The following is a 57,671-nucleotide window of genomic DNA, read 5'->3' as shown; positions in this document are numbered from 1 at the left end:
AGCACCGGTTTTCATTACGATGCCAAACGCCCCTCCCACAATAAGAATGAACGCGACGACCCCAACCGCTGAACCCCATTTACTGCCCGATACCATGCCATCAAAGGCATAATTCAGCAGTCCGGTTGTTTCTCCGTCTCCTTCGAACAATCGTACTCCTGATGCGGGATCGTCAGGGTGGAAAGCAAAGCTTTGAGGATCCACCAGCGTTTTACTACTGCCATCACTCAGAACAACCGTTTCTGTACTGAATGCGCCGGGCGTAATGACATGTGTCAGGGCACCTGCCAATACAATGACAAAGAAAAGAATGACAAATGCGTCAGGTACTTTGATTGAATTAGCAGGCTTTTGCATAGTGTTCCTTAGTCAAAGTAATAGCTTACGGCCAGACGATATTGCGTACCGTACGGGTCGTGGTTATAGCCATCAAAGCCACGTGAAGAGCCAAAGGCGAGCGGCGCATCGCGGTCAAACAGGTTGTCGACAGTTAAGCGCATTTCCAAGTTCTCCCAGTAATAGCCCGCGCTCAATGTGACTGTTGTCCAGCTTGACACGTCTCTTGCACCGTTTTCATCCAGTAAACCAAGCGCATCGACTTCGTCAAACTCTCGCCCGCGTAAGCCTTCAATATCGTCTTCATACTGCCCGGTATAGTCCAGATATAAACCAATATCCCAGCTTTCGGCCACCCAGAACACTTCTGCGGTGGCAAACGTTTCAGGATAACTGAAAGTGCCTGCTATTGATTCAATGGTTTCAGAGCCTATGATGTTTCTGTCATAGGTGAGATAGTGCGTACCATTGAAACCAAACTCCAGCTCGCCCGCGCCAAATTCCACAACGTGCCGCAAATCTATATCAATGCCTTCCAGTTCCTGTGAACCTGTATTGTCGAGCGCGATAACATGGTCACGGAATAAGGGTAGTTCAATAAATCTTGGTTGATCAAACGCATCCCAGGCATCAAGGATTTCGAACAGGTTAGCGCCGTCTTCTTCAATCGTTCTGCCGCTATTGTCAGTAACAAGACACAGGTCTGGGTCATAAGAGATTCCCTGCTCGCCCACGGGCACTAAACCGCAGTGTCTAAGCGATGCATCTGTGGTTGCACGTGCCAATACATCAGTCATATTGGTATCGACTAAGTCCTCGTGTTCGAAAGCCCAGTAATCAAGTGTGATGGTTGTGTTCTTCGTGGGGCTATAAGCCAAGCCAATACTGTAGGACTCAGATTCTTCAGGTTTAAGTGCGGGGTTGCCTAGCTCAAGTACATTGTTTCCTACTACTCGTGAATCACCTTCGCAATAAAGATCGGCAACGGTTTGGTTGGCACCGCAGTCGAAAGAAGCTCGTGTAGTTCGCAATTGTACGCCTGCCTGAGTTAGAGAGGGCGCGCGAAATGCGGTAGACCAACTGGCCCGAAGCACAAGCTCGTCAATGGGGCGAAAGGTCAGGCCTACTTTGGGATTAAACGTACTGCCAAAGTCATTGTAATCATCGAAGCGACCCGCCAACTGCATCTCTAGGGTTTCGGTCAGCGGTACATAAAGCTCAGCAAATACACCCCATTGCGTGCGACTTGCTTCTGACAAACTTGAACCATATCCAAATACATCGACTAAATACTCGTTTTCAAAGCGCGCTCTGGAATCCAATGATGGGATGTCTGTGATTTCTTCACGACGCACTTCTGCACCCGTCGCAATGCGAATGAAATCGTCACCAAACTCCATTAACTCACCGGTGAATTTGATGTCCCAGCCATACAGGGTACTTTCGCCATCTCGGGTTGGGCGAGCCTGAGTCAGAGCCAGTGTTGCGTCGTTATTGGGATCATTTTGTAGAAACGGATTGTACATAGGCAATAACTGGCTGCCGCTGCATTCAGGCATGCCGTTGTTATTCAGATTAGCAATTTGTCCATTCGCGCAAAGCTCACCACTTATGGCAGCAGTGTAGCGATAACGGTCATAAATACCGGCAACCGCAACCTGCTCTGATTCTGAACGCGAAAGGGTAATGCCTGATTCCCAATCCCATGCGCCAACCGTACCATTGAGTACAGATACTAACCTGACTGAAGTCGATTCAATCTCAACCGTTCTAGGCGTGCCGAATCGCGCATCATATTGAAATCCAAATAACTCTCTTCCAAGCAGGGTATCGAATGGGTCAATGTACAGATTGTCGAGCAGTGCATCTCTAATCTCAGGCGAAAACACATCTAATGCTGTCTCATCAACGAAGGGGCCCTCACTGTCATCGAGCTGATTAATTGGCGCTGGCGTAGAAAACGAGGTTGATTCAGTTCTTGTTACCATAAGATCAGTACGCCAGAAGAGGTCGTCGATTTCCTTGGTAAAGGTGAGTCCACCAGATAGTGATTCTAACGGCGCTTCGAAATAGTCGTCTTCGTTGCCATAGTAGGCGCAAATCATCTCGCCAAATTCTGTTTCCACTAGCGGCGTGGCACAGTTAGGTGCTCCGATTTCATTACCGTCGCGAGCAGAAAAATAATAGATGTTAGGTGTATTTTTAGGCAGATAAGAGTAACTGCTTGTTAGAACAGGCGAACGCGTTGCAGCAAAGTCTGTCGCTTTAATCGCTTCGCGATCAAAGTAGTCGAAAAATGCTACTAGGTTACCGCCAGCCACTTCACCGCCAAATGTACCTTGCACATTAAACTGACCGTGATTGTCATTGTCAGTGGTGTTTTCGTAGGAAACAGAAAGCGTGGACTCTTCTACACTGTCTTTGAGAATGTAATTGATAACACCCGCAACAGCATCAGCACCGTAAATGGCTGAGGCGCCTGTTGCGAGAATATCAACGCGCTCAACGGCAGATGCGGGAATGCTGTTTATGTCGACAAAGTTTTCCGTGCCAGACGCAAAAGAACTTGCTGCTACACGCCGGCCATTTACCAGGGTTAAGGTGGCTGATGGGCCGAGTCCTCGCAAAGCTGCAGCGGCTTGACCAGGAGGTGTTGATGTAGATGTAGCGCCACTTTGGGTGGAATCAAAACTGCCTACACCGCCTCGCGCTTGATTCACTCTGTCCATTAAGTCGGAGATAGTTGCTACGCCCATGCGTGCTATATCTTCTGATGTGATGACAGTAACGGGTTGAGATCCTTCTAAATCCACACCACGGATATTCGATCCTGTGACTTGAATGACTTCGACTGTTTTCTCTTCACGCTCGTCTGTTGTGTCTTGCGCATAGAGTGGTTGAGATTGCATGCTCGCCGCAACAGCGAGCGTAAGTAATGAATATTTCATAAGATTTTCCTTCCCACAGCAAACAGCACTGTGCCGGCAAAGCTGTGAATCGCAACAAGGCGATCAAACATAAATTTAGTAATGTTACTTAGCGTGGCTGCCTATGACGCAGCAATAACCGCACACCCGAGAGAGGTGTGTTAGGGGAAGGTCTATTCGTCAAACCACTCCGACAAATAGTAATTTTGATAGCGATAATTGCTGATATTCGCTGCTTTTTTAATCATGCTTTTGCCTGACTAACTATTCAAAAAGGTGCATAGTAAACTCAACGTCAAAGTTAATTTTAGCGTTGACTTACTTTTCTTGTTAGCACTACCTTGTTGCAAAGTCAACTCCTCAACAACTGGATAACACTTGTTATGTTAGACCAAATTTTAGATCACTTGGCTCGCCGAATTCACCGCTCGAAAGACGCTATTTTGACAGTGTTCTTTATCCCATTTTTTCTTATTTCATACAGTGTGTTAGCTGAAAATGAACAGTATGAACTAGTGCTTGCGGGCGGGGCGTTAAAAACCTGCTCCAGTATGACCAAAAAACAGTGTGAAAACGATGTAAATATTGTAGGAGGAAAACAACAGTTGTTGTTTCAATTTTCACCAGAAGCAAGAGCGTTGTGGATTAATACGCCGCAATTTAGTCAGCTGCCCGAAGAAATTAAACAAGCATTTTATGCAATTGATACGAATGAATATTCAAAATTGGCTGAAAGCACAATATCCCGTGGCGAGTTTCTGGATGCACTTGATGCGGTAATTGAATCAAAAAGTGGGCTTAAAGACTTTACTCGACTGCTATCTGATCCTGCCTATTATGCGCTCGTTGATTTTCATGAGGTACAACAAATCGACAGTAAAGGTGCCAGACTTCAAGAGAAAGTGTCTGTACCCGACAATACCAACGCAGCGAGTGTCGACGTGTACAACGCATTTGTAGATCAAGCTCGCTTGCGTTTATCAGCATCAAACAAAGATAAAGCCCCTAATATTGTTGTGATCACCGCTTCCTCTCGCGATCATTTTGAGTCGGCGGATTTCTATGAAGGCGTTTTTGAGTCCCTCAACGTCAATGTGCAGTGGTTACCGCTCTCTGCAGCGTGGCAGGAGGCCCAGTACCTCAGAGAGTTTGACTCCGACATTTGCAGCAGAATGGTTGACTTACATTCAAAGCGCAGCCTGTTTAACCGCAAGGCCGTTTATCCTGACAGAGTGGCCTTTGAGAAAACCTTGTGTGAAAACCCCTCAAAAGTCATTGATGCGTTAACTCATGCGCAAGGTGTGTTTTTTAATGGCGGTGATCAAAGTAAAACCCTGGCAGCGCTTTTAACGCCACAAGGTCTCCCCTCAGAGGCGCTAATGGTTATCCGTAAAAACATGCAGAATGGGCAACTAGTGGTTGGCGGAACCAGCGCAGGCACAGCCGTGCAAGCAGGGGGGGCCGTCAACAATAACCCTATCCCCATGTTAACGAATGGTATTCCCAGTGCTGCCATCAAACGAGGTGTATTTGCGTACTCTGCACCTTCTGTTCGTTGCAGTGAAACCAGTGGTTGTAGTGAAACAGTTAGGTCGGATGATGTTACTTATCGCGCTGAAGGCGGCACTGGGTTATTCCGTCAAGGCCTGCTGGATACCCATTTTTCAGAGCGAAACCGAGAAGTACGATTGATTATGACAGCCCTGGCGGCCCAACAAAATTTTGGCTTCGGTGTTGATGAAACGACGGCATTGATGGTTAGGCAAGAGGGAGAGAGCACACACTTTAAAGTGATTGGCGAACGAGGTGTGTTTGTTGCCGACCTGCGAACACATGATTATCGGCAAGTAAATACTCATTCGGGTAATACGCGAAGTGTTGGTGGCTTGGCCCACTTCTGGCCAACAGGGACCAAGGTCATATTAAATCGCAAGGGGTTTGCGGTAAGCTGGCCCGCCAATGATGCAAAAGCTTATGCATACACAGACGAATCGCAATGGCGAGCTGCCGTCCGAGCCAACTGTCAGGCGGATAAACCGTTCTCATGGCAGCATGACAATGTCACTTATTTACTTCAGGCCAATACAGCAACGCAATTTAGTCAATCGCCCATGCAGTGTGGTTATGCGAATTTACCCTTTGCAATAAGCCATAAATAGTCACCCTGCTGGGATGATTTTTTCAAGCACGCGGGTAAGGTGAACTTTGTTGATGGGCTTGGTTAAGAAATCGACGATGCCTTTGCTTTTGTATTTGTCTGGGGCATTACTGAATGCGTCGGCAGATAATGCAACGATCGGGATATCTTTGTTGTATTTATGAATTTGTTCGGCCGCATCCCAGCCGCTAATTCCAGGTAAATGCAAATCCATAAAGATAATATCGTAATGGTTGCCCTTTGCCTTCTCTACGCCCTGTTCACCATCATCTGCGAATTCCATGTTCAGCGAAAGTGATTCAAATACGGCTTTGGCGACCTCCTGATTAATTAAGTTGTCTTCAACAACCAGAATTTTTGCTTGTTTATTTATCTTTGGGCGAGCCGGTTTGTGTTCGTAGTTGCACATTAAAACCGGTTCAACGGGTAGAGTGACACTTGCTTGCGTTCCCTTTCCTACCTGACTTTGAATATCGATATTACCGCCCATTAACTCGATGAGCAGTTTTGTTATGGGCAATCCCAACCCTGTTCCTTCAATTGTGCGGTGTATGCTGACCTGTTTGAATTTGTCGAATAACAGAGGTAAGTCTTTCTGGGCAATACCCACGCCCTGATCACATACTTGAATTGTCAGCACGTCTGATTCTGAGGTAACTGCCAAGCTAACTAAGTTTCCCTTAGGGGTAAATTTTATGGCATTAGACAGCAGGTTCATTATGATTTGGCTTAGCTTTACTTCATCAATATAGATCTGTGCGGGAAGCGTTTGCGCCACATTCACATTAAACCCAACCTGCGCCGCATCAGCCGTAGCTTTCATCATACCGTGGATAGAAGAGAAAAAGTCTTTCGTGTCTATGAGGCTGGGGTGTAATTCCATTTTTCCCGCCTCTATCTTGCTTAAATCTAAGACTGAATTAACCAGTGACAATAGACGTTTTCCGCTAAAGTCTATGTGCATTAAATGCTGTTTGAATTTGTCGGGTAAATGAAAATCGTCGCCCTGTTCAATCATAAGTTGACTAAGACTGATAATGGCGTTTAGCGGAGTTCTGAGCTCGTGGCTAATGTCCGATAAAAACTCTGTTTTTCGCTCATTTGCTTTGGATAGTTCGGCATTTTTGAGCCTGAGTTCAAGTTGTGAAATAACGGCGTTACCCAGTATTTTTAGTGCTCGTTTTTGGTCAGCAGACAAGCGTTTGGGCTTATCACTAATGGTGCATAGGGTACCAATGGCATGGCCTTGCGGTGTGACCAGTTGTGTTCCTGCATAGAAGCGAATGTGCGGAGGGCCCGTAACAAGCGGATTGTCGAAAAAACGGTTGTCTTTTAATGTGTCGGGTATTTCAAAAATGTCGCGCTCGTGGATAGCATGAGAGCAAAAGGCAATGTTTCTTGGTGTTTCTTTTGCATCTAGGCCTACTCTTGATTTAAACCATTGTCGTTTGGGGTCGACCAAGCTGATTAATGCAATAGGCGTTTCACAAAGGGTCGAAGCCAGTTGAGTCAACTCATCAAAGGCTTCTTCGTCTTTTGTGTCGAGAATATTGTACCTGTAGAGCGCCTCTAGTCGCGCCTTTTCATCCTTTGGTATAGCGGCTTCTTGCATTATGGGCCTTACCTTTCTTAAGCTTGATCAACGCTTGTAACAAGGCTGTACGACGAATTACCTTCTTTCATCTTACTATAGTGGGCTGCAAGGCGTTCAGCCAGAAACTTTTTTGTTTGGCGCTGCTGCGTATAATGGCAGCAACAATGAGTAGATAGCTGCACAATTTTTGGATGTTGCCTAGGAGTATACATATAGATGCGTCACTTAGGATTTGCGTTAAATATTAGCGCACTAGGGTTGTTTTTCCCCGGAATCTTATTGCCTATGTTCAGTTTAAATATGGAACTGATCGCTGCTGTGGGTAAGGCGGCAATAGATTCGCCTCTTGTCAGTAAAGAGTTGTCGATCATGGCAGCTGTGCAGGAGCTGTGGCAGGATGACCGCTTGTTGGTGTCGGCGCTCATCTTCTTTTTCTCTGTAGTGATCCCCTTGCTAAAAGCGCTGATTGTGAGTGTGGCGTACTTCCAGCCAAATGTGCAAAGAGAAAGGCGGTTAGTTGGCTTTGTGTCCAATATCGGGAAATGGTCGATGGCCGATGTGTTTGTTGTGGCAGTATTTTTAGCTGTGTTGTCAACCAATCATGCAGAGACTTCTGCAACCCATGAGTTGATTGTATTTGGTTTTCGAATGGCGATAGAGGTAAGCACGCAGACGTTGTCAATGGTAGGCCAGGGCTTCTACTTTTTCTTGGCGTACTGCCTGGTTTCACTAGCCGGTACCCACTTGTATTGTTTGGGAGCACACCGGCGAGCACATGAGCAAGGTACTTCACCAGACTCTATTTGATAAAGGTTGCATAGCATTAAAACACTTTCTTCTGCTCACATCGCACTCATTGCCGTATGCTGTGGTTACCTGATTGCCCCTATGGGCCTTGCTGCGGTCAATGTAGCGATTCCTGCACTGGCAGCCGACCTTGGGGCTACAGCCAGTGAGGTAGGTTGGTTACCTACATTGTATATGCTTGGCAGCGTGGCATTTATGCTCCCCTGCGGAAAGTTGGCTGACAGAGTAGGACGAAAAAAGGTTTATACAGCAGGGTTAATACTTAACCTGCTTACCACAGCCTTGTGCGCCATGGCGAACAGCGTTGAAAGCATTATTTTTTGGCGCTTTGTTCAAGGCATTGCCGCATCGATGATATTCGCTACGGGCATTGCGATTGTGTCATCAGTAACCCCTTTTGACAGAAGAGGTAAGGCGCTTGGGATCGTAGCATCCTGTGTCTATATTGGGCTGACGGCAGCCCCTGCAATGGGAGGGTTCGTGACCGACCTGATGGGATGGCGGGCTGTGTTTTATATTCAAATACCGCTGCTCAGCGTACTTATTGGATTTGTTCTGATCAAGCTCAAAGGGGAGTGGAAGGGCGATACAGAATCGGGATTTGACTGGTTTGGCTCATTGCTTTTTATGGCCTTTTCGGGGGCACTGGTGTTTGGTTTGGCGCGTTTGCCTCAAGTAGAAGGATGGCTATATTGTATAGGCTCACTGATCGCTCTTTGTCTTTTCATTTTTCATCAGGACCGGAGCCGCAAACCCCTTATTCGCCTCTCGCTGTTTAGGGAAAGCCGTGTATTTAGCCTATCTTTATCTGCCGCGTTTTTTATGTATGCGAGTAATTTTGCGGTCGTCTTTCTATTGAGTTTGTATTTGCAGTATATAAAGGGGTTATCGCCGAGTGAGGCTGGCACAATACTTCTGGTACAAGCGTTATGTATGGCCATTGTTGCGCCTGTCGCAGGCGTGTTGGCCGATCGTTTTCAGGCGCGTATCATTGCCAGTGCGGGCTGTATACTGGTTGCGATAGGTTTTGTGCTCCTTACCCTGCTCGACCAGGCATCTCCAGCGTCGTCAGTCGTTATTGCCCTGCTAGTCATAGGCATAGGTTTTGGTTTGTTTTCTACCCCCAATAACAGTGCCATCATGGGGGCAGTCAGGCAGGCTGAAACCGGGGTAGCATCAGCCAGTATGAATTTGGCGCGAACCATTGGCAACTTGCTGGGAATGAGCCTAGTAAACTTCCTTATTAATCGCTTGTTGGGTGATATTCCGCTTGAAGCCGCACCACAAGCGCAGTTAATGGTCACCATTGAAAATGCAATGATGTTGTCATTGGTTCTGGTAGTTTTTGGCATTGTAGTGTCTATTGCCCGCGGGCGGGAATCCCATACGGGTTAGTGCTAATCTGAGTACCTTCTTTCAAACAAAGTACATGATCAGACTCTTCAATAAGTCGCCGGTTATGCGTGACCATTAAGACGCAAATATTGTTGGCCAGCGATCTAAGCAACTGCATTATCGACTGCTCACTCTCTTTGTCCAATGCGGATGTAGGTTCGTCCAAAATTAAAAGTTCTGGATCGCGCAGAAGTGCTCTTGCCAACGCAAAACGCTGTCTCTCCCCGCCTGAAAGCGTGTTTAGCTGCTCGCTTAAAAGCAGGTCAAGGCCGGCATCATGTTTCTTCAGCCACTCACCAAGTCCAACACGGGAAAGGACATCGATAATATCTTGATCACTTGGCTTTTGTATTAAGCCAATACAGAGGTTGTCACGCACTGAGCCAATAAAGATACTAGGTTGCTGTTCCAGCCAGGCTATTTTGGCTCTAACAGAGTTTAAACAATAAGCACTTAGTGGCTTATTATTAATGTGAACTGAGTCTAGCGTTTCAGGATAAAGCCCCACTAATTGCTGAATGAATGATGATTTTCCGCTGCCACTTTCTCCAATAATCATAGACAACCCAGTGGTTGGGAGCTGCCAGTTTATGTTCTTCAAAACCGTTTTTTCGTCAACAGTATAAGTAAGTGCCTTCACCTCCAGATGATTGATATGAGCCAGTGAATCGCCGTTTTCTGTATTTTCCTTTACGATTTGAAGCAATTTCTGCATGCGCTCTGCGGCGCCCGACGCACGCTGGACATTACTGAAAAACATACCCATTGCCATGATTGGAAAGGCAAGCCCAAATAAATAAATCAAAAACGCAGTAACTGTTCCCAAAGTCAGGCTGCCATCAGCGAGCCAAATGGCTGATGTAGCCAGTATGGCAATCATGCTGACCATAAGAATAAGGTTGGAAATTGGTCCGATTAACGCTAATACTCTGGCCTGACGCATGGCATGGTGATAAGCATTGTCCAAAAGAGTCTGACCACTTGTTAATACTTGTGATGATGCATTGTGTACTTTGATGGTTTTGGCACTTCGCAGCCACTCAGACACATTGGCAATAAGCTGCGCTTCAGCCTCTTGCATGGCCATGCCAATGCCACGCATAGACATGGCTAAAGGCGTGATCAATACAATACCTGCCACAATGCAAGCCACTAGAACCAAAGTCAGCCTCCAGTCTAAGAAAAACATAATAATGACAACAGCAAAAATACTGACTAAGCCGCTAATGAACCCGATTAAGTCCTCTGCAAGAATCGACTTTATTGACATAGAGTCGTTCACCACCCTGGCACTAAGTTCTGCACTGTGTTCATTGTTCAACGCCGATTGTTGTGCATGGAGCAAATGTGAAAAGACAGAGAAACGCAGTTTCTTGTTGGTGGTCTCACCAAGGTGACTGCCATACCATGCTAGACCACCTTCGAAAATAGCTGCCAGCAACACAATGGCGACCAGTGCGGCAATCATACTAACCTCAAAAGTTGACTGGCTGATGTTATCTATCATGAATTTGCTCAACAGAGGAATAGCCAACTCAAATACAGCCGTGATTAATACCAATAGCCCCATTATCGAAAACTGTTTATTGCTTGGGCGATGTGGCTTAAGCAGTTGCATTAGTCCTGAAGGGGAAGTGGCTGTTTCTGTACGCATAATTACCTCTTTATGACTTTTCGGTCACTTGATTGACCATCTGGTCAGGACTTTAATGAGATTATTATTTGCTGTCAATGAATTTGTGGTCATGAAAATGACCATTTGGTCAGATTGCGTATTGTGGCATACTGTAAAAAGAGCATGTAGCAGAGAAACACGAGTAGCCAGTGAGCGAGAAAAGAGAAAAAATATTGGCGGTGGCGCGTCAGTTGTTTATTGAGGTTGGCGTTAGCGGTACTACCATTGCAGAAATCGCTAAGCGAGCAGGCATTGCAAAAGGCTCGGTATACTCTCATTTTACGTCTAAACAAGCCATAGTCGTAGCGCTAATGAATCAATCTATTGAGCGTAGTCAGTCTTACCTGACTAATTTGCTGGAGGGTAACCCTCATAGTGGCAAAACGCTGATGACAGAATATTTCACGGAAGAGCTTTCATTCATGAACGAGGATCGATCACTGAATCAAGCCATTGCGATGGACGACTCATTGCTCATGAATGATGAGATTATGGATGTTATTCAAAGCTTTCGCGCAGAATACTATCGAAAGCAAATTGTTTTGCTCAGAAAAGCCTACGGTGAAAAGCACGAAAAGTGGTTGACGGATATTCTTACTTTACTCAATGGTGCTTTTCATGAATACGGTCTTTACATGACACTTGATAACGCCAATCTTGATGTGAAAGCGTGCGCAGAAGTTGTTGCTCTGAGCCTTGAGGCAAGTTTAACGGCGTTGTCAAAATCCACGCTCCAACCCGCGTTAAATGCAGAGTCTGTGTATGCTATCGAATCAAAGAGTCAGCTTAGCAGACAGGAAAAAGCCAGTGCAATTCTCAAAAATATGTTGTCTCAGGCAAAGCAACTCACTGCAGAGAGTCAGAAAGAGGTCACTGAAACCTGTGAGTTAATGGCTCAGGAATTAGCAAAAGAGCAACCCAACAAGGTATTACTGAGAGCGCTCATAGCTAACCTTGGGCCTTATCCTGAAATACACCGCGACCGCATAGAGCTGGCTGAGGCTTTGGATATAGCCGTTATTTAACAGATTCGGTAATAACTTAGAAACATGTCAACGGTGGCTTCTGCTAACGCTATTTGCTGCTGTTTGGAGAGTGGCGCTTCAGCGTGTAATAGTTGAGGCCACAGGGCCTGACCCTTTAACAAACTCAGGATCTGGTCATTGGCTAAAAGGGGGTCGACTTTTTTTAACTTTCCATCGTCCATGGCACTTTTTAGCCAGCGGATCATGGCTGTTTCCTGCTCAAAAAAGTCAGAAATTTCAGACTCAAAGTTATCGGGGTTATACAGACAATGGGCGAGCGCAACACGTGTGAGTTCCAACATTTCACTCTGACCCATCAGATTAAGCTGATTGTCTACCAGTTCAAGTAATTGCGACTTTAAGTCGCGCTCTGCATCGTAGGGTGCGTCAAAGCCTAAAATGGCATTGCCCCATATCTCCTTGATGATGTGGGTGACAAGAATTTCTTTGCTAGGGAAATGGTTATATACAGTGCGCTTGGATACCTGTGCCATTTCGGCAATTTTGTCCATGCTGGTATTTCCCACGCCAAACTGTTGGAATGCGTTCCTTGCACCTTCCAGTATGGCTTCTCGTTTGAGCTCACTGCGCGTTTTTTTAGCTTCTGTCATGGCACATCTCGATACAAATATCCAAATATTTTTACACTGATCAGTTTACTTTTCAAATGAAAGTATTAAACTACACTGTATAGTTTACTTTTGTTAATAAAGTGTAATCAATACACATTTAGAATGGCTGGAAAATGAAAACATATAGATCCATCAACAAACACTTTCCTGTCGTCGTTGCCGCTTTTACCTCTGTTCTCTTACTCAGTGGCTGTGGCCCAGCGCCCAGCGCATCTGAAACTGATTCCAGTATTCAGGCTGTTAAGCTTGCTAGGGTTGTCGACAACGTCAACATCACATCTAGAACATTTCCGGCCGAGGTGTCGGCAGTGAAAACCGTTGATGCCAGCTTTGAAGTTTCCGGTCGTATTGTCTATGAGAATTTGGTGACAGGACAGATTGTAAAAAAGGGAGAGATACTGGCAAACATCGACCCCACACCTTTTGAGCAGGGTGTAAAAGAGGCCAGAGCCAGGTTTGATCAGGCATCCCGCGATCTCACGAGAATCCAGGCGACGTTCAAAAAAGGGTTGGCCTCACAAGCGCAAATGGACAATGCAATCACAGCGCATGAACTGGCCGGTATTGCCTTAGAAAAAGCACAGCAAGACTTAAGTTATACGACATTGCGCGCGCCCTTTGATGCTCAAGTGTCAGAACGCCTGGTTGAGAACAATAGCTTCGTACGTGCAGGCGATATTATTGCGAGACTTCAGGATGTGTCGCGTTATTATTTTAACGTCAATGTACCGGAGCGGGTGTTAAGCGCGCACAAAGCCGGTACACCCGTGCTCGCGACAGCCAGTATTATCTCGGCGCCTGACAAACAGTTTTCACTTCACTATGTTGAGCATGCTACACAGCCTGATCCCATTACCCAAACATACAAGGTGGTGTTTGCTGCAGATGCGACTGCTGCAGATTTAACACCCGGTGCCCGCGCAACGGTAACAGTTCAAGTGAATCAAGCGCGCTTTGCTGACGGTGTTTTAGTTCCATTCTCGGCTATTCAGGGTAACGATGGAGCGGGTTTCCACGTGTGGCGATTTAACGCGAACACATCTCAGGTAAACCGTGTGAAGGTGGATGTATTACACATTGAGAATAATTTTGCCCTGATATCAGGTGATGTCTCTCAGCACGACAAAGTCGTATCGGCGGGAGCGTCCAAAATGCGTGAGGGACTGATAGTGAAACCTTATACACCGGAGCAATAAGATGGATATTGCTCGCTACTCCATTAAGAATCCGGTCAATGTTTGGCTACTGGTTGTCGTTCTGCTTATTGGTGGTTCGATTGCACTCAATAATATCGGGAGACTGGAAGATCCTGCTTTCACCATCAAGCAGGTTCAGGTAGTGACACAGTTTCCCGGTGCTGGCGCACGAAAAGTAGAGCGTGAGATTACCGAGCCACTTGAAATAGCGATTCAGCAAATGTCTCAGCTGCATCGCCTAACCTCCATTTCTAAACCTGGGGTGTCAGAAATCACGGTGGAGGTTAAATCGCATTACGACTCTGATGTGTTACCTCAGATTTGGGATGAACTTCGAAAGCGACTCAGAGATGCCGGCAACGTATTGCCCACCGGTGCCCAACAACCTAGGGTGTTTGATGATTTTGGCGATGTGTTTGGTATGTATTACGCCTTAAGTGCGCCTGATTTTTCACCCAATGAATTGCGAGAGTTTGCGCGCGTCATCAGACGAGAATTACTGGTTACCGAGGGGGTTGCTAAGGTACAGGTTAACGGTGTGCAACAAGAACAGTTGGTTGCCTATATCAATCCATTTCAGTTAGCTGGCTTAGGGATTTCATTTCCTGACCTGACAAACCTATTAGCAGAAAATCTCAAGCCTTTTAATGGTGGTCGAATTCAGGTTGAGGGAAGTAAGGTGCGTTTGCTGGTCGAAAATCCTGTTGACCGTCTTGACGAGATTTACAACCTAACCCTGGTTGTGCCAGGCACGAATCGCTCCATCAAGATAAGAGATGTGGCTGAATTAACCTTTGAACCCATTGATGTTCAGCCTGTTCTTATTCGCTATAAGGGTGAGGAGGCGATCACGCTAGCCATTTCTGCACTTAACGATGTCAATATTGTTGAAGTAGGTAAACGCGTGAACGCCAAGACTAAGCAATTACTTAATCGTCTACCTGCAGGCATAACGTTAACGCCGATTTATGATCAGGCTGCTCTTGTTGATGAGTCGGTAAAAGGGTTTATCAACAATCTCATTCTTTCCGTTACTGTGGTAACGCTAACCCTCATGCTTTTTATGGGGTGGCGCAGCGGCGTTGTTGTCGGCTCTGTATTACTGGTTACTGTGATGGGCACTGTTTTGCTTATGTGGCTGATGGGGTTACAGCTACAAAGGATTTCATTGGGTGCCATGGTTATTGCCATGGGGATGCTGGTTGATAATGCTATAGTTGTCGCCGAAGGAATGATGCTGCGAATGCGTCAGGGCAAGTCGGCTGTTGAGGCGGCAAGCTTTATTGTCAAACGCACTCAATGGCCGCTATTAGGTGCCACCGTTATCGGCATTGCGGCCTTCTCTGGTATTGGCCTGTCAGATGATGCTACCGGGGAGTTTTTATTCTCCTTGTTCGCTGTCGTGTTGATTTCATTGTTATTGAGTTGGGTGCTTGCGACCACGGTCGTTCCTCTGTTCGGTAAGTACTTTTACCAGGTAGGCGATGACAAGGAAGAAGAGGCGAATTCTGGTTTTGTCTATCGTGGATATTTGGCTGTGTTGACTCAGGCACTGCGATTTCGCTGGCTGACAGTTGCGTGCCTGCTGGTGATAACACTCGTCGCTTATGGCGGCTTTGGAATGGTGAAGCAAGGGTTTTTTCCTGCCTCAAATGCACCACTGTTTTTTGTTCACTACTGGGGGCCACAATCTCAGGACATCAGAGAAACGGCTGACCATGTTCAAGAGGCTGAAAAGCTGATCATGCAACACCAAGATGTAGTTTCAGTCACCAGCTTTATCGGTCGCGGTGCAGACAGGTTTACTTTAACCTATGCGCCGCAGCAGCCTAACGAAAGCTACGGCTTTTTCTTGGTTCGGGTAGCAGAACGAAACCAGATTGACGGGGTGATTACTACGCTGACCGACACGCTGCCAAGTGTTGACTTAAATGCGTATTTTTACACCGAAAAAATGCAATTTGGTCCGGGTGGCGGGGCCAAACTGGCTGCGCGTTTCTCTGGTCCTGATGCTGAAGTACTCAGACAACTCGCTGAACAGGCAAAAGCACGGATGCTTGCTGATGAGAAATTACGCGATGTCCGTCATAACTGGCGGGAAAAAGGGCTGGCTTTAAATGCCCATTATGATTCGTTCAATGCGGGCATTGCCGGTGTCAGCCGGACCGATTTTAGTCAAGCTATTCAGTACGCCTCTACAGGCGTAGAAATGGGACGTTTACAGGATGGTGATTACAGTTATAGCATCCGTGCCAAGATGTCGGGTGTGAGTGATTCTGAGGTTGATGCCATAGAAAATAGTCAAGTATGGAGTTCCGCGCAGCGGCGCTATGTGCCTTTCCGGCAGATCTCAAAAGGGTTAGAGCTTATCAATGAAGAAACACAAATCCATCGCCGTAATCGCATTCGGACGATCACAGTGTTTGCTGAGCCAGGGTTTTCGGAGACGGCCGCGAAAGCGTTGGCACGACTGAGACCACAGATTGAAGCCATTCCATTACCTGATGGATACCAGTTGGAATGGGGGGGGGAGTATGAATCGTCGAGAGATGCACAAAAAGCGTTAGGGGTAGGGCTGCCCATTGGTTTTTTGGTGATGTTCTTAATATCTGTTGTGTTGTTTGGACGGGTTAGGCAGCCACTAATTATCTGGCTTATTGTGCCTATGGCAGCGGTCGGCGTAGTATCAGGGTTATTGGTAACAGACATGCCATTCGGGTTTATGTCTTTGCTGGGTTTTCTGAGTCTTTTTGGCATGCTTATTAAAAATGCCATTGTGCTACTCGAAGAGATTGACCTGCAAATTGAAGAGGGTAAGCAACCGGATATCGCTATTGTGAGCGCCAGTGCATCCCGGTTAAGGCCGGTTACACTGGCGGCAATTACCACAATTTTGGGTATGGCTCCCTTGCTGACAGACGCCTTTTTTGCTGATATGTCGGTCACTATCATGGGAGGCTTGGCGTTTGCCACCGTATTAACCCTGATTGCAGTGCCGGTGTTTTACAGTCTGTTCTATCGGATCAGTTTTAGAAAAACGCAGCACATGACAGCCTAGCTCATTTTGGCCAGCCAGGACATGGGTGCAATGCGCAGCACATAGTGCAGCCAAGCCCATGGCCAGCTGGGTACATAAGCATTGGCTTTTTCTTTTTCAATGGCTTCCACAATGGCTTTAACACCCGTTTTTGTGTCAACCATAAAGGGCACCTTTTCAACTTTTTCGTTAATTTCACTACGGATAAAGCCTGGATGAATTGTACTCACACTGATGGGTTTGTTTCGTACATCGATTCGAATACCTTCCGTCATCGACGTCAATGCTGCCTTGGTTGCGGCGTAAACCGTTAATGCACGTCTAAAACCTCGCACTGCACTGATGGAACTTATGGTGACCAAATGCCCATAATTCTGTGCTCGAAATATTGTCATGGCTGCTTCGCATTGTGCTAGCGCAGAAACAAAATTAGTGATAGCGGTTTGTTTGTTCGCTTCAAAATAGCCAGTGCCAACAGAGGCGCCTTTACCCATGCCTGCGTTCACAATAATGCGATCTAGGCCGTTAAATTCCTCGTTAAAGGCGTCAAAGACCGCAAATACCTGATCATGGTCATTCACGTCCAATGTACGGATAGACACCTTAATGTTTGGATTAATGTTTTCACACTCAGCTTTGAGTGCCTCAAGCCGGTCTATGCGTCTTGCACACAAGGCTAAATCACGGCCCATTGCAGCAAATTGTCTGGCCATTTCATAACCAAGGCCGGAGCTTGCGCCAGTAATTAAAACGGATTGTCGTAACGTTTTTGACATAGGGTTTTCTTCTATTTGTATTTTTTCAATTCTAAACGGGTCACCATGCCCATGTGCACTTCATCCGGGCCATCTGCCAAACGAAGGCTTCGGGCTCCGGCGGCAAAACGCGCAAGTGGAAAGTCGTTACACATCCCTGCACCGCCGTGCATCTGAATAGCCATATCAACCACTTCTTGCAGCATGTTAGGCACAACCACTTTAATGGCAGAGATGTCTGTCATAGCATGTTTAACACCAAGGTTGTCAATTTTCCAGGCCGCTTGCAATGTGAGTAAGCGAGCTTGATCAATGGCCATTCTTGCCTGTGCAATACGCTCTCCATTACCACCGAGTTTAATCAGAGGCTGCCCAAATGCTACGCGTGTAAGTGAACGTTTTATGGCAAGTTCCAGTGCTTTTTCTGCCATACCGATACTGCGCATACAATGATGGATCCGACCTGGTCCCAGACGCCCTTGGGCTATGGCAAAGCCTTGCCCAGGGCCAACGAGCAGATTCTCTCGGGGCACTGTGACATTGTCAAAGTGCATTTCACCATGGCCGTAGGGAGCATCATAGTCGCCATAAGCCGTCAACATACGTTTAATTTCGATTCCTGGCGTATCAAGGGGGACGATGACCATACTATGTTGTTGGTGTCGGTCATTTTCGGGGTTAGAAAGCCCCATAAAAATAGTTACCTTAGCATTGGGATGCCCAAGGCCTGTAGACCACCATTTTTGCCCATTTATAACAATCTTGTCGTCGCGGATCTCGATTTTGGCTTCCATATTAGTCGCGTCACTAGACGCGACTTTAGGCTCTGTCATGCCAAAAACAGAGCGGATTTCTCCGGCTAACAAAGGCGTTAACCATTGTGCTTTTTGTGCATCACTCCCAAAGTGATAAAGCACTTCCATATTGCCTGTGTCCGGCGCATTACAATTAAATACTTCCGGCGCGAACAAGCAGCGACCCATTTGCTCAGCTAACGGGGCATACTCAAGGCAAGTGAGTCCCTGACCCAAGGCTTCATCTGGCAGAAACAAGTTCCATAGCCCAGTTGCTTTCGCTTCCGACTTCAGTGCCTCCACCTTAGGGTGCAACGTCCAGCGTTTAAAATCACCGTGATTATTGTGTTCGTGATAGTACTGATACACCTCATCTTCAATGGGATATACCTTGTCTTCTAGAAACGTATTGAGCTGGGTTAGCAGCGACGTGGTTTTGGAATTATGCGAAAAATCCATAAGTTGCCCTTGCTGGTTATATCTGGCATTTCGTTGTTCGTTAATCAACTGCGATTTGCTAGGCGCCAATAATAGTTATTCAGAACAACAAAATGTTAACGACGGCGCAGAGAAAGAGAAGTGGTCTTTACCTTTGACCCTCGAGGGCATGGATGCCCGAGTGGAGCCCCCATGGATGGGTTCACGGCGTGTCAAAGGTAAAGACCACTTCTCTTTCTCTGCGCCGAGCAATGCTTCAAGTGTATAGATCTAGAAAAGTTGAATGAAATGATTTATTTTTACAAAAAACTATGAACGGTATTCACAATGGATGCGAGGCAGTGGCAACAGCTTGATTTAAACTTGTTGCGATTATTCGTGGTGTTAAACGAAGAGCAAAACTTATCTCGTGCTGCCGAGAGGCTGCATATTACGCCCTCTGCGGTGAGCCATGCACTAAAGCGTTTACGGAGCCATTTTAATGATGACTTGTTTGAACGACATGGCACTAAAATGCGACCTACGCCCTTTTGCAAACGGGTGTATCCGCTTGTTGGCAAGCATTTGGAGGCCTTGTTTGAGGCGTTAAAGCAGGCTTCGGTGTTTGAACCTTCGAACAGTGAACTGACGGTGCGAATAGCGATGCCTGATGCGCTGGAGCAAATCGTGTTACCCGATCTGGTTAGCCATTTGAGCAACAAAGTGCAACAGTTGCGAGTAGACAGTGTAGTGTTACAGCGGGCGGAGATGGAATCTGCGTTATTGGCAGGTGACATCGACTTTGCATTGGACGTTGAGCGACCCATTGGTCAGCCTGTATCGCACTGTCCCGTATTGGAAGATAGCTTTTGCGTATTGGGCTGGGAGCAGCTCCATCCAGAGACGTTAACATTAGAGACCTATTTGGTGGCTAACCATATTGGCGTTTCCAGGCGCCCCCAAGGCGCGACTGTGGAGGATCTCGCTTTGCGTCAGGCAGGATTAGATCGGCAGACAGTAATGCGCTGTCAAACTTATCAAGCTGCCATAGCATTGGTTCACCAAGGCGTCGGTGTGCTGACACTGCCAATGCGACTTGCGACGTCTTTAGCCATTACAAAAGGATTGTCCATTCACCCTATGCCTATTCACCTACCCGCGCTTATGACGCATTTATATTGGCATACCAATGCCTTGCAGGACAGCGCCATGCAATGGGTGCATCAGGCGTTACTAGCGCGATTTTCAGCGGTAAGCACACTTGTCCAATGACACAGTTTGAATTAGCTTGGTAGAATACACAGTTATACGCCCTTCATAACAAAAATAAAGGAACAGTCTTTGTCAGTCGGAATAACGCCTCCCTCATTTCAATGGTCATTTCTATTACCCAAATACTGGCCTGTCTGGATAGGTGCTGGATTGCTGTATTTATTAACTTGGCTGCCCTTTTCTTTCATTCTTCGCTTAGGTAATGGTGTGGGGTGGTTACTAACCAAAGTAGCGAAAAAGCGGGTACAGGTTGCACGTCGAAATCTAGAGTTATGTTATCCGCAGTGGTCAAACGAGCAGCGTGAAATTGTCCTTAAAAAACACCTAGGCAGGGCCGGAATGGCCGTGTTTGAAACCGCAATTGGCTGGTGGTGGCCTACATGGCGGATAAAAAAGCACTTTGAAATAGAGGGCTTTGAACACGCTGAAGCCATATTGAAACAAGGCAACGGTGTATTTGGTCTGGCGCTGCATAACATGAACCTTGAATTTGCTTGTAGGGGATTAGGCTATACACATCCGAGCATCGCATTCTATAGAAAGCACAATAATCCGTTGATGGACTATTTTCAGTATCACGGTCGGGCGCAATCCAATAAATATATGATCCACAAACGCAATGCGAAGGCTTTGCTCGCCGCAATGGATGAAGGAGAGTTGTGTATTTACTTGCCTGACCAAGATTATGGGCGGGCGCAAAGTGCCTTTGTTCCTTTTGGTGGGGTTGAGGAAACGGCAACAACGACGGCTACCTTGATGTTTGCGCGCAGAGCCAATTGTGTACCTCTTATGATTACGTCTCAATATTCAAAGAAAGGTTGCAAACTCAAGTTTTATCCACCTTTGCGCGAACTTGCCGATAAAGAAGATAACGAAGCACTGACTGAGTTAAATCAGCAGATATTGGATATCGTTAATGAGCAGCCAGAGAGCTATTTGTGGATGCACAAGCGATTTAAAACCCGGCCTAATGAAGGTGACCCTTCACTTTACTAATGCCGTAATTAAATTCTATAGTAGGCGAGCAATAGACTGAGCGTGGTTTAGCATGAGCAAAAAAGGTTTTTCAAGCACCGCATTTTGGGCCAAGCAAATCGGCCTGGCATTGGTTTTAGTCGTGCTTGCCGCTGTGGTTCTGATTATGCGTCAGGACAATAAGGACACGCCCAAACCCGAGGGGGCACCAGAAAAGCGCTCGATAGACACGGGGTTGTCTGACTTTTATCGCGAATTCCGAATGTCTTCCAGTGATCCTATTAGAGAGCCAACCGGTGATTTTACTATTGCAGTACCAGACGCTGATGAACCGCTTGAGCAGCGCTTGATGGGAATGACCAGCGAACTCAAACCTGTTAGTCGAGGTTGGGTTGGAGAGCATAAATTTAGGACTTTTGAAGCTGGTAACACACTGAGATCAGCCATTTCCGAGTATGCCCAACAAGAGGGCATGCAGGTGATTTGGGATTTGAACGAAGATTTTATTGTTAAGCATCAGTTTCAAATGGAAAACAATATGATTGGCTCTGTGGCTGACATCGCCCGTGCTATTGACGCTAATTTTCAGGGTAAAGTTAAAGGGTACTTCTGTCCGAATCAGCGCTCTTTAGTCATTACCACCAATGAGTCAGACTTTATTCGTCAGCACTGTAGGGAGGCAAAATAGCCTGCCATACTTCGCTGACAGCTTTACGCATGTGTTTTATCTCTGCGCTTTCTGCCTGGTCGAGTTTCCCTAATAATGTGCTGTGATGCAGTGCGTTGCGCTGACATAAATACGCCTTCTTTAACACATCGGCCTGCTCTGCACTGATCAACGACGTTGATGAAGCTGCGTCAATAATGCGCAGGTTGTCCTGCCATTTTGTGAGTGAAGTGTCTTGGTGTGAATAAGCCAATACCCAATATTGGCTTAAGAACTCAATATCTGTGATCCCGCCGGTACCGTGCTTAAAGGATTGTTTTCCCTTTTCTGATTGCCAGTGCTCGAACAGTTTTCTGCGCATGTCCGACACTTCAATCTTCAGCGCCTCAACGTCGCGTGTCTTGCACAATATGGCTTGTCGCGTAAGGTTGAACTTTTCAATGAGTTCCGTCTCGCCAAATACCGCCCTCGCTCGCACCAGTGCTTGGTGTTCCCAGGTCCATGCATCGTTATTCTGGTAATGGGTGAATCCGTCAACGTGGCAACAAAATAGGCCAGCGTTGCCTGAAGGCCGAAGCCGCAGGTCAGTGTCATATAACTCACCAAAAATGGTTTTGGTGTTCAGTAAATGCATGATGCGTTGTGCGACTTTGATGTAGAACTGTTGCGCACTGATTTGTTTGGCCCCAGTGGTTTGACTATCAGCCGGAGCATTATGGATAAAAACTAAGTCTAAGTCCGAGCCATAGCCTAATTCCCACCCTCCCATTTTGCCGTAAGCCAAGGCTGCAAATCCATGACCTGGGATATCGTGATACTCTGGCAGGCCATATCGCTTTGCCATTTGATGTAACGCCGTATTGATCACATGGGTCAACAAGACTTCAGCAAGCATTGTCAGTTTGTCACTCACTTTTTCAACTGGCAACGTGCCTAATATATCAGCTGCTGCTATTCGCAACTGCTGACACAGTTTGAACTGTCGTAACACATCCATGTGCTGCTCTTCATCATCAGGGTCAATGCGCAGAAGCACTTGCCTGAGCTCACCGATATATTCTTGCCGACTCGCCTCGAGGTCCGTTGTTTGGTTATGTAAGTAAATGGGCGCTAGCAATTCATCTAACAGCAATGGAAACTGCCTTAACTGGTCGGCAATCCAAGGGCTTAGCTGGCAAAGGTGAAAAAGTTGTTTGCGTACATCGGGGTTTTCCAGTAGCAAATCCAGATAAGTGGTTCTGCCCAAAACAGCATGGATTAGCGCGAAAATTCGCTCAAGAACGACAAAGTCTTTGTCTTCATTTTCTAAAAACGCTTCAAGGATTAGAGGAATCAATTTGTCGAGTTGTTGACGTCCCCTCGTCCCCGCTCGTGAGGTAAGCACAGTTTTCTTCAACCCAGAAATAATCGTATGGAACTGGGAAACCAGGTGGGTATCTATTACAGACTGGCCCGTGTCATTGAGTTCCTGTTCTGACAAATCCAGTTGCCAGGCATCCACACAAAACTGATAAAGTGCGGATTCAGTGTCGACGTCCTCATCGGGTTGTGCAAAGAGTTCAGCAAACAGATCATGAATGGTTTCTCTGGCTTTAGCAATGTCGTGTTCCAGTGATGCCTGGCTCTCATAACCAGTACTTAATACGATTTTTTGCCAGTGTAGCGGGTCGGTCGGCAGTGACTGAGTTTGCTCATTATTCACTTGTTGTAGGGCGTGTTCTACCTTTCGCAAAACGCAATAAGCCTGTGTTATCGCCTGCTGGGTTTCAGTGGCAATATGCCCTTCCTGAGCAAGCTTCTCGCAGGCCTTTAGCCAGTTTTTAACTTGTAGGCTCGGATGTCTACCACCGTGGATCATCTGAAAGCATTGTACGAAGAATTCCGCTTCACGTATTCCGCCTCTACCCAGCTTAATGTTGTTGGCAAGTCGCCGACGTCGAGTCTCGGCGTTGATCATCTGTTTGATATCCCGAAGCGCATCCAGCGTGGTGAAGTCGAGGTATTTTTTATATACAAAAGGCCTGATGATATTGTACAGGGTGTCAGTATCTTTGGTGGGGGGATTGATAATACGGGCTTTCATCAGGGCAAACCGTTCCCATTCCCGTGCTTGCTCATGGTAGTAATCTTCCAGTGCGTCAAAATGGGCGACCAGAGGGCCACTCTCACCAAAAGGACGCAGACGCATATCAACTCGATATAGGCGCCCCTCAGTAGTCACTGTATCCAGAACATGTATCAGCTTTTGTGCGAGCTTGGTGAAAAAGACTTGATGCTCGACCTGCTTTCGCCCTCCGTGTGTTTCCCCTTTTTCCGGATAGGCAAAAATAAGATCAATGTCAGATGAAAAATTAAGCTCATGGCCGCCTAGTTTGCCCATGGCCAGTATGCACATAGGCTGTCTTGCCTGCGGTATGCCATAACGCTGTGTCAGCGACGTATACAACCAGTTATAGGCAGTGAGAATAATGGCATTGGCAAGCACAGACACTTGCGTGAGTGAATGCTTAATAGGTTGCTGAACAATAACGTCGTACCAAATAATACGAGCGGTATGTTGAGCATGATAGGCCCGAAGCGCCGACATCAAATGGACTTCTGAGTCACAATGTTCAGTAAAAGCCTCGAGCGCTTTGAGGTGAAGCGCTTCTTCCAAATAAGGCGTACCTTGGCCATTTAGCAAGGTCGTCAACACCGTGTCATCACGTTCGCAAAGCGCAGCCAGATAATTGCTGCATGCAAATGCTTTTTTTATCAAATCAGTGTCATTTTCCGTTATTGAAGTCATGCATTTCCTCAAAAGCGTTCGACTCAGAAGCGTAAACCGCCGTCTAATTCTAATATTTTGCCGTTAAAGTAGTCATTTTCCATAATAAAAGTGATGGCGTCGGCCATCTCTGCTAATTTAGCGACACGCTTGACGGGTACTTTACTCACCATCATTTCAAGCATATCCGGACGCATTTGTTGAATCATCGGTGTGTCGACAAAACCGGGTGCGATGGCAGCGACTCTGATCCCATAATCACACAACTCGGCTGCCCAGGTCGCCGTGAGTGCCACTACGCCCGCCTTGCTAGCAGAATAGGCGGTTTGCCCCTTATTACCCGCTCTGGCGACTGAGGATACATTGATTATGACGCCGCCACCATTTGTTGCCATATGACTAGCCGCCGCCCTCCCACAAAGGAAAGTACCGGTAAGATTCACATCCAAAGTAGATTGCCAGGCACTAACAGATAACCGATTAACTACTTTACCGTCCTTGACTTTAAGTAGTAGTCCATCGTTCAACACGCCAGCATTGTTTAACAACATGTCGATTTTACCGAACTGCGACATGATGCGTTCGAAACACGCGTCGACTTGTGTCTCATCGGCAATATCTACACAAATGGGCAGGCTATTAGGTAAATCTTGGGCCAATTTATCTAATTGTTGTTGGTTTCTGTCAAGCAGCGCGACATGCATGCCACGGGCAGTGAAGTGTTCAGCCATCGCTTTTCCAATGCCGCTGGCAGCGCCGGTAATGACGATGTGAGTTTGTTCAATAGACATAGTCTTCTTCTTTTATGTAGGGGTTGCGTATTTGCAACCCAGCATAATAGCCATGCTTCAAACTAAATACACTGATAAATGCTACCAAACTATCTGTTTAGAGTGGCTAAATAGCCAGCTCTACATAAATGCTCGTTCGGTTAAACGTCAATGCAACGGATTTATCTGATTGTTCACAGTTGATGAAAAAGGTTGTGTTTACTACGTTTTAGAGGCACAAAAAAAATAATAAAAGCGTTAGATGTAAAGGGAGAAGGGTCTTACTTTTAGTGGAATAACAAAATGAAAATTTTTCATGTGACCAGTGCATTTGTCGCGCAACGGTTATTAAATTGTCCAACGTTTTTACCCAATTCAGCTTTACCTAAACTTAAACGCGGTGGGCCGGGCTTGTGTTGCTACTCTTTTCGCAAAGGCTATTTCCTCGATCAGGAAACCAGCAATAAAGGAGTTAAGCTAGTGCTAGACTGGCGGGGAAACGTTGAAACACGTTCACCTTTTAGTAAACGTCCGCATTTACCTAACGTACTGTATATTGAGTATCCATGGCGATGCTATCTTAAAAATAACGCGGGCTGTGACAATCTCAGAATCTTAGGTGTGCTGGACGACCACTCCAATGCATTGCCCAAACAGCTCGGACTTAATTTGACGGAAGGCTGGATGTCTGATGAGGATTATCGCACTTACGTTGAACAAAAATGTCAGCGCTACCTAAGAAAATACTGGCAAGCTTGCCAGTTAAAGCCTAAGTATTTACAGGTTGGTGAGCCGCTAGTGAACATCAACAAGCAGAGTAACGCAGCGCTAATAGATAGTCGCTTAATGGCCGCACATTTGAACGAACAAGCGCGCAGTGCAGTACACAATGAAACCCGTAGGGAACAGTTTAAAGAACCTCAACAATCTTAATGATTCAGGGGATTGGCAGAGTACTTGGACAGCCGAAGACTTAAGGTTATAAAGTCAGCAAGCGTGATCACTTTTCTGGTGAAGTCTCTGTTTAGTTGCTTCTTGATACGCTCAAACTCGCCCTCGTTGGCACAGAGCCCTGATTGCTGACAATGACCTTCAAACAAGTCCATTTGTTTGGAAAGAGGAAGCAGTTCCTCGTCTTTTATTGAAATAGCATACATAGCTACTATCCGTTTGCCCCTTTTCGCCTAAGTGTAGACTAGGTTTTTTAAAAATAAATGTGTTGATTCAGGTCAATGAATACGTTTCTAGTAAGGGGAGGGGGTATTGATAGAACCTAGATAGACAGAAAAAAACGAACTATTGCCTCTTTCATCGTCTATACATTCGTCTTAATTAGTTAGTATGAATAGTCGACGCACTTTCTTTTGCCAGCTGAATAAACCCTTCAACATAAGCTGGCGTGTCCAGAATGCGTTTAAAATGCCCAGATGTATACGATGAGTATTCTGTTGTTATGAAATAGGTACTTGATTAAGTAAGAATGTATCACTTTCCATTACCTTTAACGGGTAATTAGTATCACGGGACAATTGCTCTTAATGAGAATGCGCCTTATTATCTAGCTCGCCGTCAACATACTCCTGAATGAGCACGTGTGTTAAAAAGAGAAATGCCCTTGTCTATTGCCCCGTTATTACGATGCCTTTTCCTTTTGTCTATAAGCGTGCTGCATGCAGCTCATGCAGAGGAGCGACCTATATTTAAGGTGTGTATGGATCACTTTCCTCCCAGGCAAATATTTGAAGATGGTCAGCCGCCCAGAGGTCAAAATATTCAAATAACAAAAGCGCTCGGTAAGGTAGCGGGGTTTACGCCGGAGTTTTCTGGCAATGTTGCGTTTAAACGCTGTCTGTCACGCATGAAGGAGGGCAGCACTGACATCATGATAGGGCTGGTGGAAACGTCCTCACGCGCACCCTACATGGAGTTTGTGCCTTATATGAAGGCGTTTAAAAAACGCTTTTTTTCACTGAGTATGCGAAACCTTGAAATCAATAACCTATCTGACCTGGACGGCCTAACGGTTGCTATGGTGGAAGGTTTTGCTTACTCGGAAGATATTGCTCCTTTATTAACTAACACTACGATCAAAGAAGTGGACTCGATTAAGCAAGCGTTTACCATGGCCGCCAGGCATGAAGTTGACGCTGTATTTGCCTCTGAGTACGTGAACATTGAATTGGATGCTGCTTTAATGGGATCACCTGTTTTTGTGGCGTCAAATTATGCACTTCACACTAGTTATACAGCCAGTATTGCGGTATCGAAAAAGTCCCCGGCTATTCACTATTTATCTCAGCTAAAACATGCCGCAGAACAGCTAAATGCAAAAGGGGTCATTGAAGATATTATCGAACGTAGTGAATATAATGAGTAGTATCATCACAAAGTGAACTTCGATTTAACCTGACGGGCAGTAAAAGACCAACAGCAGACGTTCAGTTTTTGGTTTTCTTTCGGCAGCATTGTGCCAATTCCGGTCATTCGGTTAGTGTGCCATTTAAGGAATAAAATCAAAATAACGGACGTCCCCCCACACACTAACTTAACATGAGTAACTACACTTCAAGTTTTTTATACTATTTTTCTTATTTGTTTATACTTAACGAATTAGTGCTTTTGGAAACGCGGTATTTTGGACAATTCATTCAATTTAATTAGTCAAACATCCAACATATTCGCCATAAAGTGGAATAGCAACCACTGTGATAGCATTGGCGAATTTTCTAAAAATGCATTAACCCTATTGCAGTTATCCAAAGGTGGTGAATTTTCAATCAACCTCAATAATGAATCAGCATTGATTAGAAAAGAAATGATTGATGCCAACCACAACTCTACATTAATAGTCCCAACCTATGAGATAAAAGACAACGACGGGAAAGTTCGTTATATAAAAGAAGAAATCGTTTTTCAAATTGATTCACCTCCCGTTTCTTTTTTGACGGATGTTACACAACTTGAAGAAGAGAAGAATACTAGTCAAATAATTCAACAGCGTTTAGAACTTGTATTAGAGGGGACGCGTTTAGGTATGTGGGACTGGAACCCGCAGACTAATGATGTCACTTTTGACGAACGATGGGCTGACATGCTTGGCTTGAAGTTATCTGACTTAACTCAAACCTTATCAGACTGGCAGGACAGAGTTCACCCGGACGATATTGAAGGGTGTTTCGCTGATATTACAGCTCACATGGAAGGTAAAGTTGATTTTTATGAAAACCTGCATCGTATGAAACATACTGATGGTAACTGGCGTTACATCTTAGACCGAGGCCGAGTTGTTGAGTGGGATAATAATGGCGGACCGATTCGCTTTACAGGCACCCACACAGACGTTACTGATTTGAAGAATGCTGAATTAAAGGCTCAAGATGCACTTTTATCTCGAAATCGATTTTTTGCCAATATGTCTCATGAGTTAAGAACGCCACTTCATGGTATTTTAAATTTAGCTGAATTCGCAATTGAGGGAGAGACCAAAGAAGAAAAAAACAACGCACTTAAAAGCATTTTGAGCTCTACTCAAATTTTAACCAACATCGTTAATGATATTTTAGATTTTGCCAAAATAGATGCAGGTAAACTTGAAATAGAAAACATCGATTTTAACCTACAGGAACTTATAAATTCTGTCGAAAAACCTATGTTACGAATGGCTAGTGACAAAGGCATACAATTTGTCACCGACCTATCACCAAACATTAGCAATGTGCTTATTGGTGATCCTGTTCGTGTATCTCAAATAATCAATAATTTATGTTCCAACGCAGTTAAATTTACTGAGTCAGGCAAAGTCACCCTCAAAATTGATGTTTTAGAGTCTCATGAAGGTAAAGAAACTCTTCAGTTTCAGGTTATTGATACGGGTATTGGTATAAGTAAGAAAGCTCAAAATGCTTTGTTCCAAGACTTTCACCAAGCTGATAAGTCAACATCAAGGAAGTATGGGGGTACTGGTTTAGGCTTATCTATTTGCGCCAAACTAGCTGAACTTATGAATGGTAAGCTCGATTTTAAGAGTGCAGAACACGAAGGCTCAACATTCATATATCAACAAAACTTTATCGTCTCTCAACTTAATAACGTAGACAAAAAACAGAAGGCAGTCGTTGATTTGAAAGGCGCTTCAGTGCTTGTCGCAGAAGACAATAAAATCAATCAACTCATTGTGGCTAACATGCTTGAAACTCATAATGCCAAAGTTGTATTAGTAGAAAATGGTAAGCAGTGTGTTGAGCATTTAAAACAGCACCCTGTAGATTTGATTTTAATGGATATACAAATGCCTGAAATGGATGGAGTACAAGCAACGAAACAAATTCGGAAGCTGGACAAAGGAAAAGCAATTCCAATCGTTGCAATGACTGCCAATACGATGAGAGAGGATATCGAGCATTATTTATCTATTGGTATGAATGGGTATTTAATGAAGCCTTTTGATAAAGAGAAACTTAATAGCCTTCTTAATATTTTCAATCCCAACCTATTGAATCTCAAAAGCTTCGCTACCGCTATAAGTAACCCAGAAGTCAATTCAAAAGAAAAGTTAAATGCAATATGCGTTGAGCTTAAAAGGTTAATCCCCAAAGCGGATAGAGTGAGTTTATGGCTATTTAAAGAAAACTATTCAAGCATCAAGTGTTTAACATGCCTTGATGAAAATGATCAGGTATCAAACGGTAACGAGTTAAAGGCTACAGATTTTCCGCAATACTTTGATTATATCGTCAGTCATCAGGTTCTTGATGCGTCCGATGCAAGAGCCAATGAACATACTCAATGTTTTAACAAAACGTATTTTGAACCACTCAATATATATTCTTTATTAGATTACATCTTTTTAGTCAATAGCAAACCCGCAGGCGTTATTTGCTGCGAAGCGGTTAACTCTCCTGTTACTTGGGAGACTGAAGATGTCGATTCCTTGGTTAAAGTCGTTGATATAACGACTCTGTTTCTTGCAAAAAACATAACCCAATAATTATTACAGTGTAGGTTGTGAATTTTCTTATTGAGTCTTTACGTTAACAAGCTTCAGGGTACGGATGAGTTAGCGGAACGTCCGCTTTGGCGAATTGAACCAATAGAACCAAATGGCAATGAACTACTCTTGATCGCTCATAGTTGAAACTGTCATTATCTGCGCCTCTTCTAGTTGATTAAAATACAAGCGTAGTTTGTCACCACATTTCTATTTTAGGTAGGGAGGCGACAATTCCATTAGTCTGCGTACATTGCCGCCCCAAAAGCTCTAGTGAAAGGAATCAATATACAAGGAGCGGATGCTCAGTAACACGCCAATAAGTCGCTGAAAGAAGCGTAGCAATTTGAGGTCGGATTATTGGGTTTGTTGTGTTGTCTAATCAATCGGCAAATATATATCGGTAATCATTTCATTCTCTGGTACTTCTGGGAAAAAGCTCACCCTTTCAAAAAAAATAGGAAAGTCCCGAACCTCAAAATCAGAATCGAGAAGCCATTTTGAGTATAGGAAGTTTACCACCACGCCAATAGACTCATCGCTTCCAATGTGCCTAACTACTGCACATCTTCCCTTAGGTATTGTTTTACTTACGATCCCAAAATCATTTGGCTCAACTCCGTTGTCAACAGAACAACAAACATCAAACCTAAAATTTTCTGGCCCTGTCACAGCAGGATCATCGTAAATCAAATTAAAGGTCTTGCTTTTGTTAGGCGGAAGATGACTGATTTTCCTCCACGCAATGAATTTTTGAATTGTCTTTCCTAAAAGGTTTGGAGCACCACGGTGCTCCATAACTGCGAGCAACGTTTCAGGGAAATCAATCAACTTCACTTTAAAGTCAGAATTTTCATTCATAATCATAGTCCTTAGCTTAATGACAGGTTCATATTTTGAGTGCCAAGGAGTCCAATCAGGGCTTCTTCTAAATTGGAATGGAGTTTTATTAAAATGTTTTTTAAAAGCCCGTGAAAAAGCTTCATGACTTTCGTAACCATTCGCCATTGCAATATCAACAATTTTAGCATCATCCCTATAGGCTAATTGATAGGCTGCCCTTTTAAGTCGAAGTAACCTTGCTAGCGATATCACGGGCATGCCAAAGTGTGACGAAAATTGCCTATGGAAATGGTACTTTGATAGACATGCGAGCTTACATAGCCTTTCAACATCAAGCTCACCATCAAGATTAGCATCAATAAAATTGACGATATCTGTAAACTGGTCGTGGTATCTGGTCATATAACTTGTTCTCTCCTTAACAACTCAAGAATAGGAGCTATTTAACTATCGTTCTTGACCAAAGTTGCTGAATTTTGAACGCATATGAGAGCTTAATCGAGAGTGATTGAAACATTTTTAACCTAGGTGAAAGATGTCTTAGTAGCCTGCTTTTGAGGATTCTCTGAACAATACAGGATTAGTTATTCGTCCAAATTACGATTCTGTGATTGCCTAGTCAATCATAAGCTCGAAAGTCCGTTTTGCGTACTTTGTTGTCCTACAGCGAGCGTTAACTGTCTCAAATAGACAAAATTCAGTCATAGCATTATGCAAGTGGCAAAGTTACTAACGCGAATTGAGTCGCTGTAAAGAATCCTCTTTGCACGCTCATAACATAATTTCCTTTCTATAAAATGTTGCCATAACTTTGATTAATAGACCTGCTAAGATTAAAGTGGACATTGAGCTGTCGCTCTTTGTCGAAGTAAAGAAGTAATATCTCGCCTCTGTATGATGGACCAAAGTTGAGTGGATATTTTTTACTTGCTTTTTCAAGTATTTTTTCAACTTGGACTTCGACATTTCCGTCTGGATCAAATTTAACTATCTCTTTATGCATAAATTCACGAATTGAGTTTATGTCAACACTCTCTCTGCTTTTTTCAACATCCGTTACGCAAACCGTTGATTTCTGAATAATGGGATGAAGCAGGTCAACACGATATTGCGGCGCGTTTTTCAAAAATTCGTCAAACCTCACTTTGTCGTTGGGACATGAAAAAGCACAAAATGAGATTGAAAATAAGGTAATGAATAAAAATAGCGATTTTGAAATGGTAGGCATTACCTTCCTCAACTAGCTTGTTGTATGTTGAGTATAAGATTAAACAAAGCTATCGACTACCGATGGTGTCAGGTGATTTTTGGTGTGTTGATGTTTTAAGTATTTAATGCTCTTTTTGGCCATAAAGACGTCAAGCATGCGTTTCTCGAAGCTCGCCTTATCACTCATTGATGCCTCTTAATTATCAATGCGCCAGCGGCGGCTTCACGGTCTAATTAGTCATACAATTCTATGACCCGTTACACATTGTATTGGGTTTGGTAGTTCCAGAACTAGCATGAAGTAATACAAAGTCGCGCTGAATTGCACGACTGTCTGGTTTGTATCGTGGTAAAGTCATAGCCGATGGTCTGACTAAATTAAAACGATGTGGATATACAAGATACTGCTCGGTCCTTTACTGCTGGTGCAAGGAAGATGGGTAAGAAAAAACATTATTAGGCTCGCGGAGCCAGACGGCCCAAGACAGGGCGTGAATGGAAGTGGGCCTGAGCTGAGGGTGTTGGTGTTAGGCGATTCTGCTGCTGCCGGCGTAGGTGTAGCGCAGCAAGATGAAGCACTGGCAGGCCAATTGGTCAAGCGATTGTCGGACTCCTTCTTAGTCAAATGGCAGCTTGTGGCTAAAACGGGTGAAAATACCGACAGCATAATACCGTTACTTGATAGTGAACTAGCACCTGACGCTAGGTTTGACCTTGTGCTCATTTCTTTAGGTGTGAATGACGTCACCGCGAATAAACACTGTAATGTATTCATTGCTCAAACAAACCGGCTAATTACTGTTTTGAAAACCCGTTATCAGGCAAAGCGCATCGTGTTTTCTGGAATTCCACCCATGGGCCACTTCCCGGCATTGCCACAACCGCTACGATGGTATCTCGGGCGTATTGGTCAGCAATTTGATAATGCCTTAAAAACGTTGACCAAAGAACAGGGCTTTGGCTACTTGCCTCAGGACCAGGATATTTCCCCGGCGTTAATGGCAACTGATGGATTCCACCCTAGTGCATTGCTATACCAAAAGTGGGCGACAGAAGCCGCTCGGCATGTGGTAGTTAATCGCAAAGCGCGATAATGTATAGCTAGCCTAAAAGGCGATATGTTATCTTATTTTTCAACCGCAGTGGGATGGGTCCGCGAGATGTTTAAGTCGAATACAAAAATAGGCAAATCTGTGTTAGCAATGGGATTATTGGTTGCGTTTAATGCCAGCGCGCAGAACACAGCGCATGTTCATGGAAAGGGTACCGCGTTTGTGGTTCAGCAAGACAACGAGTGGCAATTGCAGTTTACTCTTCCAGCAGCCGACATTTTTGGATTTGAGCATTACCCTGATACCGCAGAGCAGAAAAAGAGGGTGAAGGCACAGGATGAAAAACTGTCGATAGCGGAAAGTTTTTTAACCTTACCAGGCGGTTGCCAGATTGTGTCGATAGACGCTAGCAATCCATTTTCTTCGTCTCAGCATGGTGGCGACCACGACCACGACCACGACCACGACGCACACTATGATGTCGAGGCTACCCTCCGTATGTCTTGTAACCAAGCCTTATCGGGTTTAACGTTTTCGTTGTTCCAAGTCTTCGAGAGTTTGGAGAGTATTGATGTAATGTGGACATTGGAAAGTGGACAGGGCATGCAGGAAATATCACCTGCTCGCCCTTCAGTAGATTTTTAAACCGTTAGAGTGCAGTAACAATAATACGTTGTTGATTTGAGTAGGGCTGCCCGCCCTTAATGGCTTCTACTTTCACCACAATTTCGTGCTGCCCGGCTCTGTCAGCGGTAAATAACAGCTGATGTGTGCCTCGCAGCAACGAAGGCTTAAGCAGGGCGTCATTGGACAGTGCTATAGCTTCACTGGGTACAAACTCTATTGCAATATCTCTGTATTGAAGGGGTAACACGTAAGCGATATCTACGGCATTTTCTCGCCCACTCTCTACCGTCATTCTGGCTTGATGGTTTATCTCAAGCGGTTTCTCTGTGCTTGCATTTTTATGTTGCATCATAGGTTTGGGCATGCCGCCAAACACCCCAAAGCTAGGGCCATCATGCCACTCACAGGCTTGGGTAGCTGCCGTTAACCCAATGGCTAGCAAGCTTGCTGAAACAACTGATTTTTTCATAATTTAACCCACATAAGGTTCGACATTGGCAATGGCGATACTATACGCTGACTTGCCTGTTTCATTTTCCTGCGTTTCAATCTTTACCGTACCTTCGAACCACATCGGCACCGAAAGTTCCTCTACGGTTAATCCTTCAGGCCAGCTGGCATAGAGAATTTGATTAGGTGGTGGCGGCGGCAAATGAAGACAGGCGCCAAAATAAGGCACAATGAAAAAAGCCACGACATCTCTGTCTTCATTGGTTTCAAGAGGTACAACGAACCCTGGAATACGGATTTTTTTACCGTCCAATTCTGACACAACTTTGTCTGACTTCAGCGCTTCTTTAAATCGACGTGCTTTTTCATCACTCTCTGCGCGCTCAGCCAATGCATCAAGATTATCTGCGTCACTGCCATCTACAATGTTAAGCAAGAAGTCGGGTGGATCCATGAGTATTTCTAAATCCTCCGGAGGCATAAGCGCGGTCCACTCTACCTCCTGAAATGTTTCTGCTCTAGCACTGGTTGAATAGGTTGCTACCCACGCTGTAACCAAGAAAATTAGGAGTAACCCTTTGTTCAAAATACCCGCCATTGGAATCCAAAATATTACTTTTACGTAACACCAATGATATAACAGTTCAGTGTTTAATTTAATACGTGTTTTTTAGTGTAAACCAACTATGACAACAGTATCACAAGAAACCCCAAACGCAGAGAGTCTTGCCGTTGCGATGCGCAATGTCAGCTTTTCTTATCCTTCCTCAAAAAGCCTTTTTAGTTGTAATCAATGGGACCTCGCCAAAGGCGAACGTATTTTTTTACATGGCGCCTCTGGGAGTGGCAAGTCGACTATGCTGAATTTGCTTGCCGGTATTTCTAAACCCACGGCAGGGGAAATTAAGATAAACGGCACCCACATCAACGGGTTGTCACAATCCAAACGAGACAGGTTTCGGGCCCAGCATATTGGCGTGGTGTTTCAGCAGTTTAATTTGGTTCCGTACCTAAGCGTACTCCAAAATGTTCAATTAGCAGCCTATTTTGCAAAGTCGTCTATTGATGTCATGGGTAAGATAAAAGAAATGCTTGCGCTGTTAAAACTCAGCGAGGCGGTAATCGACAAACCGGTATCAGATTTGAGTGTAGGGCAGCGACAGCGAGTGGCTATTATGCGAGCATTTATTAATACACCCGATTTATTATTGGTTGATGAGCCCACGTCCTCACTCGATGCAAATGCCAGAGACGGTTTTATGCGTATGCTTATGGCTATGTGTGATCGTAATAATGCCACGCTCATTTTTGTGAGCCACGATGAGGCACTTCGTGAGCACTTTTCGTTGCACGTACCTGTTTCATCCTTGTGTTCATGGTCTTCAAACGTGGAGGGCAAGGTATGAAACGTATCCTCGCATGGAAAAGTCTTGTTAGCCGAAAAAAGACCGTAATTCTTACCTGCCTGTCGCTCATTGTCAGTATTAGTGTGTTGATGACAGTAGAGCACTTGCGTGCGCAGGCAAAGGACAGTTTTAACCGAACTATTTCCGGTACCGACTTAATTGTCGGGGCTCCTAGCGGTGAACTGAACCTGCTGTTGTACACGGTATTTCGAATGGGAAGCCCAACCAATAACATTCAATTTGATAGTTTGGACATGTTGAATAAGCAAAAATCGGTTTCTTGGACTATTCCGCTTTCACTAGGCGATTCACATAAAGGTTATCGGGTACTCGGGACCAATCAGGACTACTTTGAACATTTTAAATACGGTGACAAACGCTCTCTTTCTTTTTCCGAGGGAGAGCATTTTGATGATCTATTTGACGTAGTTATTGGTGCCGAAGTGGCCAAGGCGCTCAATTATTCGCTTGGCGACAAGTTGGTAATAGCCCATGGTATTGGCTCAACCAGCTTTCAAAATCACGATAACGCGCCATTTACGGTGGCAGGAATATTACAACCTACCGGTACGCCAGTTGATAAAACGGTGCACGTTAGTTTAGAAGCCATTGAAGCGATTCATCTCGCACCTGCTCAGTTAACCCGTTTGATAGAGCAGGGCAGAATGGATTTGTTAAAACCAAAAAACATTACGGGTGTTCTGGTTGGGCTAGAAAACAAATTCGCGACATTCTCGTTACAGCGAATGATCAACAATTATCCTGATGACAGGCTTATGGCCGTATTACCTGGTGTTGCCATGACGCAAATGTGGAGTTTGATGGAAAGTGTTGAGAACCTTTTAATGGTTATCAGCTTGTTGGTGTTGTTGGCATCCTTGTTTGGTCTTATGACTATGCTGTTAGCGTCTATGAATGAGCGCAGTGTAGAAATTGCTGTATTGAGAACGCTTGGTGCATCACCGCTAACCGTTCTGCTACTTATTGTTTATGAGGCGCTACTGATCACTGCACTTTCTGTTGTTGCCGCGTATGCCTTGGTAAGCCTAGCGCTGGTTAGCTTATCCGACTGGTTGGCACAACAATACGGTTTGTTTTTATCTTCAAATCTTTATTCTATGAATGTGTTGATACTGGTTGGGTTTATCTTCATCGCAGCGTTAGTTGCAGCCATTGTCCCTGCCATTGAAGCGTATAGAAAGGCATTACAAGTTCAGCTTTCTGCCTGATATTTTGCCCCGAAGCTGAAAATGCTTAGGGGTATTGATTTTAATATTTTGAATGCTTGCGTGAACGGTCTCACTTCAATTTAAGATACTTGCGGAAATCGCCTAGCTACGTTACTTTGAATACAAAATGACAGCGCTGTCTTTTTGCGGTGGCACATTCAAAGGGAATCGTAGTGAAGCAAAAACATTTATACATAGGTGCAGCGAGCCTGAGTTTATTGGCCTGTAGTCAGCAACCAAACCCAGCCTTAACTCCCGAGGACATTGCAGCACAGCTTGATGTCCATTATGAAGTCGTGAGCAACTTTGATAATACGTGCGAATCAAATCGGGGTGATTGTTTTGATGCCCGCCTTAGCCTGACACTGCCCTTTGACTACCGTGATGCAAAATGGGAAATCTATTTTAGTCACCCAAAAACCATTATTTCAGAGAGCAGTGAGCATTTTGATATCACGCATATTAATGGCGACTTACACCGCTTAGTGCCAACGAGCGACTATTCCGGTTTTAATCCTGGTCAACCAAATGTTATAGGGTTTCAGGCAATTGGACAGTCTGTGACCAAGAACGATGTCATGCCAAACTTTATCTTCAAGCATGACAACAGCGAAGCACTCGTCATTGACTCCACAAAGGAAGTGTTCGACCCACAAACGGGCTTGTGGGAACTCCCACACGTTGCACCGTTCTCGAAAGAGCAACAATGGCGAAGAACAAAGAATGACAACGTACCTTTGGCTTCTGCGTCTTGGTTGTATCACCACTATGCCAGTTTGCATGTTGAAAAAGAAAGTGACCTTACGCGCGTCATACCTGCCATGCGAAGTACACAGTGGTCAGACGAAAGACTGATTGTAGAACAAGGCCTGTCTTTTGACGCAGAATTAACCGATACAGCGGCGGCGTACCTTATTGCTGCCGGGCTTAAATTAACCAAGGCTGGCGTAACTGTCATTCGTAAACATCAAGACATGGCTCCTGAGAGTTACGCGATCAATATAAGCGATAGTGATATTACCCTTTCAGCTGGAGATGATGCCGGTTGGTTTTATGCCTTACAGTCACTTGCTCTGCTTTTTGATAAAAAAACGGCATCTTTACCCGTGGGCTCAGCCAAAGATACACCGCGATATCCGTTTCGCGGCGTGCATGTAGACGTCGCTCGCAATTTCCACGACAAGGCATTCCTGTTGCGTTTGATAGAGCAGATGGGGATGCTCAAGCTTAATAAATTGCACTTGCATCTGGCTGAAGATGAAGCTTGGCGACTCGCCATTCCCGGGTTGCCAGAACTCACAGAAATTGGCGGATACCGTTGTTTAGACTTACAAGATAAAACCTGTTTATTGCCCCAGCTGGGCGCAGGACCTGATCCTGAAAGTCAGGTTAATGGCTTTTTCACCGTCGAGGACTATAAGAGTGTGTTACAGGCAGCCGCCTCAAGACACATAGAAGTTATCCCCTCACTAGATATGCCTGGTCACTCCCGTGCTGCCATTCAGGCAATGGAGGCAAGGTATGAACGTTTGATGCAGCAGGAGCAGCCAGAAGCTGCCATGCAATACATGTTGATTGATTTAGAAGACACAACGCAGTATTCGTCTATTCAGCATTACAACGACAACACCATAAACCCGTGTATAGATTCTTCTTATCGCTTCATTGGCAAAGTGCTTGGTGAGATCAAAAAAATGCACGACGACGCTGGCGTGCCTTTGACCCGTTATCACATCGGTGCCGATGAGACCGCAGGTGCTTGGGTTGAATCGCCGCAATGTCAGCGCCTGATGCAGAAAGAGAAGATAGACAGTGCACAGCAACTAACGGCCTATTTTATTCATCGTGTTACCAAAATAGTGAATGACATGGGTGTGATGGCGGGTGCATGGAGTGACGGACTTAGCCACGTGGAACCGCTCAAGCTGGGCAGCAAAATTCAAGCTAACCTATGGGGTTTACTCCCCTCACAGGGACACACTCTGGCTCATGAAATGGCAAACTATGGCTGGGACGCCGTTCTGTCGTTGCCAGATGTTTTATATTTTGATTTCCCCTACATGACACACCCAGAAGAAATTGGCTTCTATTGGGGATCGCGTTACACCAGCACCTACCAAGTTTTCCAGTTTATGCCAGACAATTTGCCTGCTCACGCAGCCCTTTTTGTTGATCATATGGGGCACGATTATGACACGACTGACACGGTGCCCATGAATCCAGATTCCAGCTTTGCAGGGATTCAAGCGCAGTTATGGAGTGAATCTCTGCGTCATGAAACGCAAGCAGAATATATGTTATTTCCCCGCCTGGTGGCTGTAGCAGAGCGCGCTTGGCATAAAGCAAACTGGGCGTTGCCTTATCAGCCAGGTGAAGCCTACACCGCTAGGGGTAATCAGTTTTCTGAACAGAGAAAAGCGGCGCAATTAAAAGACTGGCAGGCATTTTTGTATGTGCTGACCCATAAAATTATTCCCCGGTTAGAGGCGGATGAAGTATTTTACCGCCTACCTCCTGCTGGCGCAGTCATTGATAATAAAACACTCTGGCTAAACGCGCCCTGGTCCACACTGCATATGGAATATACCTTAGACAAGGGGGCAACCTGGCAGCGCTATCAAGGTCCAGTTAACATTGACCAAGACGCAGATGAGATCGGCGTGCGAACTTATACGACGTTGAGTGACAGGCGCAGCAAAACCTTGTGGCTACCTGTGACTAACGATCCTAAACATTGAAAACAATCAATCTATATGTCGACTCTGCTAGTATGAAAACTCATAATTTCAATAAAATGCAGGGTCAAATATGGATGAGAGTTTCTTTTGTGCAGCAGACAACCCAGAAGACTATCTAGACTGTTTTATGCAAGGGCTTCGCAAACGAAACCCTGATGAAGACGAGTTTCATCAAGCGGTAGGCGAAGTGGCAAAGAGTATTGCCCCTTTCTTATTTGCCAATGAAAAATACCTTAAAGGGCAAATTCTAGAGCGCATGACAGAGCCTGACCGCATCATTACTTTTCGCGTTTGCTGGGAAGATGATGAGGGTAACGTTCGAACAAACCGCGGTTTTCGTGTTCAATTTAATAGCGCAATTGGGCCTTATAAGGGGGGACTACGGTTTCACCCCTCCGTGAATCAAAGCGTACTTAAATTCCTAGCGTTTGAACAAATATTCAAAAATAGTTTAACGGGACTACCGATAGGTGCAGGGAAAGGTGGCGCTAACTTCAATCCAAAAGGCAAATCAGATCGAGAAATTATGCGCTTTTGTCAGTCGTTTATGACAGAGCTTTCACGGCATATTGGTGAATCAACCGATGTGCCTGCTGGCGATATTGGTGTTGGGAAAAGAGAAATATCCTACATGTATGGCCAGTATAAACGGTTAAAAAATCAATTTACCGGTGCCATGACCGGCAAAGGGCTAGAATTTGGCGGTAGTCTAATACGGGCTGAAGCGACCGGCTTTGGGTTGGTTTACTTTGCCGAGAATGCACTTTCCTATCATGATCGCTCGTTGGAAGGCAAAAAGTGCCTAATTTCCGGTGCAGGAAACGTAGCGCAATTTGCGGCACAAAAATTGATTGAGAAAGGCGCCAGTGTGTTGACTTTGAGTGACAGTAAGGGACGACTCTTTTTCCCCGACGGCCTGACAAGCGAGATGCTGGAAGACATTAGCGAGTTAAAGCGCCAAGGGAAGGGGCTAAGTGAATTTAATGAGTCAGGTGTGGAATATACCAAAGGTGAAAAACCTTGGGACATTGACGCTGATCTGGCTTTCCCATGTGCAACTCAAAATGAGATTGACCTGGACGATGCAAAAAGCATGATTAAAGCAGGCATTACCGGTGTGTTTGAAGGTGCCAACATGCCAACAAGTGATGCTGCATTTGAGTATTTTACCACGCAGGACATCTTGTTTGCGCCAGGGAAAGCGGCAAACGCTGGTGGCGTGGCAATTTCTGCTTTGGAGATGAGCCAAAATGCCATGGGAATGCAATACGAAGAGGAGAAAGTAGACAAAGAACTGCAAAAAATCATGCAGGATATTCATGCTACCTGTATTAAATACGGTAAGAGTGAACAAGGCGTCAATTATGTTAAAGGCGCTAATATTGGCGGTTTTGTAAAGGTGGCTGAGGCTATGCTGGCCTATGGCATCAATTAATGAGTAAACTCGCCCTGGATGAAAATCAGCGCTTTAGGCGTTTAGTTGGTATAGCGTCACTCACCAAACTGTGTGACGTTCTTGTTTCTGCCAAGACCAGTTTGCCATGGTTACTATCCAGCATTGGCGCACCCGCTTGGTTGATTTCTGTATTAGTACCCATTCGGGAAGCGGGGGCGTTAATACCGCAATGGCCCATTAAGCAAAATACGTCAGACATTCGCAACCGCCTACTTTTATGGCGGGCGGGTACACTAGTGCAAGCTGTCTCGATAGGGCTTATTTTACCTATGGCTATATTCCTCCCACCCTTAGGCGCTGGCGTTGGGATTGTGCTAATGCTCAGTTGTATGAGTCTGGGCAGAAGTTTGTGCTCCTTAACGATGAAAGACATTCAGGGCCATAACATCAATAAGGGGAAACGAGGGAAGTTAAACGGCATGGCGACGAGTATTTCAGGACTACTGTCGTTGTTAACTGCATTGCTTTTAGTGACGGGCGAAAGTGCTATTGGAGAGCCCGCGATCTTAGTCATGATAGCTACAGCAAGCGCTCTTTTTGTGGTCGGATTGCCACTTTCAAAAAGCTTGCATACACACTTTGAAAAACAGGACTCTGAAGAAGAGCTACAAGCATTAGTCAGTACCCTTCAGCACAATGTGGCACTAAAACATCTGGTGATCAGTCGTTGTTTGCTTTTACACGGAGCGCTGGTAGCGCCATTTTTCGTTAGTCTGTCTTCTACTCAGAGCGACCAGGGTTTTACGTTACCATTTTTTATTTGTGCGAGCGCACTGGCGGCAATAGTGTCTGCAAATTTGTGGGGGCAATTGTCTGACAAGAGTGCTGTTTTTTCGCTGCGCATTGGTAGTATCGTGTGTGCTTTAACTTGCTTTCTCTTTATGTACTTGCCTCAGTGGCAGGGCTGGACAGCAATAGGCTGTTTTTTTCTACTCAATGTGGGTTATGAAGGGATAAGAAACGGACGTAAGACTTACGTGCTAGATATTGCCGAGGGCGAGGAGCGCACTCAGTTCGTTGCAGTAGGGAATACCATAGTGGGCGTTGTTTTATTACTGCTAGGCGGTTTATATGCCGGTTTATATACGTGGATTGGTAGCCAAATCGTATTTGTGATGGCCACGGCAATGATAGCGGGTATGGCGCACACACACTGGCTTAAGAAAGAAAAATGAGTTTATTTCGATTTGTCCTCAATTAATGTCGCTATACCACTAATAGTGAACGTATCGCAGTCTTCGTATATCACGATAGAGTAGTCCATTTTCACGAAGTAGTTGTCTTGATTGATTGTAAGCTAGAGGCGCCTTTCTGGTCACCTTAGTCTATGAATAAACGATTTTTTACTGTTTAAATTTTTTATTGATATGCCTTTGCAAAAGCCTTACTGTCAAGTATAGATGAAAACTGAGAATAACACCGTCTTAGGAAGCACAGTGCATATTACTTCACAATGTAATCAATCTTGAAACGCGCAAAGATTTCTTGCTGAAGCGCTTCAAGCTCACCATTATCTTTCAGTGATTTAAGTAGGGCGTTGAGGCGTGGTAAAATGTTGATATTTTGTGATTTATCACTAATGAACAAGTGCCAGTTGACACGCTCAATAATTGGGCTGGGTAGCGTGACCAGAAGGTTGTCTAGTCCTAATTGAGCAGCTTGAAATCGGAACATCTCGGTTTGTTCGATATACAAGTCAGCACGGTTTTGAATAAGCATCGTTGGTATCACCGATGCATCTGCAACACGGGTTACATTTTGTGCCTTTTTGAGCATTTCTTCATGCCAACCCGAACCGCGCATAAAAGCATGCCGTAGTTCTTGGATTGCTAACAGTTCAGGTAGATATCGAAGGCCTTTCAGTTGGTCGATAACCGCACTGTCTTTAGCGACATGTATCATGAACTCTGTGGTGTACAAAGGGATTTCTGATTTTTCTGTGTAACTATCTCGTTCAACAGTAGGCACAGTAAAGAAACCATCCAGATTGCCTTCCTTGACCATCCGCTGACAACGTTTCCAAGGGCATGCGACATGCTTAACTGATATCCCGAGTCGTTCAACGAGCAGTTCTTCCACAAACTCCACTTGGATGCCTACTGCTCCTGTTTCTCCCCTCCAAGCGAAGGGTTTGTATGCATCCCCATATGCAATTTGAATTGCTTGGGCCGCCATGCTGCTCGATATTAGCGTAAGGTATAAGCAAAGCAGAAAAGATAAAAAAAGACCCAGTTTAAAGCAGCAAAGGCTAGGAAGAGGTTGATGTTTATCGAAAAACTTACTTTTCAAATTAGGCCACCTTTGCAACAAAAGACTTATCGTTTACAACAATAACCACCTGTCGATATGTGCTTAATACAATGGGGACGATAATACAGTCCGACCAAAGGGGTCAAGTGACGTTGCAATCCGCTACACTTTAAACACTTTAGCCTCTTCATGAAGCACTTGTGCCAACTCTGCTACTTGTTGACTGGCCTTGGCGTTTTCTTGCGAGTCTGCAGCGACCTGTTCGCCCACATCGCGAATGCGTACGATGTTTTGGTCAACATCCTGCACAACCGTGGACTGTTCTGTCACGGCAGAGGCAATTTCTGCTGTCATCATGGCAATGGCATTCATATCATCAACAATAAGGTTGAGGACTGTCCCAGCCTCTGTCGCCATGTTGGCACTTTCAACTCCGCTTTCTTTACACACTTCTACTGTCTTGGCTATCGACGAGGTGGATGCCTGTAGCTCTTCAATGATAGCTGTTATTTCTGATGTGGACTCCTGAGTACGCACTGCCAAGGTTCTTACCTCATCGGCAACAACCGCGAAGCCTCTTCCTTGTTCACCAGCTCTGGCCGCTTCAATTGCTGCATTCAGTGCCAATAAGTTAGTTTGCTCAGCGATACCACGAATCACATCGAGCACAGAGGTGATGCCATTGCTCTTTTCTTCCAGTTGTTGCATGACGGTGCCGGCCTCAACGAGTTGCTCCGACAAGCCCTGTACATTTGATATGGTTTGATTGAGCTTGTTGTTGCCGTTTTTAGCGTTGTTTGTAGCTTGCTCAGTTCGGTCTGATGTTGATTGGGCATTTTGCGCAATCTCTGAAGCTGAAGCACCCAATTCGGTAACCGCAGTGGCAACCATATCCGATTCCTGAGACTGGATAAGTAGCCCGTCTGAGGTTTTACTTACACTCGATGACACTGTTTCAGTCGCCAGTTTAAGTGAATACACTGCCTCATTAATATTTCGGATCAGGTTTTGGAAGTGCTCCATGAAAATATTGAAATTTTTTGCAACAGTGCCTATTTCGTCATTAGATTCGCGTACCCGCCGAGATAGATCATTACTTTTTCTGATATTGGTGATTTCTTGCGAGATGGATTTGAGAGGCATAATCACCTGATAAGCGATCGCAGCTAAAATGGCAACTAAGATCAGTGAAATAACTATCATAATGATTGTGCTGAGTGTGGCTGTACTCGCGTATTTATCTTCGATATAGGCATTGAGCTGCGTTGACTCTTGTTCCAGTGCTTCTTCTACTTTGTGCACCGTCGCTCGCATCTCGCCCCTGATACCAGATTTGGAATCAAGTCCAATTTCTTTTTCGATGGCGACAAAGTCTGCGAATTCTTTAACGTAGGTTTGTAAATACTGTGCGGGAAGACCAGAAATCTGCTGTGCAAGCTGTTGTGCAACTTGCTGATGTCGCCCAACGTACTTTTCATCCATCCGCAAAATAAAGTCTTTTTCATGCCGTCTAAGTGTAAGTACTTTTACGTGTGAGTCTAGGTCGCCGAGCTTTTCAATTTCGGCTTCCATATTGTGAGTGGCGGTTCTCAACAGGCCGTAATGCCCAGAGTCTTTGTCTAAACCTCGTGTTTTTGAGCGTTCAACCAACTTTTGAAATATGGACAGGTATTCCACCAAGTCTGCTCTAATACCTTGCATACGAGACGTAGATTCACCCTCTGTTTTCAGCTCTTCGATTACACGAGCACTTAAGCGCTGTGCGTTGTCGCTGTTTTGCGAAAAGGTCTCTAAATATTTAGCATCTTGCCGCATGAGGAAGTCTTTTTCATTACGTCTCAGTTGCAGCATGGTTATTTGCAGTTCTTTTATGTCTGCGTGAAGCGATTGCAAGTTGCTCAGTTGTGATGAGGTCACGAGACTTTGAATCAGGATAATAGCCAATGCAATAACGACTGCCGCACCCATAGCGATCAGCTTTTGTTGAATGGTTAGCTGCATACTTCAACTCCGACGTTTGGTTGTCTTTAAAGCTCAACATTCCTTATCGGCTTGATTAGATTGTTCGTTAACCCACTTTTAGTATGGTAGTAAAATACAAATAACGTTAATAGACCAGACAGAATTTGATAATTCGAGGTCATGAACCTGGATTGTGCAAAACGCTGTCAGTCGCATGACGCCATAAAAAAGAGAAGTTCTCTTACGCCATGATCACGTGTAACTTTAATGAAATCAAGTACATCTTAGCTTATTACGAGGATTGTTTGATCTAGTTCGCTTTTGCTGACACGACACTTGCTGCCTTGTCGCTGTAGTTTATCATTAATAAATCTGTCAAAATAAATTCATCTAATTGTCATAATGTCACAAAAGTGAAACATTTATGACATATTGTCCGTGGCGTCTATTATCAGTTAATTGCAGTACCAATTGGTTTAATAAGAACTACACTTTCTGATAAACCTTCGTGTTTGAATACAAAAATGATGGCCGGCAGCAGACTAAAAATACGCTTATGCAAATAAATAACGACTGTGCCGTTACGCTCGATTGGAGATTTATATGAAGCTTAAAACCACTACTCTCGCTTGCGCTTTAGCGCTTGGACTTGTTGCGACAGGTTCTGTTAACGCGGAAAACCTGTCACAAGAGCAAGCGAATCAGCTATTGGAAAGGCTCAAAAAACTTGAAGCTGAAGTATCGGCATTACGAGGGCAATTAGAAGCGAAAGAAGAAACAGAAAAGAAGAAGCCGGCTCCTGTCGCTAAAACGGACGATGCTAAAAAGGCAGCACCGAGTTTTAACTGGAAAGGTGCACCGGAAATCAAAGACAGTCAGGGGTGGACAGTCAAACCCAGAGGTCGTGCTTTGTTTGATGCTGCTCAATTGTCGTCTGTACCAGACAGCATTTCTATTCCAGGAGAGGGTTCATCCAGCGAGGCACGTCGCGTGCGCCTGGGGATACAAGGCGGTATGCCGGGTGGTTTTGGTTACAAAGTTGAAGTGGACTTTGCCGGTGGCGCTGAATTGACTGATGCGGTATTAACCTACAAGCATGATGGGTGGAAATTTACCTTTGGGCAGCATAATAATTTTCAAAGTTTAGAAGAGTTAACCAGCAGTAACGACAGCAGTTTTATCGAACGTGCAGCATTTACTGATGCCTTTGGTTTCGAACGCAAATTGGGGGTTTCTGCAGAAACTAAATTTGGCCCAGTCACCGTTCAGGCCGGTTTGTTTACCGATAACTTAGAAGATTTAGACGACGGAAACAATGCCTTAAACACAGATTTAAGGGCCTTCGTATCACCGAAAGTCGATGGCATGCAATTGCATTTTGGTGGCTCGTTTCACAGGCGTGACCTAGGTGAGAGCACTGACAATGTCCGGTATCGGGCACGCCCCATGGTTCACAGTGTTGATACCCGTTTTATTAATACTGACCGTATTTCAGGCGCACAAAAAGAGACCAGTTATGGCTTTGAAGCCGCCATGATCTCGGGTCGTTTTCACGCCCAAGCTGAAATCCATAATATGAATGTTGATCGTACAGGGTTTGAAGATCCCAGCTTCTTCGGCGGTGCTTTTGAAGTGGGGTACTTTCTAACCAGTGACACTCGCCAATATAAAGGTGGGTTGTTTAAAGGTGTAAAAGTAGGCCAACCCGTGAGTGGTGGTGGCATTGGCGCCTGGCAAGTCAACCTTCGTTATGACCGCCTCGATTTGGATGATGCGGGTATTAATGGGGGGACACAAGATGGCTATATGGCCTCTCTAATTTGGACGCCTATTAACAATGTGCGCTTCCTGCTCAACTACGGACATCTCAAGTATAGCAATGCCTTTGATATTGTTTCAGGTGCCCCAGATGACTTCTCTGTAAACGTACTAGGCGCACGAACGCAAGTGAGCTTCTAGTTTTAAGCATTGTTACCTGCGCTTAGTGAAAAACCTGTCTGTTTATCAGACGGGTTTTTTATTAGGTAAGAAAAAGTTTTAAATGGGTAGGAAAGTGAAGGGGGAACTAGTCCCCTTTTACTTTACTTTCTATATCTGAAACGCTTTTATGTCGAACATCCATGCCTTTCACCAGAAATATGATGTGTTCGGCAATATTACGGGTGTGATCACCGATTCGCTCCAGTGAGCGCAGTGTCCATAGTATATTCATAGCTCGCGAGATTGAGCGCGGGTCTTCCATCATATACGTCATCAGTTCACGCATTGCTGATTTATACTCGCGATCCACTTGTTTATCTGCGCGGGCCACTTCCACTGCTCGAATTGCATCGAAGCGTGCAAAGGCGTCGAGCGCATTGTGCACCATATTTTGAACAAGGGTGCCCATATGGCGTACTTCCTCATACCCACCAGGTGCCGCACCACTTTGATTGAGAGAAATGGCCATTTTGGCGATTTTCTGTGCCTCATCGCCCATTCTTTCTAAGTCGCGGGTCATCTTGGCAACCGCTAAAACCAGGCGCAAGTCAGACGCCGTCGGTTGACGGCACGCCAATACCGTTGTGCAGTCGTGATCAAGCGCAACTTCTCGAAGGTCTACATCATCCTCAATGCGGATAACTTTCTCTGCCAAGTCGCTGTCGGCGTTTTCAATCGAATTCACGGCGTCTTTGATTTGTTGCTCAACAATACCGCCCATGGCAAGCAGTTTCGTCTGCAATGCTTCAAGCTCTGAGTCATATTGCTGGTATATGTGTTTGTCGAGTTGCATCTTATCCATGGTCTTCCTCACTTATCCGAAACGGCCGGTAATGTAGGCTTCTGTCAAATCGTGCTCAGGGTTAGTGAAAACACGTTTTGTATCATTGACTTCAACCAGTTTGCCGAGGTGGAAATACGCTGTGCGGTCAGACACTCGAGCCGCTTGTTGCATTGAGTGGGTGACTATCGCGATGGTGAAATTTTCTTTAAGCTCGGCGATGAGCTCTTCTATTTTTGCTGTTGCAATAGGGTCAAGTGCTGAGCAGGGCTCATCCATCAAAATCACTTCAGGGCTCACCGCAATGGAACGGGCTATACATAAACGCTGCTGCTGACCACCAGACAAACCCGTACCCGGCGAGTGTAGCCTGTCTTTAACTTCTTCCCATAACCCCGCTTTGCGAAGACTAACCTCGACAATTTCGTCAAGTTCAGCCCGACGTGATGCTAAACCGTGAATCTTAGGTCCGTACGCAACATTCTCATAGATTGATTTTGGGAACGGGTTTGGCTTTTGAAATACCATACCCACCCTTGCTCTAAGCGGCACGATATCTTGTTTGGGGTGATAGATATCCTGCTTATCTAAAATAAATTCGCCCGTGACACTACAGCTTTCAATCGTATCATTCATGCGGTTCAAACAGCGTAAAAAGGTTGATTTACCGCAACCCGAAGGGCCTATCATGGCAATAACCTGATTTTGCGCTATATCGAGATCGACATTGAATATGGCTTGCTTTTCGCCATAAAACACATTCACATTCCGCATCGACATTTTAGGGTTGTCTGAAAGGGGATGTCCCACTGTCTTGCCATCGAATTTATGCTGCGTTGCCTGATCGTCACTTGGCAGCTTAAGCTCAGCGCTATCGTCCGTTGCTGCATTGTTTTGATTTACTGCTTGCACACTATTTCTCCAATTCTTTATTGAGTTGCTTACCAGCGACGTTCAAGACGCTTACGTAGCCACACGGCCAGCGTGTTCATAGAAATCAGTACCGCCAACAACACCATAATTGCGGCCGAAGTTCTCTCTACAAATGCCCGTTCTGGGCTGTCTGACCATAAAAATATCTGTACCGGTAACGCGGTAGCCGGATCGGTTACCCCTCCGGGTATATCGACCACGAAAGCAACCATGCCAATCATAAGCAGTGGCGCGGTTTCTCCAAGTGCCTGTGCTATCCCTATTATAGCGCCAGTTAACATACCTGGCATGGCTAATGGAATTACATGGTGGATGACCACCTGCATTTTTGATGCACCTAATCCGTATGCCGCATCGCGAATTGATGGGGGAACGGCTTTCATCGCTGCCCGACTTGAGATGATAATGGTAGGCAGAGTCATCAAGGTCAGTACCAGCCCCCCAACAAGCGGAATCGAGCGATGCATTTCAAAAAAGCCGATAAAAATCGATAAACCAAGTAAACCGAATATGATTGAAGGCACCGCTGCTAAGTTGTTGATATTGATTTCGATAAACTCGGTAAAGCGATTCCGAGGCGCGTACTCTTCAAGATAAACCGCTGCTGCAACACCAATCGGAAAAGACAGTAAGATGGTAACCAACAGGGTAAATAAAGACCCTGCCATGGCACCAAGAATACCTGCTTGTTCCGGTTCTCTGGAATCTCCGGAGGTGAAGAATGTGGTATTAAATCGACTTTCCATATAACCGTCAGCGATGAATGATTCCACCCACCCAATTTGCTTCTCGTTTAATCGGCCATCGAAACCGGACTCTCCATCTTCCCCTCTGCTTTTATAATAGGTGTCGACATCGTCATCCACCAACATCCACAGACCGATGGTTTGGTTCAACAGGGTCGGGTCGGCTTCTAGCTGACCACGCAGCTTAAACCCGGCGCCATTACTGACCAATGCATACAGTGCACGTCTGTCACGACGAGAACTAGCCTCAGGAAAGCGCTCTCTTAGTGCTGCCTTTATGACACCCTGATAATCTGCCGCGGCAATTTGTTGCGGGTCGGAAGGATCGTTGATGTACAATTGCTCGCTGTCCATCGTCACTTCGAGATAGACGTACGTTTGGAAAAACGCACTGTGACCTTTACCGATAATGTCAGTAAACAGCACTATCAGGCAGGTGATGCCAAATAATATAGCTGCGATCCCGTAAGCCTTAAATCGTTTTTCAGCTCTGTAACGACGCGCTAGACTCTGATTCACTTTATCCAGCGTCGAATTGTTTGAAGACTGCTTCATCGTATTTTAATCCGCTTTATTCGTACTGTTCACGATACTTTTTCACCACCTGAAGTGCGATGAAATTGAGTATCAGGGTTACGGTGAATAGCATTAAGCCTAAGGCAAAGGCAGACAGTGTCTTAGGACTGTTGAATTCCTGGTCGCCAACAAGTAGTTTCACAATTTGCACCGTCACTGTGGTTACCGACTCTAATGGGTTCGCGGTTAGGTGCGCCGCTAATCCTGCCGCCATGACAACAATCATAGTTTCACCAATTGCCCGCGAGACCGCTAATAAGACGCCACCCACAATACCGGGCAAAGCCGCTGGGATGACTACCTTTTTAATGGTTTCTGATTGCGTTGCGCCAAGTCCGAAGGACCCATCGCGTAGTGATTGTGGAACCGCGGTGATCACATCGTCCGATAGGGAAGAAACGAAAGGTATGATCATTACCCCCATAACCAAACCGGCAGCTAAGGCACTTTCTGATGACACATCTAAGCCGATAATCGCCCCTGAGTCGCGCAAGAAGGGGGCAACAGTTAATGCGGCAAAAAAACCATACACAACGGTTGGAACGCCCGCAAGAACTTCTAGCACAGGCTTAATAATATTGCGCACTTTAGGATGCGCGTACTCTGCCAAATAAATCGCGGCCATTAATCCCGCAGGTACAGCAATCAGCATGGCAATCATGGATATCAACATGGTACCTGCGAATAATGGGATGGCACCAAATGCACCAGAACCGCCAACCTGATCAGAGCGAATTGCCATCTGCGGTGACCATTCCATACCAAATACAAAGTCGGTAAATGGTACAGCCTGGAAAAACTTCAAGGACTCAAACAGGACGGAAAGGACGATTCCAATGGTAGTAAAGATGGCAATACAGGCACAGCCAAGTAATACCCATTTAAAGGCTAGCTCAACATGGACTCTTGCCCGCATTGAGGTGTGAATTTTGAGCCAGGCTGCCAGCATTAAAATGATGCCCGCAGATAAGAATGCCACTGTCATTGCCATTTGGTTTGTTTGCTGCAGCGCGCTCAAACGTTCTGCTGCCTGCAGAATGTGTGGCTCAGTAGACAAGCCCATTGTGCTGTTTTGTGCGACATTGGCGACAGTGTCCATTAACAAACCGAGTTCTGCGTCTGACATGTCTTTTACATGGTCAGGCAGCGTTTGAACAATAATCTGGGCAATAAAAAAATCATCAAAAATCAGCCAAATAGCCAATAGAATGAAACTTGGAATACCACACCAAAGTGCAGTCAACGCACCATAGTAGAAAGGTAAAGAGTTGAGGTTTTTCACGCCTCCAACGCCACTCGCGAGGGAAATCGAACGGGTTCGACCAGCGAAATAGGCCACAGCTATCATTAGCAAGCCCACAACCAACAACATCGACGTATCCATAAAACCTCTGACAATCTATGTGTTTGGAACACGGCGCAATTTTTCAGGCGCCCTACAAATTAAAATCAGGCTTATAGATAAGCCTGATTTTTGTTAAATACTCAGACTCGTTCATGAGCCTGCCAAGGTTGTTGGATTATAGTTGCAATAGCTTCAAATTGCCTACGTCTGCGGCAGTTTGTCTACGGCTTCCAGCATCCAACGGAATCATACCTTTTTCGGCTAAGTAACCTTCTTCACCAAATGCTCGCTCACTGGTGAACTCACTCAGGTATTCAGGAATGCCCGGAACTACGCCAACGTGCGCTTTCTTTACATAAAAGTAGAGTGGGCGTGACACTGGGTATGAACCATCAGCGATAGACTCGAACGTAGGTTCATAGCCATCGATTAACGAACCTTGGATCACGTCAATGTTTTGGTCAAGGAAACTGAAACCGAAGATACCAAGCGCATCCGGATTTGCATTTAATTTCTGAACAATAAGGTTGTCGTTCTCGCCAGTTTCAATGTAGGCACCGTCTTCCCTTACTGTGTGGCAGATAGCTTTGTACTGGTCCTTAAGAGATTTAGATTTTGCTGTATCACCGGCTTTTGCTGCCGCTTTTGACTGATTATTTAGGTCGGCGATCCAATCAATCTTTTTACAGCCACCTTCAAGGCCAAGCTCAGCAAAGGCGTCGCGTGTACCTGATGTTGGAGGTGGTCCCAATACTTCTATTTTTAGAGCAGGAAGCGCTGGGTTAACGTCTTTCCACGTAGTATAAGGATTTTCTATCGTTGTTTTAGAGCCATCTGGATTAGGTACATCCTTGGCAAGTGCCAGAAAAATATCTTTACGTGTGAGTTTCATAGGCGCAGCTTTGACTGAGTTGCCAATGACAATACCGTCATAGCCCACCAAGACTTCAACGATCTCATCGACACCATTGCTTGCACACAAGTCTACTTCTGATTGTTTGATGCGACGAGAGGCATTAGCTATATCGGGAAATTGAACCCCCACGCCTTGACAGAACAGCTTAAGACCACCGCCGGAACCGGTAGACTCAACTTTAGGGGTTTTAAACTGTGTTGAACGGCCATAGCGTTCTGCCACTACGGTGGAAAAAGGGTAAACCGTGGAAGAACCAACAATATTAATGTAATCACGCGATGCCATTGCTTCGCTGGAAATCAGCCCGGACATGAGCGTGAGCGCGGTCATTACTATAGACTTTTTCATATAAATTCTCGTCGTTAAATCAACCTGAATTAAAATTCGAGGGCAGTATATGACAGCTTTGTGACACTTTTATTACTAAAGTGCGAGGGCTGTAAAATTATCTCGAACTCATCAATCAAATCTCACCAAATTGCCCTGCTGCTGCGCTTATGCTCATCGAAAGAGCTCCACCAACAAGTAGGTCAGGACGCGAAAACGCGTAAATGATAGCGTCGATGCAATTGCTTTGTCTAGGTGAAGTCAGCAGGCTTGTTGTAAGTAGTTATTGATAAACACTATTTCATTGTTTTTTGTCATGGCTGATTAAGTAATAGCCTTCCGCTTGTTGATGTAAATGCGCTATGCTTGAACGTGACGCGGTAATATAAGGTGCACTTTAATGCTACGCAGTCTGCTGGTTTTACTTTGCTGGGTAAGTGCTACCAGCGCGACACTTGCACAGGAACAGGTTGTATTGCAACTTAAGTGGTTCCATCAATATCAGTTTGCTGGCTATTACATGGCGCTTGAAAAAGGGTTTTACGCAGAGGCCGGTTTTGATGTTGAAATACGCGAGCGTGATCCCGCTACCAATGTTGTTGATGACGTACTGCAGAAAAGAGCCGACTTTGGTATTGCCGATTCTTCAATTGTATTGCAGCGTCTTCTTGGCAAGCCTGTCGTGATTGCCAGCACTGTATTTCAAACCAGTCCTCTTGTTTTTTTAACGCTGAGAGAATCAAACATTACTAGCCCCTATGAGATGAGGGGAAAGCGCATTATGTTTCAACGCAGTGTGGATGATGCATCATTAATCGCGTTGTTAGAAATGTTTGAGTTGAACAGTGACGATTACCAATATATCAAGCACACTTTTGACGACTGGGCGCTGCTCGACCCAGAGGTGGATGTCATGTCAGCCTATCGGTCAAATCAGGTGTTCAAATATGCAGCACGCGACCAGGCTGTAAATATCATCGATCCGGCAAGCTATGGAATTGATTTTTATGGAGACCTGATTTTCACCACAGAAGGCAGAGTAAAAAGCAATCTTGCCCAGGTACAGGCTTTTGTAGACGCCTCTATAAAAGGGTGGGAATATGCATTTGATAACCAGGATGAAACCATCAGAGTTATCCAAAGTAAATATCAGCCTCAAATTGCACTACAAGTCATGGAGCAGGAGGCGCGTATAATGCGCCAGATAGTTAAACCTGACCTAGTTAGTATTGGTACCTTCTATCCACAGCGATTAGAGAAAATTGCTCAAGTCTATCGAGGACTTGGGATGGCGCCTGTCGAAAGTAAAATTGATGGGTTGATTTTGAACGAATATGCACAAAAGGCGCTGGCATTTGATTCTCGTCTTGTCTACATCATCTCTGCCGTACTTGCTTTGGTGCTGGCGTATACGGTGTTTCAGTGGCGCTTTAATACACGTCTGAAGCAAACGGTTAACGCGCAAACAAAACAGCTTTCCGCTGTTAATAATGAGTTGGTAACACAAAACTATCGGCTCATCGAAGCGACTGAACTCGCTCAGGAAGCGAATCAGGCCAAGTCGCAGTTTTTGGCCAATATGAGCCATGAGATAAGAACGCCAATGAATGGAGTGTTGGGATGTCTTCAGTTACTCAATCAGATGCCTCAGTCAGACAAAGCCAAATCGCTTATCAAGTCCGCTATCCATTCCTCTGAGTCTTTACTCTATATCATTAACGATATTCTGGATTTTTCAAAGATAGAAGCCGGGAAGCTTGAGCTGGAGGCTATTCCCTTTGATTTGGATGATCTCATTGCTTCTATTCAATCCTCAATCGAGATGGAAGCAAACAAGAAGTCAATTCAGTTTTCAGTTGATTACGGGCAAATGTATCAGAAAAACTGGATCGGCGATCCCATAAGAATTAAGCAGATATTACTCAACCTATGCTCCAATGCGGTTAAATTCACCCATGAAGGCAGCGTTGAACTGCGAGCCGATGTCAATACAGACGGTGCCCTGGTCTTAGCGGTTCAGGATACCGGTATAGGCATGGATGAGGCCTATCGTCTAAAGCTTTTTCAGCGATTTGAACAGGCCGAGCGCACTACCACACGCAATTACGGGGGTACAGGTTTGGGACTTGCGATTACACAAAGCCTGGTTGCCTTAATGCAGGGGCGCATTAACGTTGAAAGTGAATTAGGCCATGGCTCTATTTTTACCGTTGTGTTACCACTTGATAGTGCTGGGGAAGTTGAGGAAAAGACTGAAACTCAAAGCCAAGTCCCTAATTTGGTTGGCATGCATATTCTTTTGGCAGAAGACAATGAAATAAACCAGTTGGTCTTTCAGTCAATGATTGAACAAACGCAAGCCACTCTGTCTATTGCCAATAACGGCTTCGAAGCATTGCAGTGTGCTAAACAGGGCAATGTTGACCTAATTTTTATGGATATTCAGATGCCTGTTATGGATGGCGTCGAAGCGTGCCAGTCAATTCGCGCTTTAAATATTAATGTGCCCGTTGTTGCCCTCACTGCCAATGTGATGGAGGCAGACATCAATCGATATAAAGCTTCGGGTTTCGACCTTCATATGGGTAAACCTGTTGACATGCATGCCCTCTACCAATGTTGCATGCAGTTTCGGCCTGAACAGTGAGAATAAAATACTTTTTATTTATTACTATATCTCACTGTGCAGGTGTGAATAGATCACTCTTAGTGTTGACATCAATGTCCCTCTGGACGAGGGCCAACTAATAGAAATGTTGTCAATCAACTGATTTTCACTCCATAACTGCAACTTTTCTGCCATGTCTTTAAGTGGCTCAGAGTTGATTTCTTCCAGTACGTGAACGAGCTTTCTGGTTGAAATATGTATGTGCCCTGAGTCGTCTTCTGCGACAGCTTTATCTAACGCTACAATATTGCTGTGCAGGTTATCCATCAATTCATTCAAAGAGCTGGCCAGAGAAGTGACACCCTTGTGATCCTGCAAGTAAGGAAGCAGATCAAACAGTTGTGATGGATTTTCTGGCAAAGGTAGGTCGGCAAAGTCGGGCTTTTTAATTTGAATGGGTTGCGAACCGTCATCAATAAAATGTTTGAGCTCTTCTTTTTGCGTTTCGATAAGGGCTTGTTCTTGCGCGGCCAATTTGTCTTTACTTGTCGCAATTTGTTTTTGAGCGTCAACTAATGCATATTCCTTATCACTGAGCTGCTTTCTACTGTGCTTGAGCTCTTCTTCTAATGCTTCCAACTGGTCTGTTAGTTTCTGTTGACTCTGATGCTGCTCCGAATACGACGCTTTGGTTTGTTCGTATTCTTGTGTGACTGATTGAAGTGCTTGTGTCAATCGTTGTTGTTCTTCCTGCAAGCTCTGTATGCTATTTTCTCTCTCTTGCAGACTGTTTTGTTGTTCATAGACTTGTTGCTTGAGCTTTTGCTCTTCGTCTTCTTGTTGCATCAGTTTAGCCAGTAAGCTGTCTGCCTGTTCTTTGGCTTTGTTGAGTTCTTCCTGTAATTTTTGCTCGTCGGAATGTGTTTGCGAAACAGCGGTTTCAGCCTGCTTAAGCTCTCGAAGCTTATCGTCAAGCGTGAGCTGCATTAATTGATTTTGATTTTCTGCATGCTCCAACGCCTGTTGAAGCTGCTCTTTTTGTTTCTCTATTTCACTTTGCTGATTGCGCCATTGTTCATCACTTCCCTCAAGAATTTCTTTTTGTTTATTGGCGCGAGACTGAACATCTGCCATTTCAAGTGAGAGCTGCGTGAGTTTTTCCTGTTGAGCTTTTCGTTGCTGCTTCTCTTCCTCTACTTGTTGTTGATGGGCCTCCAGTTGTTGTTTGGTTTGGTTGAGTTGTTCTTTCTTAGCCGCGAGCTCATTCGCCAAAGTTTCTTGTTGCTGAAGCAGTTGTTGGTCGTTACTGGCCATTTCCTGCTCTTGCGCTAATGCTCTTTGCTCAACGTCTTTCAATTCGGCCTCTAATGTGCGCACTCGCTCTTCTTGCTTTTTCTTTTCCTCTGCTGTCTGTTGCTGCGCATTTTCTAGCGCATGGAGTGTTGCATCCAACTCTTGTTGTTTGTTAGCTAGTTCATCTTGCATCGCTTGCTGCTGTGCAAGCCATTTTTTATCCACTTCTGCAATTTCTGCCTTTTGCTGTTGGCTGCGATTTTCGACATCTTGTAGTTCTTTCTGTAACTTTTCCAACTCAGCGGCAAAATTGGCACTATTTTGTTTTTCCTGCTCAGACGACTCCCTAGCTTGATCTAATTGGGCCTGAGTTTCATCTAATTGTTGTTGTTTTTGCGCCAGCTCCTGTTCGAGGAGCTGTGTCTGTTGGTTTAGGTCAACCTGTTGCTCCGCCATGTTCTCGAGCATTTGCATCTCTTTTTGCAAATGTTCTACATACTGGCTCTTATTGCTAAGCTGAGCCTGTGCTTCTTCGCACGCCTTTTCTAAGTCACGTCGCTTTTGCTCAGCAAGTTCACTGGCTTTCCTCTGATTAACAAGTTGCTCTCGGAGTTTTTCACTGGCTTTACCCGAACTGGCGAGCTGAGATTGAAGATTTGTGATCTTGTCACTAACATCGTTGATTTGCTGGTCTTTTTCTTCGATAGAGTGCTTAAGCTCATCTATTTTTGCTTGAGAGGCCTGCATAGACGCAAGGT

44 protein-coding genes (2 of these 44 cut by a window edge) are annotated in these 57,671 nt (G+C 45.1%); 21 read left to right on the top strand and 23 right to left on the bottom strand.

The window, feature by feature from the left end; translation table 11 throughout:
• On the bottom strand, positions 1-357 hold the 5' portion of the coding sequence (gene yfcC / locus DRW07_RS13890) for a putative basic amino acid antiporter YfcC (protein ID WP_124028530.1). 1,125 nt of this gene lie to the left of the window's left edge; 357 of the gene's 1,482 nt are visible here — the first part of the coding sequence; its start codon is at positions 355-357; the stop codon falls past the left edge of the window.
• Between the two features lie 8 nt (positions 358-365).
• Positions 366-3,284, bottom strand: coding sequence for a TonB-dependent receptor plug domain-containing protein (locus DRW07_RS13885; protein ID WP_124028529.1), 2,919 nt, complete (start codon positions 3,282-3,284; stop codon positions 366-368).
• Positions 3,285-3,646: 362 nt separating this feature from the next.
• Here DRW07_RS13885 and DRW07_RS13880 point away from each other — a divergent pair, with 362 nt between their 5' ends.
• Positions 3,647-5,422 carry a cyanophycinase gene (locus tag DRW07_RS13880; protein ID WP_124028528.1) on the top strand — a complete coding sequence of 592 codons (1,776 nt, stop codon included), beginning with the start codon at positions 3,647-3,649 and terminating at the stop codon, positions 5,420-5,422.
• On the opposite strand, the gene DRW07_RS13875 is transcribed toward DRW07_RS13880, so the two are convergent.
• Positions 5,423-7,033, bottom strand: coding sequence for a hybrid sensor histidine kinase/response regulator (locus tag DRW07_RS13875; RefSeq protein ID WP_124028527.1), 1,611 nt, complete (start codon positions 7,031-7,033; stop codon positions 5,423-5,425).
• A 198-nt stretch (positions 7,034-7,231) separates the two neighbouring features.
• On the opposite strand from DRW07_RS13875, the gene DRW07_RS13870 reads away from it, so the two are divergent.
• Positions 7,232-7,822: a paraquat-inducible protein A gene (locus tag DRW07_RS13870; protein WP_124028526.1), complete on the top strand. Its 591-nt coding sequence runs from the start codon at positions 7,232-7,234 to the stop codon at positions 7,820-7,822.
• Between the two features lie 15 nt (positions 7,823-7,837).
• Positions 7,838-9,217 (top strand): MFS transporter, encoded by a 1,380-nt coding sequence (locus tag DRW07_RS13865; protein WP_377923167.1) that lies wholly within the window; start codon positions 7,838-7,840, stop codon positions 9,215-9,217.
• Here the strand turns inward: DRW07_RS13865 and DRW07_RS13860 are convergent.
• Complete coding sequence (locus tag DRW07_RS13860; RefSeq protein ID WP_124028525.1) at positions 9,183-10,871, bottom strand: ABC transporter ATP-binding protein; 1,689 nt, start codon at positions 10,869-10,871, stop codon at positions 9,183-9,185. The genes DRW07_RS13865 and DRW07_RS13860 overlap by 35 nt on opposite strands.
• A gap of 170 nt (positions 10,872-11,041) precedes the next feature.
• Between DRW07_RS13860 and DRW07_RS13855 the strand changes: the two genes are divergently transcribed.
• Positions 11,042-11,917: a TetR/AcrR family transcriptional regulator gene (locus DRW07_RS13855; protein WP_124028524.1), complete on the top strand. Its 876-nt coding sequence runs from the start codon at positions 11,042-11,044 to the stop codon at positions 11,915-11,917.
• Here DRW07_RS13855 and DRW07_RS13850 read toward each other — a convergent pair.
• Positions 11,914-12,528, bottom strand: coding sequence for a TetR/AcrR family transcriptional regulator (locus DRW07_RS13850; protein ID WP_124028523.1), 615 nt, complete (start codon positions 12,526-12,528; stop codon positions 11,914-11,916). The two genes, DRW07_RS13855 and DRW07_RS13850, sit on opposite strands and share 4 nt — an antisense overlap.
• 134 nt (positions 12,529-12,662) lie before the next feature.
• Here DRW07_RS13850 and DRW07_RS13845 point away from each other — a divergent pair, with 134 nt between their 5' ends.
• Entirely contained in the window at positions 12,663-13,745 is a 1,083-nt protein-coding gene (locus DRW07_RS13845; RefSeq protein ID WP_124028522.1) for an efflux RND transporter periplasmic adaptor subunit, read from the top strand.
• A gap of 1 nt (position 13,746) precedes the next feature.
• Positions 13,747-16,803, top strand: coding sequence for an efflux RND transporter permease subunit (locus tag DRW07_RS13840; protein ID WP_124028521.1), 3,057 nt, complete (start codon positions 13,747-13,749; stop codon positions 16,801-16,803).
• Here the strand turns inward: DRW07_RS13840 and DRW07_RS13835 are convergent.
• Both DRW07_RS13835 and DRW07_RS13830 read right to left on the bottom strand, forming a co-directional pair.
• On the bottom strand, positions 16,800-17,558 hold the full coding sequence (locus DRW07_RS13835) for an SDR family oxidoreductase (RefSeq protein WP_124028520.1): 759 nt from the start codon (positions 17,556-17,558) through the stop codon (positions 16,800-16,802). The two genes, DRW07_RS13840 and DRW07_RS13835, sit on opposite strands and share 4 nt — an antisense overlap.
• 11 nt (positions 17,559-17,569) lie before the next feature.
• Positions 17,570-18,790: an acyl-CoA dehydrogenase family protein gene (locus DRW07_RS13830; RefSeq protein WP_124028749.1), complete on the bottom strand. Its 1,221-nt coding sequence runs from the start codon at positions 18,788-18,790 to the stop codon at positions 17,570-17,572.
• Positions 18,791-19,096: 306 nt separating this feature from the next.
• On the opposite strand from DRW07_RS13830, the gene DRW07_RS13825 reads away from it, so the two are divergent.
• The 3 genes from DRW07_RS13825 (at position 19,097) to DRW07_RS13815 (ending at position 21,683) form a co-directional block, all read left to right on the top strand.
• Positions 19,097-20,020 carry a LysR family transcriptional regulator gene (locus DRW07_RS13825; protein ID WP_124028519.1) on the top strand — a complete coding sequence of 308 codons (924 nt, stop codon included), beginning with the start codon at positions 19,097-19,099 and terminating at the stop codon, positions 20,018-20,020.
• Between the two features lie 69 nt (positions 20,021-20,089).
• Complete coding sequence (lpxL, locus tag DRW07_RS13820; RefSeq protein WP_124028518.1) at positions 20,090-21,016, top strand: LpxL/LpxP family Kdo(2)-lipid IV(A) lauroyl/palmitoleoyl acyltransferase; 927 nt, start codon at positions 20,090-20,092, stop codon at positions 21,014-21,016.
• A gap of 52 nt (positions 21,017-21,068) precedes the next feature.
• Positions 21,069-21,683: a TcpQ domain-containing protein gene (locus DRW07_RS13815; protein WP_124028517.1), complete on the top strand. Its 615-nt coding sequence runs from the start codon at positions 21,069-21,071 to the stop codon at positions 21,681-21,683.
• Here DRW07_RS13815 and glnE read toward each other — a convergent pair.
• The gene (gene glnE / locus DRW07_RS13810) at positions 21,652-24,450 is read right to left on the bottom strand and encodes a bifunctional [glutamate--ammonia ligase]-adenylyl-L-tyrosine phosphorylase/[glutamate--ammonia-ligase] adenylyltransferase (RefSeq protein WP_124028516.1); all 2,799 of its coding nucleotides are present in this window, start codon (positions 24,448-24,450) and stop codon (positions 21,652-21,654) included. The genes DRW07_RS13815 and glnE overlap by 32 nt on opposite strands.
• 23 nt (positions 24,451-24,473) lie before the next feature.
• Positions 24,474-25,220 carry an SDR family oxidoreductase gene (locus DRW07_RS13805; RefSeq protein ID WP_124028515.1) on the bottom strand — a complete coding sequence of 249 codons (747 nt, stop codon included), beginning with the start codon at positions 25,218-25,220 and terminating at the stop codon, positions 24,474-24,476.
• Positions 25,221-25,502: 282 nt separating this feature from the next.
• On the opposite strand from DRW07_RS13805, the gene DRW07_RS13800 reads away from it, so the two are divergent.
• Positions 25,503-26,132: a hypothetical protein gene (locus DRW07_RS13800; protein WP_124028514.1), complete on the top strand. Its 630-nt coding sequence runs from the start codon at positions 25,503-25,505 to the stop codon at positions 26,130-26,132.
• Here DRW07_RS13800 and DRW07_RS13795 read toward each other — a convergent pair.
• On the bottom strand, positions 26,129-26,356 hold the full coding sequence (locus DRW07_RS13795) for a hypothetical protein (protein WP_124028513.1): 228 nt from the start codon (positions 26,354-26,356) through the stop codon (positions 26,129-26,131). The genes DRW07_RS13800 and DRW07_RS13795 overlap by 4 nt on opposite strands.
• Positions 26,357-26,910: 554 nt before the next feature.
• Between DRW07_RS13795 and DRW07_RS13790 the strand changes: the two genes are divergently transcribed.
• A complete protein-coding gene (locus tag DRW07_RS13790; RefSeq protein ID WP_165870510.1) occupies positions 26,911-27,576 on the top strand; it encodes a substrate-binding periplasmic protein in 666 nt (221 codons plus the stop codon).
• Between the two features lie 258 nt (positions 27,577-27,834).
• Positions 27,835-30,186 (top strand): PAS domain-containing hybrid sensor histidine kinase/response regulator, encoded by a 2,352-nt coding sequence (locus DRW07_RS13785; RefSeq protein WP_124028511.1) that lies wholly within the window; start codon positions 27,835-27,837, stop codon positions 30,184-30,186.
• Between the two features lie 378 nt (positions 30,187-30,564).
• Here DRW07_RS13785 and DRW07_RS13780 read toward each other — a convergent pair whose 3' ends face one another.
• From DRW07_RS13780 to DRW07_RS18535, 3 genes are all read right to left on the bottom strand, one after another.
• Positions 30,565-31,431, bottom strand: a complete 867-nt coding sequence (locus DRW07_RS13780) for an AraC family transcriptional regulator (protein ID WP_124028510.1) — start codon at positions 31,429-31,431, stop codon at positions 30,565-30,567.
• A gap of 388 nt (positions 31,432-31,819) precedes the next feature.
• Positions 31,820-32,257, bottom strand: a complete 438-nt coding sequence (locus tag DRW07_RS13775; RefSeq protein WP_124028509.1) for a hypothetical protein — start codon at positions 32,255-32,257, stop codon at positions 31,820-31,822.
• 39 nt (positions 32,258-32,296) lie between these two features.
• Positions 32,297-32,425 carry a hypothetical protein gene (locus DRW07_RS18535; protein ID WP_276310718.1) on the bottom strand — a complete coding sequence of 43 codons (129 nt, stop codon included), beginning with the start codon at positions 32,423-32,425 and terminating at the stop codon, positions 32,297-32,299.
• A 199-nt stretch (positions 32,426-32,624) separates the two neighbouring features.
• Here DRW07_RS18535 and DRW07_RS13770 point away from each other — a divergent pair, with 199 nt between their 5' ends.
• Positions 32,625-33,332 (top strand): SGNH/GDSL hydrolase family protein, encoded by a 708-nt coding sequence (locus tag DRW07_RS13770; protein WP_124028508.1) that lies wholly within the window; start codon positions 32,625-32,627, stop codon positions 33,330-33,332.
• 24 nt (positions 33,333-33,356) lie between these two features.
• Positions 33,357-33,935 carry a ZrgA family zinc uptake protein gene (locus tag DRW07_RS13765; RefSeq protein WP_124028507.1) on the top strand — a complete coding sequence of 193 codons (579 nt, stop codon included), beginning with the start codon at positions 33,357-33,359 and terminating at the stop codon, positions 33,933-33,935.
• Between the two features lie 4 nt (positions 33,936-33,939).
• On the opposite strand, the gene DRW07_RS13760 is transcribed toward DRW07_RS13765, so the two are convergent.
• A complete protein-coding gene (locus DRW07_RS13760) occupies positions 33,940-34,386 on the bottom strand; it encodes a hypothetical protein (RefSeq protein WP_124028506.1) in 447 nt (148 codons plus the stop codon).
• 3 nt (positions 34,387-34,389) lie between these two features.
• Positions 34,390-34,965 (bottom strand): DUF3299 domain-containing protein, encoded by a 576-nt coding sequence (locus DRW07_RS13755; RefSeq protein WP_124028505.1) that lies wholly within the window; start codon positions 34,963-34,965, stop codon positions 34,390-34,392.
• Between the two features lie 88 nt (positions 34,966-35,053).
• On the opposite strand from DRW07_RS13755, the gene DRW07_RS13750 reads away from it, so the two are divergent.
• From DRW07_RS13750 to DRW07_RS13730, 5 genes are all read left to right on the top strand, one after another.
• On the top strand, positions 35,054-35,773 hold the full coding sequence (locus DRW07_RS13750) for an ABC transporter ATP-binding protein (RefSeq protein ID WP_124028504.1): 720 nt from the start codon (positions 35,054-35,056) through the stop codon (positions 35,771-35,773).
• Positions 35,770-37,002 (top strand): ABC transporter permease, encoded by a 1,233-nt coding sequence (locus tag DRW07_RS13745; protein WP_124028503.1) that lies wholly within the window; start codon positions 35,770-35,772, stop codon positions 37,000-37,002. The genes DRW07_RS13750 and DRW07_RS13745 overlap by 4 nt, the downstream gene beginning before the upstream one ends.
• 173 nt (positions 37,003-37,175) lie before the next feature.
• Entirely contained in the window at positions 37,176-39,740 is a 2,565-nt protein-coding gene (locus DRW07_RS13740) for a family 20 glycosylhydrolase (protein ID WP_165870509.1), read from the top strand.
• Between the two features lie 70 nt (positions 39,741-39,810).
• Complete coding sequence (gene gdhA / locus DRW07_RS13735; protein WP_124028501.1) at positions 39,811-41,175, top strand: NADP-specific glutamate dehydrogenase; 1,365 nt, start codon at positions 39,811-39,813, stop codon at positions 41,173-41,175.
• Positions 41,175-42,371, top strand: a complete 1,197-nt coding sequence (locus DRW07_RS13730; RefSeq protein ID WP_205665403.1) for an MFS transporter — start codon at positions 41,175-41,177, stop codon at positions 42,369-42,371. Before gdhA ends, DRW07_RS13730 begins: the two co-directional genes overlap by 1 nt.
• 268 nt (positions 42,372-42,639) lie before the next feature.
• Here DRW07_RS13730 and DRW07_RS13725 read toward each other — a convergent pair whose 3' ends face one another.
• Complete coding sequence (locus DRW07_RS13725; RefSeq protein ID WP_124028500.1) at positions 42,640-43,371, bottom strand: substrate-binding periplasmic protein; 732 nt, start codon at positions 43,369-43,371, stop codon at positions 42,640-42,642.
• A 237-nt stretch (positions 43,372-43,608) separates the two neighbouring features.
• On the bottom strand, positions 43,609-45,447 hold the full coding sequence (locus DRW07_RS13720; protein WP_124028499.1) for a methyl-accepting chemotaxis protein: 1,839 nt from the start codon (positions 45,445-45,447) through the stop codon (positions 43,609-43,611).
• A gap of 564 nt (positions 45,448-46,011) precedes the next feature.
• Between DRW07_RS13720 and DRW07_RS13715 the strand changes: the two genes are divergently transcribed.
• Positions 46,012-47,367, top strand: coding sequence for an OprO/OprP family phosphate-selective porin (locus tag DRW07_RS13715; RefSeq protein WP_124028498.1), 1,356 nt, complete (start codon positions 46,012-46,014; stop codon positions 47,365-47,367).
• A gap of 106 nt (positions 47,368-47,473) precedes the next feature.
• Here the strand turns inward: DRW07_RS13715 and phoU are convergent, their stop codons facing one another.
• From phoU to DRW07_RS13690, 5 genes are all read right to left on the bottom strand, one after another.
• Positions 47,474-48,190, bottom strand: a complete 717-nt coding sequence (gene phoU / locus DRW07_RS13710; protein ID WP_124028497.1) for a phosphate signaling complex protein PhoU — start codon at positions 48,188-48,190, stop codon at positions 47,474-47,476.
• A gap of 12 nt (positions 48,191-48,202) precedes the next feature.
• A complete protein-coding gene (pstB, locus tag DRW07_RS13705) occupies positions 48,203-48,949 on the bottom strand; it encodes a phosphate ABC transporter ATP-binding protein PstB (RefSeq protein WP_240630657.1) in 747 nt (248 codons plus the stop codon).
• Between the two features lie 161 nt (positions 48,950-49,110).
• Positions 49,111-50,403 (bottom strand): phosphate ABC transporter permease PstA, encoded by a 1,293-nt coding sequence (gene pstA, locus DRW07_RS13700; RefSeq protein ID WP_124028495.1) that lies wholly within the window; start codon positions 50,401-50,403, stop codon positions 49,111-49,113.
• 16 nt (positions 50,404-50,419) lie between these two features.
• Positions 50,420-51,808 (bottom strand): phosphate ABC transporter permease subunit PstC, encoded by a 1,389-nt coding sequence (pstC, locus tag DRW07_RS13695; RefSeq protein ID WP_124028494.1) that lies wholly within the window; start codon positions 51,806-51,808, stop codon positions 50,420-50,422.
• A 136-nt stretch (positions 51,809-51,944) separates the two neighbouring features.
• Complete coding sequence (locus tag DRW07_RS13690) at positions 51,945-53,033, bottom strand: substrate-binding domain-containing protein (protein ID WP_124028493.1); 1,089 nt, start codon at positions 53,031-53,033, stop codon at positions 51,945-51,947.
• Between the two features lie 379 nt (positions 53,034-53,412).
• On the opposite strand from DRW07_RS13690, the gene DRW07_RS13685 reads away from it, so the two are divergent.
• Entirely contained in the window at positions 53,413-55,659 is a 2,247-nt protein-coding gene (locus DRW07_RS13685) for an ABC transporter substrate-binding protein (RefSeq protein WP_124028492.1), read from the top strand.
• A 24-nt stretch (positions 55,660-55,683) separates the two neighbouring features.
• Here DRW07_RS13685 and DRW07_RS13680 read toward each other — a convergent pair whose 3' ends face one another.
• Positions 55,684-57,671, bottom strand: the final stretch of a protein-coding gene (locus DRW07_RS13680; protein ID WP_124028491.1) for a PAS domain-containing protein. It continues 2,500 nt past the right edge of the window; only the last 1,988 of its 4,488 coding nucleotides appear in the window; its start codon lies beyond the right edge, outside the window — the gene reads right to left on this strand; it ends in the stop codon at positions 55,684-55,686.

The sequence above is a fragment of the Paralteromonas sediminis genome (assembly GCF_003820355.1).
Taxonomy (GTDB): Bacteria; Pseudomonadota; Gammaproteobacteria; order Enterobacterales; family Alteromonadaceae; genus Alteromonas_F; species Alteromonas_F sediminis.
Note: the sequence above shows the minus strand (reverse complement) of the source record. Positions and strands in the feature narration are given on the sequence as shown.

Coding starts and splice junctions, on each gene's coding strand:
- DRW07_RS13870 (WP_124028526.1), top strand. CDS start 7,232: ATGCGTCACTTAGGATTTGCGTTAAATATTAGCGCACTAGGGTTGTTT.
- DRW07_RS13845 (WP_124028522.1), top strand. CDS start 12,663: ATGAAAACATATAGATCCATCAACAAACACTTTCCTGTCGTCGTTGCC.
- DRW07_RS13805 (WP_124028515.1), bottom strand. CDS start 25,220: ATGTCTATTGAACAAACTCACATCGTCATTACCGGCGCTGCCAGCGGC.
- DRW07_RS13850 (WP_124028523.1), bottom strand. CDS start 12,528: ATGACAGAAGCTAAAAAAACGCGCAGTGAGCTCAAACGAGAAGCCATA.
- phoU (WP_124028497.1), bottom strand. CDS start 48,190: ATGGATAAGATGCAACTCGACAAACACATATACCAGCAATATGACTCA.
- DRW07_RS13780 (WP_124028510.1), bottom strand. CDS start 31,431: ATGACCAGATACCACGACCAGTTTACAGATATCGTCAATTTTATTGAT.
- DRW07_RS13840 (WP_124028521.1), top strand. CDS start 13,747: ATGGATATTGCTCGCTACTCCATTAAGAATCCGGTCAATGTTTGGCTA.
- pstC (WP_124028494.1), bottom strand. CDS start 51,808: ATGGATACGTCGATGTTGTTGGTTGTGGGCTTGCTAATGATAGCTGTG.
- DRW07_RS13765 (WP_124028507.1), top strand. CDS start 33,357: ATGTTATCTTATTTTTCAACCGCAGTGGGATGGGTCCGCGAGATGTTT.
- DRW07_RS13730 (WP_205665403.1), top strand. CDS start 41,175: ATGAGTAAACTCGCCCTGGATGAAAATCAGCGCTTTAGGCGTTTAGTT.
- DRW07_RS13790 (WP_165870510.1), top strand. CDS start 26,911: ATGGATCACTTTCCTCCCAGGCAAATATTTGAAGATGGTCAGCCGCCC.
- DRW07_RS13715 (WP_124028498.1), top strand. CDS start 46,012: ATGAAGCTTAAAACCACTACTCTCGCTTGCGCTTTAGCGCTTGGACTT.
- pstB (WP_240630657.1), bottom strand. CDS start 48,949: ATGTCGATGCGGAATGTGAATGTGTTTTATGGCGAAAAGCAAGCCATA.
- DRW07_RS13725 (WP_124028500.1), bottom strand. CDS start 43,371: ATGGCGGCCCAAGCAATTCAAATTGCATATGGGGATGCATACAAACCC.
- glnE (WP_124028516.1), bottom strand. CDS start 24,450: ATGACTTCAATAACGGAAAATGACACTGATTTGATAAAAAAAGCATTT.
- DRW07_RS13775 (WP_124028509.1), bottom strand. CDS start 32,257: ATGCCTACCATTTCAAAATCGCTATTTTTATTCATTACCTTATTTTCA.
- DRW07_RS13720 (WP_124028499.1), bottom strand. CDS start 45,447: ATGCAGCTAACCATTCAACAAAAGCTGATCGCTATGGGTGCGGCAGTC.
- DRW07_RS13880 (WP_124028528.1), top strand. CDS start 3,647: ATGTTAGACCAAATTTTAGATCACTTGGCTCGCCGAATTCACCGCTCG.
- DRW07_RS13800 (WP_124028514.1), top strand. CDS start 25,503: ATGAAAATTTTTCATGTGACCAGTGCATTTGTCGCGCAACGGTTATTA.
- DRW07_RS13745 (WP_124028503.1), top strand. CDS start 35,770: ATGAAACGTATCCTCGCATGGAAAAGTCTTGTTAGCCGAAAAAAGACC.
- DRW07_RS13830 (WP_124028749.1), bottom strand. CDS start 18,790: ATGGATTTTTCGCATAATTCCAAAACCACGTCGCTGCTAACCCAGCTC.
- DRW07_RS13770 (WP_124028508.1), top strand. CDS start 32,625: ATGTGGATATACAAGATACTGCTCGGTCCTTTACTGCTGGTGCAAGGA.
- gdhA (WP_124028501.1), top strand. CDS start 39,811: ATGGATGAGAGTTTCTTTTGTGCAGCAGACAACCCAGAAGACTATCTA.
- DRW07_RS13760 (WP_124028506.1), bottom strand. CDS start 34,386: ATGAAAAAATCAGTTGTTTCAGCAAGCTTGCTAGCCATTGGGTTAACG.
- DRW07_RS13815 (WP_124028517.1), top strand. CDS start 21,069: ATGAGCAAAAAAGGTTTTTCAAGCACCGCATTTTGGGCCAAGCAAATC.
- pstA (WP_124028495.1), bottom strand. CDS start 50,403: ATGAAGCAGTCTTCAAACAATTCGACGCTGGATAAAGTGAATCAGAGT.
- DRW07_RS18535 (WP_276310718.1), bottom strand. CDS start 32,425: ATGAGTGATAAGGCGAGCTTCGAGAAACGCATGCTTGACGTCTTTATG.
- DRW07_RS13825 (WP_124028519.1), top strand. CDS start 19,097: ATGGATGCGAGGCAGTGGCAACAGCTTGATTTAAACTTGTTGCGATTA.
- DRW07_RS13685 (WP_124028492.1), top strand. CDS start 53,413: ATGCTACGCAGTCTGCTGGTTTTACTTTGCTGGGTAAGTGCTACCAGC.
- DRW07_RS13860 (WP_124028525.1), bottom strand. CDS start 10,871: ATGCGTACAGAAACAGCCACTTCCCCTTCAGGACTAATGCAACTGCTT.
- DRW07_RS13835 (WP_124028520.1), bottom strand. CDS start 17,558: ATGTCAAAAACGTTACGACAATCCGTTTTAATTACTGGCGCAAGCTCC.
- DRW07_RS13750 (WP_124028504.1), top strand. CDS start 35,054: ATGACAACAGTATCACAAGAAACCCCAAACGCAGAGAGTCTTGCCGTT.
- DRW07_RS13875 (WP_124028527.1), bottom strand. CDS start 7,033: ATGCAAGAAGCCGCTATACCAAAGGATGAAAAGGCGCGACTAGAGGCG.
- DRW07_RS13795 (WP_124028513.1), bottom strand. CDS start 26,356: ATGTATGCTATTTCAATAAAAGACGAGGAACTGCTTCCTCTTTCCAAA.
- DRW07_RS13755 (WP_124028505.1), bottom strand. CDS start 34,965: ATGGCGGGTATTTTGAACAAAGGGTTACTCCTAATTTTCTTGGTTACA.
- DRW07_RS13885 (WP_124028529.1), bottom strand. CDS start 3,284: ATGAAATATTCATTACTTACGCTCGCTGTTGCGGCGAGCATGCAATCT.
- DRW07_RS13690 (WP_124028493.1), bottom strand. CDS start 53,033: ATGAAAAAGTCTATAGTAATGACCGCGCTCACGCTCATGTCCGGGCTG.